Source organism: Aquitalea magnusonii (assembly GCF_003202035.1).
Taxonomy (GTDB): Bacteria; Pseudomonadota; Gammaproteobacteria; order Burkholderiales; family Chromobacteriaceae; genus Aquitalea; species Aquitalea magnusonii.
Genome location: NZ_QJKC01000008.1, coordinates 1 through 56439, shown reverse-complemented (window position 1 = coordinate 56439; position 56439 = coordinate 1). Strand labels below are relative to the sequence as shown.

General features: G+C 61.1%; 52 protein-coding genes and 4 tRNA genes (1 of these 56 only partly in view). 29 read left to right on the top strand and 27 right to left on the bottom strand.

From position 1 onward, the window contains the following. Nucleotides 1-500 carry the 3' portion of a substrate-binding periplasmic protein gene (locus tag DFR38_RS09955; protein ID WP_059287616.1) on the top strand. The gene continues 229 nt to the left of window position 1, outside the view, so only the last 500 of its 729 coding nucleotides appear in the window; its start codon lies beyond the left edge, outside the window; it ends in the stop codon at nt 498-500. A 47-nt stretch (nt 501-547) separates the two neighbouring features. Here DFR38_RS09955 and DFR38_RS09950 read toward each other — a convergent pair whose 3' ends face one another. The 5 genes from DFR38_RS09950 to DFR38_RS09930 all read right to left on the bottom strand — a co-directional run bounded on the left by DFR38_RS09950 (nt 548) and on the right by DFR38_RS09930 (nt 5213). Further along, complete coding sequence (locus tag DFR38_RS09950; protein ID WP_244909895.1) at nt 548-1198, bottom strand: HAD family hydrolase; 651 nt, start codon at nt 1196-1198, stop codon at nt 548-550. Continuing rightward, the gene (locus tag DFR38_RS09945) at nt 1198-2202 is read right to left on the bottom strand and encodes an ABC transporter ATP-binding protein (protein ID WP_059285089.1); all 1005 of its coding nucleotides are present in this window, start codon (nt 2200-2202) and stop codon (nt 1198-1200) included. Before DFR38_RS09945 ends, DFR38_RS09950 begins: the two co-directional genes overlap by 1 nt. A 25-nt stretch (nt 2203-2227) precedes the next feature. Continuing rightward, nucleotides 2228-3019, bottom strand: coding sequence for an ABC transporter permease (locus tag DFR38_RS09940; RefSeq protein ID WP_110313346.1), 792 nt, complete (start codon nt 3017-3019; stop codon nt 2228-2230). Next, on the bottom strand, nt 3016-3930 hold the full coding sequence (locus tag DFR38_RS09935) for an ABC transporter permease (protein WP_059285090.1): 915 nt from the start codon (nt 3928-3930) through the stop codon (nt 3016-3018). Before DFR38_RS09935 ends, DFR38_RS09940 begins: the two co-directional genes overlap by 4 nt. A gap of 185 nt (nt 3931-4115) precedes the next feature. Beyond that, a complete protein-coding gene (locus tag DFR38_RS09930; protein WP_059285091.1) occupies nt 4116-5213 on the bottom strand; it encodes an ABC transporter substrate-binding protein in 1098 nt (365 codons plus the stop codon). Nucleotides 5214-5537: 324 nt separating this feature from the next. Between DFR38_RS09930 and DFR38_RS09925 the strand changes: the two genes are divergently transcribed. The 11 genes from DFR38_RS09925 (at nt 5538) to DFR38_RS09875 (ending at nt 14118) form a co-directional block, all read left to right on the top strand. Continuing rightward, nucleotides 5538-6302, top strand: coding sequence for a UTRA domain-containing protein (locus DFR38_RS09925; protein ID WP_059285092.1), 765 nt, complete (start codon nt 5538-5540; stop codon nt 6300-6302). A gap of 148 nt (nt 6303-6450) precedes the next feature. Continuing rightward, entirely contained in the window at nt 6451-6966 is a 516-nt protein-coding gene (locus DFR38_RS09920) for a hypothetical protein (RefSeq protein WP_059285093.1), read from the top strand. 65 nt (nt 6967-7031) lie between these two features. After that, complete coding sequence (locus DFR38_RS09915; protein WP_059285094.1) at nt 7032-7577, top strand: hypothetical protein; 546 nt, start codon at nt 7032-7034, stop codon at nt 7575-7577. Between the two features lie 129 nt (nt 7578-7706). Continuing rightward, nucleotides 7707-8699, top strand: coding sequence for an asparaginase (locus tag DFR38_RS09910; RefSeq protein WP_110313383.1), 993 nt, complete (start codon nt 7707-7709; stop codon nt 8697-8699). Between the two features lie 837 nt (nt 8700-9536). Beyond that, nucleotides 9537-10076, top strand: coding sequence for an AAA family ATPase (locus tag DFR38_RS09905; protein ID WP_110313345.1), 540 nt, complete (start codon nt 9537-9539; stop codon nt 10074-10076). A gap of 199 nt (nt 10077-10275) precedes the next feature. After that, nucleotides 10276-10491, top strand: coding sequence for an RNA-binding S4 domain-containing protein (locus DFR38_RS09900; protein ID WP_110313344.1), 216 nt, complete (start codon nt 10276-10278; stop codon nt 10489-10491). Next, a complete protein-coding gene (locus DFR38_RS09895) occupies nt 10491-10682 on the top strand; it encodes an oxidoreductase-like domain-containing protein (RefSeq protein WP_110313343.1) in 192 nt (63 codons plus the stop codon). Before DFR38_RS09900 ends, DFR38_RS09895 begins: the two co-directional genes overlap by 1 nt. Nucleotides 10683-10685: 3 nt before the next feature. Further along, nucleotides 10686-11552: a 3',5'-nucleoside bisphosphate phosphatase gene (locus tag DFR38_RS09890; RefSeq protein ID WP_110313342.1), complete on the top strand. Its 867-nt coding sequence runs from the start codon at nt 10686-10688 to the stop codon at nt 11550-11552. 19 nt (nt 11553-11571) lie between these two features. Beyond that, nucleotides 11572-12192, top strand: coding sequence for an L-threonylcarbamoyladenylate synthase (locus DFR38_RS09885; protein WP_059287330.1), 621 nt, complete (start codon nt 11572-11574; stop codon nt 12190-12192). 73 nt (nt 12193-12265) lie between these two features. After that, nucleotides 12266-12907 (top strand): site-2 protease family protein, encoded by a 642-nt coding sequence (locus DFR38_RS09880; protein ID WP_059287331.1) that lies wholly within the window; start codon nt 12266-12268, stop codon nt 12905-12907. A 14-nt stretch (nt 12908-12921) separates the two neighbouring features. Further along, nucleotides 12922-14118 carry a tryptophan--tRNA ligase gene (locus DFR38_RS09875; RefSeq protein ID WP_059287332.1) on the top strand — a complete coding sequence of 399 codons (1197 nt, stop codon included), beginning with the start codon at nt 12922-12924 and terminating at the stop codon, nt 14116-14118. A gap of 79 nt (nt 14119-14197) precedes the next feature. Here DFR38_RS09875 and DFR38_RS09870 read toward each other — a convergent pair whose 3' ends face one another. Continuing rightward, entirely contained in the window at nt 14198-15190 is a 993-nt protein-coding gene (locus DFR38_RS09870) for an arginine deiminase-related protein (protein ID WP_059287333.1), read from the bottom strand. A 101-nt stretch (nt 15191-15291) separates the two neighbouring features. Here DFR38_RS09870 and DFR38_RS09865 point away from each other — a divergent pair, with 101 nt between their 5' ends. From DFR38_RS09865 to greB, 6 genes are all read left to right on the top strand, one after another. Then, nucleotides 15292-16188: a LysR family transcriptional regulator gene (locus DFR38_RS09865; protein WP_059287334.1), complete on the top strand. Its 897-nt coding sequence runs from the start codon at nt 15292-15294 to the stop codon at nt 16186-16188. Then, on the top strand, nt 16185-17015 hold the full coding sequence (locus DFR38_RS09860; RefSeq protein ID WP_110313341.1) for a segregation and condensation protein A: 831 nt from the start codon (nt 16185-16187) through the stop codon (nt 17013-17015). Before DFR38_RS09865 ends, DFR38_RS09860 begins: the two co-directional genes overlap by 4 nt. 145 nt (nt 17016-17160) lie before the next feature. After that, entirely contained in the window at nt 17161-17793 is a 633-nt protein-coding gene (gene scpB / locus DFR38_RS09855) for an SMC-Scp complex subunit ScpB (RefSeq protein ID WP_059287554.1), read from the top strand. A gap of 631 nt (nt 17794-18424) precedes the next feature. Continuing rightward, complete coding sequence (gene rluB, locus DFR38_RS21550; RefSeq protein WP_233170289.1) at nt 18425-19390, top strand: 23S rRNA pseudouridine(2605) synthase RluB; 966 nt, start codon at nt 18425-18427, stop codon at nt 19388-19390. Nucleotides 19391-19497: 107 nt separating this feature from the next. Continuing rightward, nucleotides 19498-19950: an NUDIX domain-containing protein gene (locus DFR38_RS09845; protein WP_158527722.1), complete on the top strand. Its 453-nt coding sequence runs from the start codon at nt 19498-19500 to the stop codon at nt 19948-19950. Between the two features lie 66 nt (nt 19951-20016). Next, nucleotides 20017-20571 carry a transcription elongation factor GreB gene (gene greB, locus DFR38_RS09840; RefSeq protein WP_059286887.1) on the top strand — a complete coding sequence of 185 codons (555 nt, stop codon included), beginning with the start codon at nt 20017-20019 and terminating at the stop codon, nt 20569-20571. Between the two features lie 77 nt (nt 20572-20648). Here greB and DFR38_RS09835 read toward each other — a convergent pair whose 3' ends face one another. Continuing rightward, on the bottom strand, nt 20649-21104 hold the full coding sequence (locus tag DFR38_RS09835; RefSeq protein ID WP_059286886.1) for a MarR family winged helix-turn-helix transcriptional regulator: 456 nt from the start codon (nt 21102-21104) through the stop codon (nt 20649-20651). Between the two features lie 201 nt (nt 21105-21305). Between DFR38_RS09835 and DFR38_RS09830 the strand changes: the two genes are divergently transcribed. After that, nucleotides 21306-22460 carry an aminotransferase-like domain-containing protein gene (locus DFR38_RS09830; RefSeq protein ID WP_110313339.1) on the top strand — a complete coding sequence of 385 codons (1155 nt, stop codon included), beginning with the start codon at nt 21306-21308 and terminating at the stop codon, nt 22458-22460. A 60-nt stretch (nt 22461-22520) separates the two neighbouring features. Here DFR38_RS09830 and DFR38_RS09825 read toward each other — a convergent pair whose 3' ends face one another. Genes DFR38_RS09825 through minC form a run of 4 tightly spaced genes read right to left on the bottom strand, consistent with a single transcriptional unit; the run spans nt 22521 to nt 25277 of the window. Beyond that, nucleotides 22521-23462 carry a LysR substrate-binding domain-containing protein gene (locus DFR38_RS09825; RefSeq protein ID WP_059286885.1) on the bottom strand — a complete coding sequence of 314 codons (942 nt, stop codon included), beginning with the start codon at nt 23460-23462 and terminating at the stop codon, nt 22521-22523. 3 nt (nt 23463-23465) lie between these two features. Continuing rightward, complete coding sequence (minE, locus tag DFR38_RS09820; protein ID WP_059286884.1) at nt 23466-23723, bottom strand: cell division topological specificity factor MinE; 258 nt, start codon at nt 23721-23723, stop codon at nt 23466-23468. A gap of 3 nt (nt 23724-23726) precedes the next feature. Continuing rightward, nucleotides 23727-24539, bottom strand: coding sequence for a septum site-determining protein MinD (gene minD / locus DFR38_RS09815; RefSeq protein ID WP_059286883.1), 813 nt, complete (start codon nt 24537-24539; stop codon nt 23727-23729). A 24-nt stretch (nt 24540-24563) separates the two neighbouring features. Further along, on the bottom strand, nt 24564-25277 hold the full coding sequence (minC, locus tag DFR38_RS09810; protein ID WP_059286882.1) for a septum site-determining protein MinC: 714 nt from the start codon (nt 25275-25277) through the stop codon (nt 24564-24566). Between the two features lie 354 nt (nt 25278-25631). Here minC and DFR38_RS09805 point away from each other — a divergent pair, with 354 nt between their 5' ends. Then, entirely contained in the window at nt 25632-26204 is a 573-nt protein-coding gene (locus DFR38_RS09805; protein ID WP_059286881.1) for a phasin family protein, read from the top strand. Nucleotides 26205-26265: 61 nt separating this feature from the next. On the opposite strand, the gene DFR38_RS09800 is transcribed toward DFR38_RS09805, so the two are convergent. Both DFR38_RS09800 and DFR38_RS09795 read right to left on the bottom strand, forming a co-directional pair. Next, the gene (locus DFR38_RS09800; protein ID WP_110313338.1) at nt 26266-26988 is read right to left on the bottom strand and encodes a hypothetical protein; all 723 of its coding nucleotides are present in this window, start codon (nt 26986-26988) and stop codon (nt 26266-26268) included. Between the two features lie 9 nt (nt 26989-26997). Further along, nucleotides 26998-27897, bottom strand: a complete 900-nt coding sequence (locus tag DFR38_RS09795; protein WP_059286969.1) for a LysR family transcriptional regulator — start codon at nt 27895-27897, stop codon at nt 26998-27000. Between the two features lie 212 nt (nt 27898-28109). Here DFR38_RS09795 and DFR38_RS09790 point away from each other — a divergent pair, with 212 nt between their 5' ends. Beyond that, the gene (locus DFR38_RS09790) at nt 28110-28319 is read left to right on the top strand and encodes a hypothetical protein (RefSeq protein ID WP_059286970.1); all 210 of its coding nucleotides are present in this window, start codon (nt 28110-28112) and stop codon (nt 28317-28319) included. A 91-nt stretch (nt 28320-28410) separates the two neighbouring features. On the opposite strand, the gene ppa is transcribed toward DFR38_RS09790, so the two are convergent. Continuing rightward, nucleotides 28411-28938, bottom strand: coding sequence for an inorganic diphosphatase (ppa, locus tag DFR38_RS09785; protein WP_059286971.1), 528 nt, complete (start codon nt 28936-28938; stop codon nt 28411-28413). A gap of 127 nt (nt 28939-29065) precedes the next feature. On the opposite strand from ppa, the gene coq7 reads away from it, so the two are divergent. After that, nucleotides 29066-29686, top strand: a complete 621-nt coding sequence (gene coq7, locus DFR38_RS09780; RefSeq protein ID WP_059286972.1) for a 2-polyprenyl-3-methyl-6-methoxy-1,4-benzoquinone monooxygenase — start codon at nt 29066-29068, stop codon at nt 29684-29686. A 141-nt stretch (nt 29687-29827) separates the two neighbouring features. On the opposite strand, the gene DFR38_RS09775 is transcribed toward coq7, so the two are convergent. The 4 genes from DFR38_RS09775 to DFR38_RS09760 all read right to left on the bottom strand — a co-directional run bounded on the left by DFR38_RS09775 (nt 29828) and on the right by DFR38_RS09760 (nt 30144). Next, nucleotides 29828-29902: transfer RNA gene (locus tag DFR38_RS09775), tRNA-Glu, on the bottom strand. Between the two features lie 2 nt (nt 29903-29904). Further along, a tRNA-Arg gene (locus DFR38_RS09770) sits at nt 29905-29981 on the bottom strand. 4 nt (nt 29982-29985) lie between these two features. Continuing rightward, nucleotides 29986-30060: transfer RNA gene (locus tag DFR38_RS09765), tRNA-Glu, on the bottom strand. Between the two features lie 7 nt (nt 30061-30067). Further along, a tRNA-Arg gene (locus tag DFR38_RS09760) sits at nt 30068-30144 on the bottom strand. Nucleotides 30145-30403: 259 nt separating this feature from the next. On the opposite strand from DFR38_RS09760, the gene DFR38_RS09755 reads away from it, so the two are divergent. Next, the gene (locus tag DFR38_RS09755; RefSeq protein ID WP_110313337.1) at nt 30404-31801 is read left to right on the top strand and encodes a 3'-5' exonuclease family protein; all 1398 of its coding nucleotides are present in this window, start codon (nt 30404-30406) and stop codon (nt 31799-31801) included. A 3-nt stretch (nt 31802-31804) separates the two neighbouring features. Here DFR38_RS09755 and DFR38_RS09750 read toward each other — a convergent pair whose 3' ends face one another. The 6 genes from DFR38_RS09750 to flhB form a co-directional block, all read right to left on the bottom strand. Further along, nucleotides 31805-32554, bottom strand: a complete 750-nt coding sequence (locus DFR38_RS09750; RefSeq protein ID WP_059287378.1) for a flagellar motor protein — start codon at nt 32552-32554, stop codon at nt 31805-31807. A 107-nt stretch (nt 32555-32661) separates the two neighbouring features. Then, complete coding sequence (locus DFR38_RS09745) at nt 32662-33408, bottom strand: RNA polymerase sigma factor FliA (protein WP_059287377.1); 747 nt, start codon at nt 33406-33408, stop codon at nt 32662-32664. Then, the gene (locus tag DFR38_RS09740; protein WP_233170277.1) at nt 33405-34286 is read right to left on the bottom strand and encodes a MinD/ParA family ATP-binding protein; all 882 of its coding nucleotides are present in this window, start codon (nt 34284-34286) and stop codon (nt 33405-33407) included. The genes DFR38_RS09745 and DFR38_RS09740 overlap by 4 nt, the downstream gene beginning before the upstream one ends. Next, nucleotides 34283-35782 (bottom strand): flagellar biosynthesis GTPase FlhF, encoded by a 1500-nt coding sequence (flhF, locus tag DFR38_RS09735; RefSeq protein WP_110313336.1) that lies wholly within the window; start codon nt 35780-35782, stop codon nt 34283-34285. The genes DFR38_RS09740 and flhF overlap by 4 nt, the downstream gene beginning before the upstream one ends. A gap of 6 nt (nt 35783-35788) precedes the next feature. Continuing rightward, a complete protein-coding gene (gene flhA, locus DFR38_RS09730) occupies nt 35789-37873 on the bottom strand; it encodes a flagellar biosynthesis protein FlhA (protein WP_059286248.1) in 2085 nt (694 codons plus the stop codon). A 6-nt stretch (nt 37874-37879) separates the two neighbouring features. After that, complete coding sequence (gene flhB / locus DFR38_RS09725; RefSeq protein ID WP_059286247.1) at nt 37880-39046, bottom strand: flagellar biosynthesis protein FlhB; 1167 nt, start codon at nt 39044-39046, stop codon at nt 37880-37882. A gap of 178 nt (nt 39047-39224) precedes the next feature. On the opposite strand from flhB, the gene DFR38_RS09720 reads away from it, so the two are divergent. Beyond that, nucleotides 39225-40019 (top strand): thymidylate synthase, encoded by a 795-nt coding sequence (locus tag DFR38_RS09720; RefSeq protein ID WP_059286249.1) that lies wholly within the window; start codon nt 39225-39227, stop codon nt 40017-40019. Further along, the gene (locus tag DFR38_RS09715; protein ID WP_059286246.1) at nt 40016-40510 is read left to right on the top strand and encodes a dihydrofolate reductase; all 495 of its coding nucleotides are present in this window, start codon (nt 40016-40018) and stop codon (nt 40508-40510) included. Before DFR38_RS09720 ends, DFR38_RS09715 begins: the two co-directional genes overlap by 4 nt. 67 nt (nt 40511-40577) lie before the next feature. Here DFR38_RS09715 and DFR38_RS09710 read toward each other — a convergent pair whose 3' ends face one another. The 3 genes from DFR38_RS09710 to DFR38_RS09700 form a co-directional block, all read right to left on the bottom strand. After that, nucleotides 40578-41249, bottom strand: a complete 672-nt coding sequence (locus DFR38_RS09710) for a GntR family transcriptional regulator (RefSeq protein ID WP_059286245.1) — start codon at nt 41247-41249, stop codon at nt 40578-40580. A gap of 439 nt (nt 41250-41688) precedes the next feature. Continuing rightward, on the bottom strand, nt 41689-42390 hold the full coding sequence (ubiG, locus tag DFR38_RS09705) for a bifunctional 2-polyprenyl-6-hydroxyphenol methylase/3-demethylubiquinol 3-O-methyltransferase UbiG (protein WP_110313335.1): 702 nt from the start codon (nt 42388-42390) through the stop codon (nt 41689-41691). 3 nt (nt 42391-42393) lie between these two features. Continuing rightward, nucleotides 42394-43713, bottom strand: a complete 1320-nt coding sequence (locus tag DFR38_RS09700; protein WP_059286244.1) for a TRZ/ATZ family hydrolase — start codon at nt 43711-43713, stop codon at nt 42394-42396. A 273-nt stretch (nt 43714-43986) separates the two neighbouring features. Between DFR38_RS09700 and DFR38_RS09695 the strand changes: the two genes are divergently transcribed. The 4 genes from DFR38_RS09695 to DFR38_RS09685 all read left to right on the top strand — a co-directional run. Next, nucleotides 43987-46767, top strand: coding sequence for a bifunctional diguanylate cyclase/phosphodiesterase (locus DFR38_RS09695; RefSeq protein ID WP_239688684.1), 2781 nt, complete (start codon nt 43987-43989; stop codon nt 46765-46767). Nucleotides 46768-46940: 173 nt separating this feature from the next. Further along, nucleotides 46941-47885: a GGDEF domain-containing protein gene (locus DFR38_RS09690; RefSeq protein ID WP_059286242.1), complete on the top strand. Its 945-nt coding sequence runs from the start codon at nt 46941-46943 to the stop codon at nt 47883-47885. A 232-nt stretch (nt 47886-48117) separates the two neighbouring features. Next, a complete protein-coding gene (locus DFR38_RS21000; RefSeq protein WP_146215958.1) occupies nt 48118-48357 on the top strand; it encodes a hypothetical protein in 240 nt (79 codons plus the stop codon). A gap of 343 nt (nt 48358-48700) precedes the next feature. Next, on the top strand, nt 48701-56439 hold a 7739-nt coding region (locus DFR38_RS09685; RefSeq protein WP_146215957.1), incomplete at its 3' end, for a YDG domain-containing protein.

Sequence of the window (56439 nt, the reverse complement as noted above, 5' to 3'; positions counted from 1 at the left end):
CGGCGCTGGAGCAAGGGCAGGGTGATGTCCTGTGCCTGTCGCTGCCGCAGTGGATGCCGGCGCCCACGCTGCGCTGGAGCCGGCCCTTCCTCGATAACCAGGACTTGTTGCTCAGCAGCAGGCTGGCGGCACCGCGTAGCCAGCTGGGCGATGTGGCCGGGCAGCCGGTAGGCACCGTACTGGGTTTTGCCTATCCGGAAATGCTGCAGCAACTGGGCAGCGGCTTTGTGCGCGATGACGCCCACAGCATGGTCGACAGCCTGCGCAAGCTGGCGGCCGGCCGGGTCCAGCATGTGGTGACCAACCGGCTGTATCTGGATTACCAGCTGGCGCATGGCTTGCGCTTGCCGCCGCTGCAGCCGGCGCTGGTGATCAGCCAGTATCGCAACCGCTGCGCCCTGTCACCACGCAGCCTGATCACCCGCAGCGAACTGGACCGGGCGCTGGCCGCCATGCAGCAAGAAGGTGTGTTCCAGCGCATGCTGCGCCATTACCGCTGACGCAGCCGCTGCCGGCTGCCAGTGGGCAGGCAGCCGGGCCAGGGCAGCTAGCGCTGCCAGTTCAGCAGGGTCCAGCCGTGCTGTACTGCCACGGCGGCCAGTTTCGGGTCGGCATTCACCGTATAAGCCTGTTCCACTTCCTGCAGCAGCGGTACATCGTTGATGGAATCGCTATAGCCGTGGCTGCCTGCCAGCGTGGCGCCGTGTTGCGTCAGCCAGTCGTGCAGGCGCAGCACCTTGCCGTGTTGATAGGTCAGCACGCTGTGGGTGTGGCCGGTATAGCAGCCATCGCGGGTTTCCAGACAGATGGCCAGAAAGTCGTCTGCCCCCAGAAAGCGTGCAATCGGCCCCACCAGATGCTCGCCGGTGGCGGAGATCACCAGCAGGGTGCGCCCCTCCGCCTTGTAGCGCGCCAGGGTTTCCCGTGCGGCCGGAAACACGATGGGCGCGATCTTGTCAGCGATGAAGCGTTCCACCCACTCGGCCACCTCCTCCACGCTGCGGCCCTGCATCGGCTGCAGGGTGAATGCCATATAGTCTTCCATGCGCAGCTCGCCACGGCGGTAGGCCGCCATCAGCTCGGCCTCGCGCGGCAGCATGTCGGCGGCGGCCAGGGCGTGTTCCACCATGAATTGCAGCCACAGGCTGGAGCTGTCGCCGTCGGTGAGGGTGTCGTCCAGATCGAATATGGCCAGCATCAGCGTACCTCGCGCATGTCGTCGCGGCTGATCTGCAGCCTGACTTCGGTGCCGGCCGGCATCAGGTCGCTGGCGGTGCGGTTCAGCCGGTCCACCTGCAGGGTGATGCCGGCGCTTTCAATCTGGTAGCGGATGATATTGCCCAGCAGCTGGTGCTGGCGGATGGTGCCGGCCAGGGTGCCGTCCTGCTGGCTGTGGCCGTCCAGCACATGAATGGATTCCGGGCGGATGGCCAGGTGGCCATTGATGTTCAGCCCCAGCAGACGCTGGGTATCGGCCGCGCCCAGCAGATTGTAATTGCCCATGAAGCGGGCCACGAACTCGGTGGCCGGTTCGGTGTAGACGATTTCGGCGCGGCCTTCCTGTTCCACCCGGCCCTGGTTCATCACGAAGATGCGGTCGGACATGGTGAGCGCTTCTTCCTGATCGTGGGTGACGAAAATGGTGGTCAGGCCCAGGCGGCGCTGGATGTCGCGGATCTGCTCGCGCAGGTTCTTGCGGATGCGGGCGTCCAGTGCCGACAGCGGTTCGTCCAGCAGCAGGATGCGCGGCTCCACCACCAGTGCGCGCGCCAGCGCCACACGCTGGCGCTGGCCACCGGACAGCTCATGCGGGTAGTGGTTTTCCTTGCCGGAAAGCTCCACCAGCTTGATCACCTCGGCCACCTTGCGCTTGATGTCGTCAGCCGGGCATTTGCGCATTTTCAGGCCAAAGCCGATGTTCTGCGTCACATTCATATTGGGAAACAGCGCATAGCTCTGGAACACCATGCCGATGCCGCGCTTTTGCGCGGCCTGCTGGGTGATGTCCTCGCCACCGACGCAGATGCGGCCGGAGGTGGGCGTTTCAAAGCCGGCGATCATGCGCAGTACCGTGGTCTTGCCGCAGCCGGAGGGGCCAAGGAAAGTGACGAACTCGCCCTGTTCGATGTGCATGTTGAAGTCGTGCACCACGACGTGGTCGTCGAAGCGCTTGTGCAGATTATTGATGGTGAGATAGGCCATGCTTGTTCCTTGAATTCTGTCTTGCTCAGGCCGTCTTGCGGGCCGGGCGGGCATTGCGGGCGAATACCTGGATCAGCCCCATGGCTGCCCAGGTCACCATGAAGGCGATGATGGCCAGCGCCGAGGGCTCGTAAGCCCGGTTGGAGCCGATCAGTTGCAGATAGGGGCCAAAGGCCGGGCGGCCCAGCAGGCTGGCCATGGTGAATTCACCGATGACCACGGCAAAGGTGAGGAAGGCACCGGACAGGATGGCCGACTTCACATTGGGAAAGATCACCTGCAGCAAAATGCTGGGCCAGCTGGCGCCCAGGCTCTCGGCCGCTTCGGTCAGCGTGCGTACGTCGATGGCCCTGAGGCCGGCATCGACCGAGCGGTACAGATAGGGCAGGGCCAGCGTCACGTAGCTGCACATCAACAGCAGGTCGGTGGCGCGCTCGTTGCCGGTCAGCGGCAGCCAGGAGCTGCTGTTGTACAGCTTGAGGTAGCCGAACACGATGACGATGGCCGGAATCACCAGCGGCAGCAGGGTGATGAACTCCACCAGCGGCCGCAGCCGTGGCAGCTTCAGCTGGATCCAGTAGGCGGTGGGCACCACCAGCAGGATGCCGACGATGATGGTGAGCACCGCCATCAGCGTGGAATAGCCAAAGGTTGCCTGAAAGCCGGGGTCGGCCAGCACCACCTTGTAGGCTTCGAAGCTGTAGCCATCGCGGTTCATTTTCAGGCTGAACTCGAAAGTGGCAATCAGCGGCAGCAGGAAATAAAGGGTGCCGATGGCAATGGCCACCCAGGCACCCAGTCGCGATGTCGATTTCATTCACGCCCCCTTTCGGCGCGGCTGCGCAGCCAGATATAGCCGGCATTGGACAGGCCGGTCACCACGATCATGCCCAGTGCCAGGGCGTAGCCCAGGTTCTGGTCGTGCAGCACGTCGCCACGGATCTGTGCATACAGCAGGATGGGCACGATATTGAGCGAGCTGCCGGTGAGCGCATAGGCGGTGGCCACCGCGCCAAAGGCGTTGGCGAACAGCAGCAGCGCCGAACCCAGGATGCTGGGCCACAAAATGGGCAGGGCGATATGCCACCAGTAGGCCACGCTGTTGCCACCCAGGCTTTCGCAGGCTTCGCGCCATTCGGCACGCAGGCCGTCAATGGCCGGGGTGACGATCAGCACCATCAGCGGAATCTGGAAGTACAGATAGGTCAGGGTCAGGCCCAGAAAGCTGAGAATGGAAAAACCGGTACTGTAGAGGTCGAAGTCGGCATAGTCGCGCAGCAATACCGTCACCAGACCCATGCGGCCCAGTGTGGCCAGAAAGGCGAAGGACAAGGGGATGCCGGCAAAGTTGGACGCCACGCCGGAGAAGGTCATCAGCGTGGGGCGTATCCATTGCGGCAGGCCACCCTGAATCGCCGCCAGCGCCAGCGCCAGGCCGATGACGGTACCACCCAGCGCCGACGCGGCGCTGACCTTGAAGCTGATCCAGTAGGCCGACAGAATGTTGTCGTCGAACAGTCTGGCGATATTGCCCAGGGTGAAATGGCCGTTGGCATCCTGAAACGCGCCGATCATCAGCGTGGTCGTGGGCAGGATCAGGAACAGCAATGCAAACAGGAAAAACGGTGCCACGCCCAGCCAGTTGAGCGAAGACAGTGTCAGACCCTTGCGGATCTGGCCTGCTCCGGGCGCGGGGCGGTGCGTGAGGGAATCGGGTGAAGTACTCATCCGTGGTGCAGCCTCGTGTACAAGGGCGTGCCCGGCATCAGCAGCGGTGGGGCCGGTGGGCGGCCGCTGCCTTGCTGTTGTACTGCCACGCGGGCAGGGTCGGGTCACTTCCCTGATGGATGGGGTCAAAAACCGTCATGGCCGCTTGCACGGCCATGAGGTCTGGGGCTCAGATGCTGGCGGGCTTACTTGACGTTGCTGCCCACCACGCTGTCCCACTGCTTGGTGATGGTGGCCTTGTACACTTCCTGTTGTTCCAGGGTGGGGAACACGGCCTTTTTGTAGTTGGCGGCAGCCGGCAGCTTGGACAGCAGATCAGCCGGGATTTTCTTGCGCGCGGCCAGGTCGTTGAAGCGGCTCGGGTGGCAATAGCCCTTCAGCCAGCCCAGTTGGCCTTCGTCGGAGTACAGGTATTCCATCCACAGCTTGGCGGCGTTCGGGTGCGGAGCATAGGCGCTGATCGCCTGTACGTACACGCCAGCCACCACGCCGGACTTGGGCACGACCACGGCCACTTTCGGATTGCCCTTCAGGGTGTCGCGGTCGGCCAGGGCGTTGTAGTCCCAGCGCACGATGATGGGGGTGGTGCCCTGGGCCAGCGAGGCCGCCTTGCCGATCACCGGCACGAAGTTGCCGCTCTTGTTCAGTTGCGCGAAGAATTTCAGGCCGGCATCGGCAGCCTTGGCCGGGTTGCCACCGGCTTGCGACAGACCGGCAGCGTACACGCCCATGATGGCCTGGTTGGCGGTGCGCGGGTCACCGGCCAGCGCCACGGCGTTGCGGTATTCCGGTTTCAGCAGGTCGGACCAGTCAGCCGGTACCTTCTTGATGATGTCGGTGTTCACTTCGAATGCCAGCACGCCGTAGTAGTCGCCGTACCAGTAGCCGTCCTTGTCCTTCACTTCAGCCGGAATGCTGTTCCAGGTGGACACCTTGTACGGCAGGAGCAGGCCGGCTTCCTTGGCTTGCGGACCAAAGGACAGACCCACGTCGATCACGTCCGGTGCCTGCGGACCCTTGTTACCCTTGTTGGCCTTGATCGCCTCGATCTCGTCACCGGAACCGGCGTCAGGGTTCAGTTCGTTCACCTTGATGCCATACTTGGCCTTGAAGCCGGCCACCAGGTCACCATAGCCACACCAGTCGTGCGGCAGGGCAATCGTGGTCAGTTCGCCTTCCTGCTTGGCGGCCTTGATCAGACTGTTCAGATCCTGTGCATGGACAGCGGAAGCACCTACACTCAGTGCGGACAAAACTACTGCAGCCATCAGCTTCTTGTTCATTGGTTCCATCCTTTGGACTAGGTCAGTTGAGCAGGGCGATCATAGGCAGTACAGATGACGAAATGATGTGGGCCAAGTTTCAGTTGCATGTCTGTTGTGTGAAGTCTCCGGTGCGACCTGTTTTGGCCATATTCCGACCAGCTGTCGCAGGCTTGTCATTTGAATTTGCTAAACATTAACAGCGACCAAGCTAATCGCACAGTGTCCCTGTGGCAAGGTGCGCCGTGGCCGACAGAAAAGGCAGCAGGCCGCAGGTGCAAGGTCGCAGCAAGTGTTGTCATTGGCTCCAAGCTGTAATCAAATCAACGTGGACTAGTCCAGAGCATGTCAGAAGAAAATAACCAGACACAAGTCGCCCGGATCAGACAGTCCCTGCTGGCGCAGATCGAAGGGGGATTGTTGCCTCCCGGCGGCAAATTGCCATCCGAACGCAGCTTGTCCGAGCTGTTTGATACCACCCGCATCACCCTGAAGGATGCCTTGCTGGCGCTGGAGGCCGAAGGCTGCATCTACCGCGAAGACCGGCGCGGCTGGTTTGTCGCCCCACCGCGGCTGGAATACAACCCGCAGTACCGGGTGCATTTCCAGCAGATGGTGCAACAGCAACAGCGGCGAGTGGATACCCGGGTGCTGTCGGCACGCAGCATGGTGGCCACGCCGGAGATGTGTCAGCGCTTGCAATTGTCGGCATTGGCGCGGGTATTGCAGATTTGCCGCCAGCGCAGCCTGGATGGCCGGGTAGTGATGTATGTCGAGCACTATCTCAAGCCGGAATGCTTTCCCGGTATCATGAACGAAGACCTGTCGCAATCGCTGACCGAGCTGTACCAGACCCGCTACGGCCTGCATTACCGCCGTTCGCGCTTCGACATCACCCCCACCGCCGCGCGTGGCGAGGTGGCGCAGGCGCTGATGCTGGCCGATGGCAGCCCCATCCTGCGCATCACCCGCATCAATTACGACCAGCAGCAGCGCATCATCGATTGTGATGTCGAGTACTGGCGGCACGATGCCATCCGGCTATCGGTGGACAGCCAGCTGCCGGCCGAGCCGGGAGATCTGGGCATCACTGCCATGCCAATGGGTTAGTGTGTGAATAATTGAAGATTCTTGTCATGAATTAACAATTGCACACAATTTCATTACATATGCTTACCAAGCGATACAGCATGGCTACAGACGTCCTGCAGCGCTTGCGACATGCTGCAGACAGTTTCTCACTTCCGGAGAGTTTTCGATGAAAGCACATATCCTGCGCAGTGGCCGTTGGTTGATGCTGGCCGCTGCCGTATCCGGCCTGAGTGCCTGCGTGGTGGTGCCGCCGCGTACCCAGGTGGTGTACAAGCCGGCCCCGGTGGCTGCCGCCCCGCACTGGAACCCCGCCGAACATCCTTATTACGGTCATGCCATGAGCGATCTGCGCCAGGCGCGTGCCCTGCTGGCGCGGCCTGATGCACAGCCGGTGCAGGATGACGAGCGCTGGGCTGTCGGTGCCATCGATGCTGCGCTGAATGAAATGAAGCAGGCTGCCATCGAAGATGGCAAGAACCCCTGGCAGATTCCTGCGCCGGATGCCCGGCTGAGCCCGACCGACCGCTTCCATCAGGCCCTGCAATTGCTGGATCAGGCCAAGCGCGATGCCAGCCACCGCGAGGACGACCCCTGGGTGCGCGACCTGCAAGGGCGCATCCTGCACCATATAGATGATGCGCACCGCGCTACCCAGCAAGCCATTGCCGACGCACTGCGCTGAGCCGGACCAGCATTCTGATTTACCGTCACAATAAAAAAAGTCGCTTGTAATCAAGGAGAGCAATCATGTTGATCTTGAAGAAATCTGTCGCCAGCCTGCTGCTGGCTGGTGTGGCCCTGCTGGCAAGCGGCACGGTCATGGCCGATGACTGGCATGGCAACGACTGGCATCCCGACATGCGCCAGGGGGAGTGGCATGAAGGCATGCCCTGGCGCTTCGAGCAGCACCACTGGCAGCCGGAGCAGCATCCCTACTACAGCCATGCCATGACTGACCTGCGTATCGCCCGCGATTTGCTGGCCCGTCCGGATCAGCCGCGTGTGGAACAGGGCGAGCGCCGTGCCGTGGAAGCCATTAACCAGGCCCTGCACGCCATGCATGATGCCGCCATCGATGATGGCAAAGACCCCTTCCAGCGCATGCCGCCGGATGCGCAATATCGCCCGGATGACCGTTTCCACCAGGCCCTGCGTCTGCTGGACAAGGCAAAGCAGGATGCCAGCCATGAAGAGGACGATCCCTATCTGCGCGGCCTGCAGCATTACATCCTGGGCCAGATCGGTGCAGCCCAGCATGCCGTGAACGAGGCTATCAACGAAGCATTGCGCTAAGCCGTTTACCGCCTGTCAGCCCCCGTCGCAGCCATGCTGTCACGGGGGTTTTGTCATGGCAGGGATGCCGCAGGCCTGCGGTTTTTGCGCTACCATGCCGGCTGTTTGATGTCGACCAAGGATGCAACCATGACCCGCCTGCTTGTCCTCTATAGCGGAGGCACCATTGGCATGGACCACACCCCGGAGGGCCTGGCCCCGGTGCCGGGCCTGCTGCCGCGGCTGCTGCAGCGTTTTCGCACGCCGGCGCTGGATTTCGATGTACTGGAATACCCGCAGCTGATCGACTCGTCGGCCATCGTGCCGGCGCAGTGGCAGCAACTGCTGGATGACCTGATCGCCCGCTATGCCGATTACGACGGTTTCGTGGTGATCCACGGCACCGACACCATGGCCTATACCGCCAGCGTGCTGGCCTTTGCCCTGCAAGGCCTGGCCAAGCCGGTCATTGTCACCGGTTCACAACTGCCGCTGGTGCATCCGCGCTCGGATGGCTGGAGCAATCTGGCCGATGCGCTGGAAGCCGCCAGCCAGCCCGATCTGCACGAAGTGTGCATTGCCTTCAACCGCCTGCTGCTGCGTGGCTGCCGCGCGCGCAAGCTGGATGCCGCCAGCTTTGCCGGCTTTGCCAGCCCCAATGCGCCGGCACTGGCCAGCTTTGGCATTCAGGCCCAGTGGCAGCGCCAGCACTGGCTGGCCGCTACGGCTGATTTCACCCCGGTCAAGCTGGATGTCTCGCTCAAGCTTGCCACCTTTTTCCTCACTCCCGGCCATGCCAGCACCCTTGCGGGACAGATCATGCAGGCGGGCGAGCTGGATGGCGCCGTGCTGATGAGCTATGGCAATGGCAATACGCCGGCTGATCCGGCCTTGCTTGCTGGCGTGGCTGCGCTGACCGCCACTGGTGGCGCAGTGCTGAATATCAGCCAGGTGGTGCATGGTGCGGTGGAAGTCGGGGCCTATGCCGCCAGCCAGCCGCTGGCGCGCGCCGGGGCCGTGGCCGGCGCAGACCTGACACCGGAAGCAGCCACCGCCAAGCTGCTGGTGCTGTTGTCGCAGGGCTTGCGTGGCGAGTCCTTGCGCCAGCAGCTGGCGACCCCGCTGCGGGGCGAGAGCAGCTAAGCTTGCCAGGCCAGTGTGGAGGAAGAACAAGGGCGTGCCATTGGCACGCCCTTGTTGCTGCCAGCTACGGTGATTTGCCTAAAAAACAAGCAGCTGGATTTTTCACTGCCAGATCAGTAGCTTGCCCATGCTATCCACAAGCCCTCCACACCGTGGTACACGCGGGGTGGGGAAAAACAGGGCGGCTGCCTAAAAAACAGGCAGTGACGGAAAGCCCTTTTTACCTCAATGGCTTAGACAGTTTGTCCACAGTCCACACACAAGGCTGTCCCCTCTGCTTGTGCAAAAGCCGCTGCTGCCTGCCATGGCCGCAGGCTTGCGGTGCACTGGCGCGGGCTGCCTAAAAAATCAGCATTTTTGAAAAAGTATATTGATTTCAGTAGCTTGCTGCAGTTTCCCACAGGCCGTGCACAAGCCTGTCCCCGCCAGCTGTGCAAAACCCCGGCCAAGCCTCATTTTCAGGTGTGGACAGCAGCAGCCGGCTGGTCAAACAGGCGATTGCCTAAAAAACAGGCAGCCAGCAAAACCCTGTCCCGTTTCAGATACTTAGCTAACTTGCCCACAGACCGTGCACAAGCCTTTCCCCGCCCGGTGTGTAAAACTGCGATGACGCTGCCGGCCACGGGCAGGTGGCGGGAAACGCCGGCCTGCCTAAAAAACAGGCAGTCAGTGCAAGGCTGATTACTTTCAGCGACTTAGCCTGTTTGTCCACAGCTCACGCACAAGGCTGTCCCCGTCGCTTGTGCGAAACCGTGCACCGTGTACAGAAATGCGCGGCAAGACTACTGGCGGGCTGCCATCCCGACGTATAATCATGCTCTTTGCTGGTGAGTTGCCGTGTCCCTTATCAGAATCGCCATCATCGGGCCGGAATCCTGCGGCAAGAGCACCTTGTCGCTGCAACTGGCGGCCGCCTTGTGCAGCCAGGGCTTGCGCGCGGTGGCCGTGGCCGAGTATGCCCGTGCCTATTACGCCGGGCGCGACTACCAGGTGAGCATGGCCGATATCGAAGCCATCGCCGCCGGTCAGTTGCAGGCCGAGCAGCATGCGGCAGCAGAGCACGACTGGCTGGTGTGCGACACCACGGTGCTGACCTGCAAGATCTGGGCCGATGTGGCCTTTGGCCAGCCTTCGCCGGCACTGCTGCAACTGTACCGGCCGCAGGACTACGCCTTCACCTTGTTGACGGCGGCCGATATCCCCTGGCAGCCAGACCCGCTGCGCAGCCATCCCGCACAGCGCGACTGGTTGCTGGGTTTGTACCAGGCCGAACTGGCGCGCCAGGGCGTGGCCTATACCCTGCTGCAAGGCGGGCAGGCCGCGCGGCTGGCACAAGCCTTGCAGGCGCTGGGCCGGGCAGATTTGCCCAAAAAATAAGCAATGGCGACAAAGTCTTTATCATTCATGGCCTTGTCCCTGTTTTCCACAGCTGCCCCACAGCACTGTCCCGCTGACAGGTGGAAAAGCAGCCGCGTCTGCCTAAAAAACAGGCAATGGCAAAAATGACTTTTCGCTCAAACAGTTGCAGGTCTTGTCCACAGCCGGTGCACAAGCCTGTCCAGAATGGATGTGTAAAATGAATGAAATCTACAAACTGAGTACCGAATACATCGCCCTGTGCGATCTGCTGAAAAGCTGCAGCGTGTGCTCTTCCGGTGGCGAGGCCAAGCATTTCATCGCCGAGGGCAATGTGGCGGTGAATGGCGTGCAGGAATTGCGCAAGACCTGCAAGATCCGCGCCGGTCAGGTGGTGAGCGGGCAGGGCTTTACCATCAAGGTGGTGGCCGCCTGATGAGCGAGCCGTTCCCGCCGGCGGCGGATGATGCCGATCCCATGCCAGAACCGCCGTTCGAGGTAAGCGACGACATGTGCTGCGGCAGCGGCTGCGATCCCTGCATTCTCGACATCTATCATGCCGAGCTGCGCGACTACCGCAGCCGGCTGGCCGCCTGGCAGGCGCGGCACAACAAGGACGGACAATAAGCCATGGCCAGTATCGATCTGCATTTTCATTCGCACGCCTCCGATGGCGCGCTGCCGCCGGCCGAGGTGATCGCCCGCGCCGCCGCCCGTGAGGCCACGCTGGTGGCGCTGACCGACCACGACTGCACGCGCGGCCTGGCCGAAGCGCGTGCCGCTGCGGCTGCGCATGGCGTGGATTTTCTCGATGGCGTCGAGGTATCGGTCACCTGGAATGGCAAGCACACCGTGCATATTGTCGGCCTGGGCATCGACCCCGAACATGCCGGCCTGCTGGCCGGCCTGCAGTCCATCCGTGATGGCCGGGTGGAGCGTGCCCGCGAAATGTCCGATTCGCTGGCGCGCATCGGTATCCACGGGGCCTTCGAAGGGGCGATGGCGGTGTGTGAAAATCCGGAAATGATAGGCCGCACCCATTTTGCCCGTTTCCTGGTCAATAGCGGCGAGGTCAAGGATGTCCGCACCGTGTTCCGCAAATACCTGACGCCGGGCAAGCCCGGTTATGTGCCGCATGAATGGACCCGGCTGGCCGATGCCGTAGGCTGGATCGTCGCCGCTGGCGGCATGGCGGTGATCGCCCATCCCGGTCGTTACGATATGGGGCGCACGCTCACCGAACGGCTGATTCTGGATTTCAAGGATGCCGGCGGCCAGGGCATCGAGGTCGCCAGCGGCAGCCACAGCCTGGACGACATGCACAAGTACGCGCTGATCGCCCAGCGCTATGGCCTGTTGTCCAGCGCCGGCAGCGATTTTCATGCACCGGGCGAAGGCGGCCGCGACGTCGGCCGCACCGATGACCTGCCGCCCATTTGCCAGCCGGTGTGGCAGGCATTGCAAGAGCGCATTATTCGCGCCCCGCGCGCGGCATAACCAACACAGAAGCACGCATATGGCACAGTTCTTCATGATTCACCCGGACAACCCGCAAGCGCGGCTGATCCGGGAAGCGGCCAACATCCTGCGGGGCGGCGGGGTGGTGGTCTATCCCACCGACTCCTGCTACGCGCTGGGCTGCATGCTGGGCGACAAGAAGGCCATGGAGCGCATCCTGGACATCCGCCAGATCGAGCTCAAGCATCACCTGACCCTGGTCTGCCACAACCTGTCCGAGCTGGCCAATTACGCCCGCGTCGACAACAGCCAGTTCCGCCAGCTCAAGGCCGCCACGCCGGGCAGTTACACCTTCATCCTGCAGGCCACCAAGGAAGTGCCGCGTCGCACCTTGCACCCCAAGCGCGCCACCATCGGCCTGCGCGTGCCCGACCACAAGGTGGCGCTGGCCCTGCTGGAAGAACTGGGCGAGCCCATCCTGTCCTGTACCTTGCTGTTGCCGGGCGATGAGGAAGCGCTGACCGATCCGTATGAAATCCGCGAGCGGCTGGAGCACAGCGTGGATGCGGTGATTGACGGCGGCTGGTGTGGCACTGATCCGACGACTGTGATCGACATGACCGACGGCGTGGAACTGCTGCGCCGTGGCAAGGGCGACCCGGCCGTGTTCGGTTTATAGTCATCCGGCTGGAACCCTGGCCGGCTGTCCCCATCTAGTAGTGGTTCATCTTAGCCAACACAGAAAAGAAGCCATGGGCGATACCTCTCAACTGATCCAGCAGATCAGCATCTATGCCTTGCCGGTGCTGCTGGCCATTACCCTGCACGAAGCCGCGCATGCCTATGCCGCCAAGCGTTTTGGCGATGCCACCGCCTATATGCTGGGGCGCATGACGCTTAACCCGCTCAAGCACATTGACCCGGTGGGCACCGTACTGCTGCCGCTGCTGTCGCTGATGATGGGCGGCGTGCTGTTCGGCTGGGCCAAACCGGTGCCGGTGAATTTCGGCGCGCTGCGCAATCCGCGTGTCGGCATGCGCTGGGTGGCGGCTGCCGGCCCGCTGGCCAACTTCATCATGGCGGTGCTGTGGGTCTTGCTGCTCAAGCTGGCCATCGTCATGAACAACAGCTATTCCGAACCGCTGGCGCTGATGAGCAAGGCCGGCATCAATATCAACGTCATGCTGATGGTGCTCAACCTGCTGCCGCTGCTGCCGCTGGATGGCGGGCGCATCGTGGAAAGCCTGCTGCCGCCTGGCCTCGCCTACAAGTATTCGCGGCTGGAACCCTATGGCATGTGGATACTGATCGCGCTGATCTTTACCGGCGTACTCATGCCGCTGCTCAATCCGCTGCGCCAGCTGGTGTATCATCTGCTCAGTCTCTTTTTCTAACTGGAATCCGCTCCATGTTTGCCAACCGCATCCTTTCCGGCATGCGCCCCACGGGCAGCCTGCACCTTGGCCATTACCACGGCGTCATCAAGAACTGGGTAGAGCTGCAGAGCAGTCACGATTGCTATTTCATGGTGGCCGACTGGCACGCCCTCACCACCAATTACGATAATGTCTCCATCATCGAAAAGAGCATCTGGGACATGGTGATCGACTGGCTGGCGGCCGGCGTCGACCCGGACAAGGCCACGGTATTCCTGCAGTCCAAGGTACCGCAGCATGCCGAGCTGCATCTGGCGCTGTCCATGGTGACCCCGCTGTCCTGGCTGGAGCGCGTGCCCACCTACAAGGACCAGATCGAAAAGCTGTCCACCAAGGATCTGGGTACTTACGGCTTCCTCGGCTACCCGCTGCTGCAGGCCGCCGACATCCTGGTGTACAAGGCCGGGCTGGTGCCGGTGGGCGAAGACCAGGTGCCACATATCGAACTGACCCGCGAAGTGGCCCGCCGCTTCAACAACCTGTTTGGCCGCGAAGCCAATTTCGACGAGCTGGCCCAGGCCGCCGCCAAGAAAATCGGCAAGCAGGGCAAGCAGTTCATGCAGCAGCGTACCGCTTATTTGCAGGACGGCAATGCCGAAGCCCTGCAAGCTGCGCGCGAGATTCTGGCCGCCAGCCAGAACCTGGGCGTGGCCGACCGCGAACGGCTGGCCGGCTGGCTGGAAAACAAGGGCAAGACCATTCTGCCGGAGCCGGAAGCCAAGCTGACCGCCGCCTCGCGCATGCCGGGTCTGGACGGGCAGAAAATGTCCAAGTCCTATGGCAACACCATCACCATGCGCGAAGCGCCGGAACAGGTGAGCAAGAAGGTCAAGGCCATGCCCACCGACCCGGCCCGCGTACGCCGTACCGATGCCGGTAATCCGGAAAAATGCCCGGTGTGGCAGCTGCATCAGGTTTACAGCGATCACGACACCCGCGAATGGGTGAAGCAGGGCTGTACCAGCGCCGGCATCGGCTGTCTGGATTGCAAGCAACCGGTGATCGAAGGCGTGCTGCGTGAACAGCAACCGATGTTCGAACGCGCCGAGCAGTATCTGTCGCACCCGGACCGGGTCAAGGAAATCGTATTCGAAGGTTGCCGTCGCGCCGAGCAGGTGGCCAAGGAAACCATGAGCGACGTACGCGCCGCCATGGGGCTGGGTTTCTGATTCGCAACACCCTGGCAACAAGCAAAAAGCCGGAACCATGTGTTCCGGCTTTTTTATTGCATTCTTGCGGCGTCCAGTGTCAGTGCTCGACACGCGGCAGGAAGATTTCCGCCAGCATGCAGCGGCAACTGCCACCGCCGACTGCTTCAATGGTGGGGATGGGGTTGACCACCGGCTGGCCATGACGCTCCAGCACGCGGCGCTGTGCCGGGGTGAAGCCTTCCCAGGCGCGCTGCGACATGGCCAGCAGCGGCGTGCCGTCCTGTGCCGCCAGTTGCAGGATATTGCCGCAGAAATGCTGCTCCACCTGCTGATGGCTGATGCGGATCACCTCGTGGGTGGACTCCAGCGTGGCCAGCACCTGCTGGCGTTGTTCCGGCTGATACAGGCTGTCGGCACAGATCACCGCGATATCCTGCCCCACCGACATCATCACATTGCTGTGATAGATGGGGACGCCGTGGCTGTCGGCGGTGTCAAACAATTGCACATCCTCCAATCCACGCAAGCGGGCATAGCGGTACAGTGCCAGCGGATGGCAGCGCTGCGAACGCGCGGCATACACCCGGCGGCGGGCATGGTCGAAAATCATCACCCCGGTGCCTTCCAGGATCAGTTCCTCCTCCCAGGGATGGCCCACCCAGCTGATCTGGTTGATCTGGTAGCCATGGCCCAGCAGCAGCCGCGCCAGCTCCTCCACCCGCCGTTCCTGACGGCGGTTGGGCGTGTGCATCGGATAAATGTGCAAGCTGCCATCGGCGCTGGTGCTAAACCAGTTGTTGGGAAATACCGCATCCGGCGTGGCAATGCCGTCTGGGCTTTTTTCCAGCACCATCACCTGCAGGCCATATTGCTGCAGGCGCTGCACCATGGCATCGAATTCCGCCATGGCCTGTGCGGTGACGGCTGCCGGCGGCAGGTTCAGCCGATGCTGGAACACATTGTCGGCACCGGTCTGTTCGTTAAAGGCAAAGTCGACCGGGCGCACCATGACCACGGCGCGCGCCAGTTGCGCCTGTGGCGGGCGGGTCAGCGACAGCGGTGCGACCCAGGGCAGATTCTGATTTCCCATGTAATGGTTTCGGAGGCAAAGTAAGGAGGGTGCTGGTATAGTAGCCAGACCTACATCAAACAAAAAGTTGGATTTGTTTGACATCTCCATAATGATTTGGAATGGATTTTCATCTAGCCGCTCTCAAGGCTTTTGTCAGTGCTGCGCGTGAGTCTTCATTTTCGCGCGCCGCCGACTGCCTGCACCTCACCCAGCCCGGCCTGTCCAAGCGCATTCGCAGCCTGGAGGATGCCCTGCGCGTCACGCTGTTCGACCGCATCGGCCGGCGCACGGTGTTGACCGAGGCCGGCCGCGCCTTCCTGCCCCATGCGCTGCGCATCCTGGCGGAGGCCGACCAGGCCAGCCAGCTATTGCGCAGCCTGCAACCGGCGCAGATTGGCAAGCTGCATCTGGCCACCACCCAGCATATCGGCCTGTACTACCTCAAGCCGCTGCTGGCCGATTTTGTCCGCCAGTATCCGGGCATTGATCTCACCGTGGATTTCAAGACCTCGGCCGAAACCCACAAACTGCTGTGTCAGGGTGAGCTGGAGCTGGGCTTCATGTCCGAACCGCCGCTGCATGAGCAGGCGCTGGAATATGTCGAGGTACTGAACGAGCGGCTGTGTTTTGCCGTGGCTCAGCAACATCCATTGGCCTTGCTCGCGGCGCTGACGCTGCAGGACCTGGCGCGCTATCCGGCCCTGTTGCCCGGCAGCAATACCCGCTGCCGGCGGCTGATCGAAAACCTGTTCCAGCAGCACGCCACCCCGCTGGATGTGCGTGAGCCGTCCAATTATCTGGAAGCGCTGCGCATGCTGGTGGAGGCCGGGCTGGGCTGGAGCGCCCTGCCCGAAGTGATGATCAGCAGCGGCCTGTGCCGGCTGCCCTTGCAGCCCTACGAGCCGGCGCGCACCATCATGCTGGCCTATCACCGCAAGGTGAGCCTGTCCGGGCCGGCACGCCTGTTTCTGGAATGGCTCAAGGCGCACCCACCTGGCTTACACTCTGTCGCATGAGTACCTTGAACACCGCCACCGACTTTACCCTGACTGCGCCGGAACTGCCGGCTGGCCTGCCCATTGCCCACGTTTTTGGCCAGCCGGTGCTGGAAGTGCCGCAAGACCTGTTCATCCCGCCCGATGCCTTGCAGGTGATACTGGAAAGCTTCGAAGGCCCGCTGGATTTGCTGCTGTACCTGATTCGCAAGCAGAACCTCGATGTGCTCAACATTCCCATGGCCGACATCACCCGCCAGTACATGAGCTATGTCGACGCCATGCGTAGCGAACGGCTGGAGCTGGCGGCCGAATACCTGTTGATGGCGGCGCTGCTGATTGAAATCAAATCGCGGCTGCTGCTGCCGCGCCCGCCGCTGGACGAAGAGGGCGAGCCGGACGACCCGCGCGCCGAACTGGTACGCCGCCTGCTGGACTACGAACAAATGAAGCTGGCGGCCCTGGCACTGGACAAGCTGCCGCAGGCCGACCGCGATTTTGCCTGGCTGGCAGTGCTGATCGAGCAGGGCGCCGAGGCGCGCCTGCCGGATGTGGCCGCAGTGGATCTGCGCCAGGCCTGGCTGGCCATTTTGTCGCGCGCCCGGCACAAGCGCAGCCACAAGGTGGAAAAGGACGAACTGTCGGTACGCGAGCAGATGAGCTGGATCCTGCGCTATCTCAGTGAGCGCGAATACGTACCGTTCGAGGAACTGTTCGAAGTCGATAAGGGGGTGGCGCACCTGGTGGTCAACTTCATCGCGGTGCTGGAACTGGTCAAGGAAGGGCTGATCAAGGTCAGCCAGGAACTGGCCTATCAGCCGATTTACGTCCGCATCGCCATCAGCTGATGGCGCGAACTGTTGCGCGCATGACAGTCGCGCGTCAATTGACCGTGCCGCGGGGCGGGAAATCAGGTAAAATCCGCGCCTTCCCCGCGCAATGTATATTTTTTCGCCCCCAGTCCTGCACGCAGGCCGGGCGAGACCTGGTCCGATGTCCACCATCACCGACTTAAACTATCTCAAGATCGTGCTGGAAACGGCATTGTTGACCGCGACGGAACCCTTGTCGGTATCCCAGCTCAAAAAGCTGTTTACCGAAGACATCAAGGCCACCTTGCTGAACGACATTCTGGAAGATATCCAGACTGACTGGCGTGGCCGTGGTGTGGAACTGGTGAAACTGGCCAGCGGCTGGCGCTTTCGAGCCCGGGCCGAGTTCACCCCCTATCTGTCACGGCTGAATCCGGAAAAACCGCCGCGTTATTCGCGTGCCGTGATGGAAACCCTGGCGATTATCGCCTACAAACAACCTGTTACCCGTGGTGATATCGAATCCATTCGTGGCGTGTCGGTGTCCACCAGCGTGATGCAAACCCTGCTGGAGCGGGGATGGATTGAAGTAATCGGGCACAAGGACGTGCCCGGCCGGCCGGGGCTGTATGCCACCACCCGCAAGTTTCTGGATGATCTTGGCTTTGTTTCGCTAAGGGATCTGCCGCCACTGGCAGACTTGGGAACACTGGTCATACCCGATGCCCAGCCACAAGAGATCGGCAGCGAAGACGCCGAAGACACTCTCCCCCTCGACGATGAGGCGGACAATCTGGAGCCACAGGCAGAATAGGCCGGACGCCGTTTTGCCGTGCGCTCGTAATGAAAGAGCATGATTTATGTCTAAAGGACAAAACAACGCCCGCCAGCCGGTGGCGCGTGTAAAGGGCCGCGAATCTTCTCCGCGCCGTCAGCCCGATGCGCCGCGCGGCAACGCCCCGCAGCAACAAGGTCGTGGCAAGCCGGGAGGCTTTGGCAAGGCGCGCAATCCGCAAGACGCGCAGGCCCAGGGCGGCAAGCCGCAGGGCCGTCGCCCCGCTGCGCCACGCGATGCCTATGGCAATCTGCTGCAGGCACAAGCCAATGCCGCACCACATGAAAGCGCACCGCTGTTCAAGATGAGCCGTGCCGAACTGGCGCAGCTGGAATTGCAACGCCAGGCCCGTGGCCTGCCGCGTGATGAAAACGGCGAACCCAACGGCAATGTGGCCGAGCCGAAAAAGCCGCTCGCCGGTCGTCGCAAGGAAACGGTGAACCGTCGTGGCGAAGTGCAGGCCAAGCCTACCGGCAGCGGCAAGCGCAGCCAGTCGGAAAACAACCGCCAGCAGCAGGCTGCCCGCCGCCAGGAAAAGGCCGAGCGACTGCAAGGCCAGGGCGGTGAGGCATTGCAGCATGAGCGCCGCTTTGGCAACAAGAACGCCGCCATGCCGGTGGCCGAAGGTGAACAAAGCCCGCGCGAACAGCGTCGTGCTCCGGCCGCGGGCAAGCCGCGCGCAGAAGGCAAGTCGCTGGTGATCAAGGCAAAAAAGTTGCGTCTGCGCAGCCCGAGTCAGGACGTGAAAGAAAAGTCCAAGCGGCTGCGCGAGGTACGCCTCGACAAGGAACAGATTGAACCGGTCCGCCTGCAAAAGGCGCTGTCCGCTTCCGGCGTCGGCTCCCGCCGCGAAATGGAAGAATGGATTGAAGCCGGCCTGGTGATGGTGAACGGCAAGAAAGCCAATCTGGGCGACCGCGTGGGTCCGGAAGACCGTGTCACCGCCAAGGGTGATGTGATCAAGCTCAAGTGGGCCGACCGCCTGCCGCGCATCATCATGTATCACAAGCAGGAAGGCGAAATCGTTTCCCGCGACGACCCGGAAGGCCGGGTCAGCGTGTTCGAGCGCCTGCCGCAAGCCAAGAGCAGCCGCTGGGTGGCCGTGGGCCGTCTGGACGTCAACACCTCCGGCCTGCTGCTGATCACCACCAGTGGTGAACTGGCCAACCGCATGATGCACCCCAGCTTTGAAGTGGAGCGGGAATACGCCGTGCGCGTGCTGGGCGAGCTGACCCCGGAAATCGCCAAGGAAATGACCGCCGGTGTGGAACTGGAAGACGGCCCGGCCGCCTTCCAGCGCGTATTCCAGCGCGGTGGTGCCGAAGAAGGTGCCAACCAGTGGTACAACGTGGTGATCAAGGAAGGCCGTAACCGCGAAGTGCGGCGCATGTTCGAACACTTCGGCCTCACGGTCAGCCGGCTGATCCGCGTGCGCTTCGGCAACCTCGGCCTGCCGCCGCGTTTGAAACGTGGCCAGTTCTACGAACTGAACGAAGCGGAAGTGGCGGCGGTGATGAAGTGGTCCGACCTGACCATGACCGGCCGCAAGAAAACCCGCGGAAGCAAGGCAGAGTGAGCCGTGGCAGCTGGCCGTTGCTGACGGCACTGGCTGCGCGCTGCTGCAAATGGGTGACCGGCTGGCGGTCGCCCGTTTTGCTTTCGACAGGCTCGCAGGATGTGACCGTGCCGCCGGCCGCCGCCGCGGGTGGCAGCGGCCTGCTGGGTTTGCGGCGCGGCCCGCGTGCCTCGGTGGTCATCATTCAGGATGGCCGTCTGCTGATGATGCAGCGGATCAAGAACGGCAAGGAATACTTCGTGTTGCCCGGTGGCACCATCAAGGCGGGTGAAACCCCGGCCATGGCCTGTGTGCGCGAAACCCGCGAAGAAACCGGCCTGAGCATCTGGCTGGCCGAGCAGCTGTGCACGCTGGAACACAAGGGGCGCATCGAGCATGTGTTTCTGGCCAGCAAGTTTCGCGGTACCCTGCGGCTGGGCGGGCCGGAGCTGGCGCGCATGACGCCGGACAATCAATACCATCTGCGGTGGCTGGACTACGCGCAACTGCAGCAGGTGAAGCTGCGGCCGAAGAATCTGCTGGTGTACTGCCGGGAATGGCTGTGGCCGGTGGAGGAGTGACAACTTGCCGCGACCATCGTTATCGACGTAAGGTGGCGGATTGCAGCGCAAGGCAGGGAAGCAGGCATGAGCAAGGCATTTACCAAAGAGAATGACGAGGCCGAAGACGATCTGCCAGTCGAGCAGCGGCTGCCGGCCTCCAGCAAGAACTACATCACCCCCGGTGGCTGGCGGCGGCTGAAGGATGAGCTGTACCAGCTGGTCAACAAGGAGAGGCCGGAAGTGGTGCAGGTGGTCAACTGGGCGGCCAGCAATGGCGACCGCTCGGAAAACGGCGACTATCTGTACGGCAAGCGGCGGCTGCGTGAAATCGACCGCCGCATCCGTTTTTTGACCAAGCGGCTGGAGCTGGCCGAAGTGGTCGATCCCGAAGCCCGTGAAGCCACCGACCAGGTCTTTTTCTCGGCCACCGTGCTGATCGAACGGGGCGATGGCAGCGAGCAGTTGCTGAGCATTGTCGGCGTGGACGAGATCGACCTGCCGCGCGGTCATATCAGCTGGATTTCGCCGATTGCCCGCACCCTGCTCAAGGCGCGCGAGGGCGACAGCGTGGTGTTTCGTGGCCCGGACGGCGACGAGGACATCGAAATCCTCGAAGTGCGCTACCAGAAAATCAGCTGAGCCGGACTACCCAGCCCAAATAAAAGCCCGTGTCACATGACGCGGGCTTTTTTACATGCGGCAGGCAGGGAGCCGGCTCAGTGCTTGGCGTCCTCGGCTTCGGCGCGCCCGGCCAATTGCGCATTGACCGCCATCCAGTCGCGGGTGGCGGTATCACCGATGCGGTTGAAGGCCTGGCTGAGCAAGCGCGCTTGCTCCTTGTGCAGGGCCTCTTCCAGCTTGCGGCCTTCGCCGGTCAGTGTCAGCTGCTTTACCCGCTTGTCGTGGCTGGCCGCCACGCTGGCGATCAGTCCCATCTCCACCAGTTGGCGCAGCGGCATGTTGATGGCCTGCTTGGTCACGTCCAGCGCGCCCAGCAGGTCCTTCACCGACAGGCCGGGGTAGCGCGCCACAAAAAACAGTATGCGGTGATGCACCCGGGCCAGGCCACGCCGGGCCAGGATTTCATCTGGCTTGGCGGTAAAGGCTTTGTAGGCATGGAAGAACACTTCCATGGCTGCGCGCAAATCAATCGCGTTATCGCTGTCAGGCATGTTGACGACATCCCCTGTCAGGGGTAAATTAGGTCAAAAAAATTGACGTTTATTGTTTGATGGATTGGCGCAGTGGCAGACCATAAAGCGGTAGCAGAAGAAATCACCCTTACTGCTGCAGGAGCTGGGCTTCCGTAGGCTTACCACCCTCGGCCACGGCAATATGGCGGACATGCCGCTGCGACAGTCATGGAGATTACCATGTTTTCAGAACGTATCGAACGACTGATGGGTTCGCTGATCCGCGAAATCCTTGCCGCCGCCCAGCGCCCGGAAGTCATTTCCTTTGCCGGTGGTCTGCCGGCAGCCAGCTGTCTGCCGCAGCTGGACTTCAGCGGCCTGCCGCCTGATCTGGCGCAATACGGCACGACCGAGGGTGAGCCGCAGCTGCGCGAACTGATCGCGGCCCAGGCCAGAGCGCTGGGGCTGCAGTGCAGCGCCGAGCAAGTGCTGGTGTTGTCCGGCTCGCAACAGGCCATCGACCTGGCGTCCAAGCTGTTCATCGATCCGGGCACACCGGTGCTGACCGAAGGCCCGACTTATCTGGCAGCCTTGCAGTCCTTCAAGCTGTTTGGTGCGGCCATTACTGCGGTTGCCCAGGAGAATGGCCAACTGCCGCCGGCCAAGCTTGAGCAGGCCCTGCGCACGGCAAAGCCGCGGCTGACCTACCTGATTCCCAGCTTCCAGAACCCGTCCGGCGCCTGTTACAGCGAGGAAAACCGCCGTGCGCTGGCCGAGGTGATCGACGCCCACGGCTTGCCGGTGTATGAAGACGATCCATACCGCGCCCTGTCTTACGATGGCGAAGCACCGGCGCCGCTGGTGAGTCACCTGAAGAATACGCCGTGGATTTATGCCGGCTCCTTCTCCAAGACGCTGGCACCGGGCTTGCGCATCGGCTACCTGATCGCCTCGCCCGAGCTGTATCCGCATCTGGTCAAGCTGAAGCAATCCACTGATCTGCACAGCAACCGTCCGGGACAGTGGTTTATTGCCCAGCAGTTGGCCGATCCGGCGTTTCCGGCCCATCTGCAATCGCTGCGCGATACCTACCGCGTGGGCCGTGATGCCATGCAGGCTGCGCTAGAAAAGCATTTTGCCGATCTGGCCGACTGGCAGGTTCCCAAGGGTGGCTTGTTCTTCTGGCTGACCCTGAAGCAGCCGCAGGACACGCGTGAACTGCTCAAGACCGCGCTGGCCGAGTGCAATGTCGCCTTCATGCCGGGTGAACCGTTCTACCCGAATCCGCAAGATGGCATTGGCCATTTGCGCCTCAACTTCAGCCATGCGGCGGTTGACCGTATCGAGGAAGGCATTGCCCGACTGGCGGAGTTGGTGCGTGCAGCCCACCGCTGAGTCTTGACTCAATAAAAAAGCCGCTCACAGGAGCGGCTTTTTTTATCTGCAGTGTCCGGATCAACTGCCGAGCGGACTCTCGTTTTCCAGCATGTCCACACCGGCCAAGCCAGAGCGGAACACCGCCTGCTGCAGGGTTTCCACCGCCTTCTTGCGGAAAAACTGCTTGCGGGTGACCAGCAGGACCCGCCGTTGCGGTGCGGGCTCACGGAAGGGCAGGATGGACAACAGGCTGTCATCGCCAGGGCCGATGGAGGTGGACGGCATCACGGTTACGCCCATGCCGCTGGCCACCATGTGGCGAATGGTGTTGAGCGAGCTGCCCTGCAAGGTAGTGGCCAGACCAGACTGGTGATTCTGTTTGCTGGCCAGTTCGCTGCAGGCTTGCAACACCTGGTCGCGGAAACAGTTGCCCTGGTTCAGCAGCAGCACGCTTTCGTCGGTCAGCTGGCTGGGCTCGATGCAGGCCAGCTTTTCCCACGGATGCCCCTTGGGTGTGGCGACCACGAAGGATTCGTCATAGAGCGGCCAGGTCATGGTGCCGGCTTCCTCGAAAGGATCGGCGACGATGATGGCATCCACTTCGCCACGCTTGAGCATTTCCGCCAGGCGTGCGGTGTAGTTCTCTTCCAGAATCAGCGGCATCTCCGGTGCCAGAATGCGCAGGGCCGGGATCAGCTTGGGCAGCAGATAGGGGCTGATGGTGAAGATCACCCCCAGCTTGAGCGGGCCGACCAGCTCGTTCTGGTGTTCGCCAGCCAGCCGTTTCACGGTTTCGGCTTCTTCCAGCACGCGCTGCGACTGCTCGATGATGCGTTCGCCAATTTCCGTCACCGCCACTTCCTGGCCACCGCGTTCGAACAGGGTGATGCCCAGTTCGTCTTCCAGCTTCTTGATGGCGATGGACAGGGTGGGCTGGCTGACAAAGCAGCTTTGTGCGGCGCGGCCAAAGTGGCGCTCGCGCGCCACTGCCACGATGTAGCGGAGTTCGGTCAGCGTCATGGTTTAGCGCTGATGCTCCGGCAGGACGATATTGACCTCCAGCACCTCAAAGTCATCCTGGCGTTCTACCTGCACCTTGATGTCATCCAGATTGACCGCCACGTATTTGGAGATCACCTCCATCAGCTCGCGTTGCAGGGCGGGCAGGTAGTCAGGGGCGCTGCGACCATTGCGCTCGTGCGCCAGGATGATCTGCAGACGTTCTCTGGCAATGGCGGCGGTCTTCTGGCGCTTGCCGAACAGGATGTCGATTAGGGACATGGTTTAACCTCCGAACAGGCGCTTGAGCAGGCCCACCTTGGGCGCGTCCAGGAAGCGCATGGGGCGATCTTCGCCCAGGAAACGTGAAATCACGTCGGAATAGGCCTCGGCGACATCGCTGCCCTTGAGGTGGATGGCCGGGGTGCCAGAGTTGGAGGCTTGCAATACGGTCTGCGATTCCGGAATCACGCCGATCAGCGGCACGCGCAGGATTTCCTTGACGTCGTCCACCGACAGCATCTCGCCCTTGTCGACACGGGCCGGCGAGTAGCGGGTAATCAGCAGGTGTTCCTTGACCGGGTCGCCTCCCAGTTCGGCACGGCGCGATTTGGAGGCCAGAATGCCCAGGATGCGGTCGGAGTCGCGCACCGAAGACACTTCCGGGTTGGTGACGATCAGCGCTTCATCGGCAAAGTACAGCGCCAGCAGGGCACCCTTTTCGATACCGGCCGGCGAGTCGCAGACGATGAATTCGAAGCCGCTGTCGGCCAGCTCCTTCAGCACCTTCTCCACGCCCTCTTGCGACAGGGCATCCTTGTCGCGGGTTTGCGAGGCCGGAATGATGTACAGGTTGTCGCAATTCTTGTCCTTGATCAGCGCCTGGTTCAGCGATGCCTCGCCGTTCACCACATTGATCAGGTCGTACACGACACGGCGCTCGCAACCCATGATCAGGTCCAGGTTGCGCAGGCCGACGTCAAAGTCGATGACCACAGTCTTGTGTCCACGCAGGGCCAGGCCGGATGCAAAGCTGGCACTGGTGGTGGTTTTGCCGACACCACCTTTGCCGGAAGTCACGACGATGATTTTTGCCACGGTAAATCCCTTTGGATAATTGAATTATTCGCCAAGCGCGGTCATGACCAGGCGCTCGTTTTCAAGATAGATCTGGGTAGGCTTGCCCTTGATGCTTTCGGGCAGGGCCTGTTCGATAGTGCGATAGACCCCGGCAATGGAGACCAGTTCGGCCTCCATGCTGCGCACGAAAATGCGCGCCGCGGTGTTGCCGCGTGCACCAGCCAGAGCGCGGCCACGCAGCGGGGCATAAATATGGATGTTGCCGTCGGCTATCACCTCGGCACCGGCACTGACCATGGCCAGCACGATCAGGTCGCCGCCGCGGGCGTAAATCTGCTGTCCGGCGCGCACCGGACGGTCGATGATCATGGCGGCCACCGGGGCAGGGGCGGGGGCCACTTCCACCGGCTTGCTCACGGCCTCGCTCAGGTTCTGGCGCGGCGGGGTGCTGCTGCGTACATAGGCCAGGCCATAGCGGCTGGCCACCTCGGCCATGCTGCTGTCCGGGTGGCGCAGGGCCACGGCGCGGATGCCATGGCGGCTGAGCATGGGCAGCAGGCGGCCGTAATCGGCGTCGGCTGCCGCTGCCAGGGCTTCCACATCCAGCAGGAAGGCTTCGGCCGGGGCATCACCGGCCGGGCCGAAACGGGCCTCCAGCGCAGTGGTCAGTTCTTCCGGATTGTCCGTGCGGAGAATCAGGGCCAGCAGATCCAGGCTGGCAGATTTGATGTCAAAGGCGGTGACCGCAGAGCTCATGGGTAGGCTTTATATAAATAGATTTCTTCTATGGAGCGAGTGTACTGGCTTGCCGTCCCCCTTTCAATGCCGGTGAACTAATCGCTGGCCCTGGTTTTCTGTGCATATTGCGTTGCAAAAAAATCAGCCAGCCGCGCATGGGCTGGAATTGTCGCGATACTGTCATCCATTTGGAATGTTGGTGTTGTAAAAACACATACAAAATAGCTGTTTACGAAATTGTGCGGTGCAACATTTTCTTGACCTGTACCGACCATTTGGTTAAATTACATTTGCTGCTGTGCAGCATTGGCGGCGAAACGGTTGTTGTGACTGTTAAAGCTGAGTTGTATTTCGACATTTCCAGGAGTAGCCATGTTTACCAACACCCAAGAATTTTCTGCTCTCGGCCAGGCGCAGTTCGACAAAGCCGTTCGCCTGTCCTCCATCGTCCTGGCTGGCGCCGAGCGCTTTGCCAACCTGCAGCTGGAACTGACCCGCAAGCTGCTGGACAACAATGCCAAGCACTTCAAGGCGCTGACCGAAGTGAAGGACCCGAAAGCCTTTGCCGAGCTGCAAACCAGCCTGGCACAGCCCAGCCTGGACCAGGCTTTCAGCGTGGCCCGCGAAGTTTACGATGTAGCCGTGACCACCCAGGGCGAACTGAGCTCCTTCGTGGAAGAACAACTGGCTGAACAGAACAAGCTGCTGCTGAGCAATCTGGACCGTCTGTCCAAGAACGCGCCGGCTGGTTCCGATGTTGCCGTTTCCGCACTGAAAACCTTCGTCAACAGCTCCAACGCTGCTTTCGAAAGCGTGTCCAAGACCGCCAAAAAAGTCAGCGCCGAAATTGCTGAAGCCAGCGTAGAAGCTGCCAGCACCCAGGCCAAGGCCACCGCTGCCGCGGTAAGCCGCAAAAAGCCGGCTACGCCTGCTGCGACTGCCTGATTTGTTGCAGTGATACAGAAAACCCGCCACTCGGCGGGTTTTTTATTGCCTGTCATATTGCTTAAGGCTGCTGCAGCGTGGCGAACACCTGCTGCAACATGCTGTGCAGGGTGTCGCGCTGTTGCATGGCCAGCACGATGAGGATGGCCAGATTGGCGGCAAAGTGGCTTTGCGCTGCAACGGGCAGGGCGAAGTTGTGCCTCGCCTCGCTGGCACTGCAGGCCGCCGCCTCTATCCCCTGGCGCTGCAGATAGCCGGCTGAGAGCAAATACAGCTTGTCGGCCAGTTCACTCTGCTGCTGCATGAGCGCTTCCCAGTTGATGCTGCAGGGTTGGCCATTGGCCGGCAGCTGTTGCAGGGCCAGTTGCCAGGCATGGCGCATGGCATTGATGACATGCAGGGTATAGCGGGCGCTGCCGGGCGGCCCGCAATGCAGCCAGCCTCCTGCCAGGGGGGCGGCGCAATCCAGCCAGCTGCGGGCTTCGCTGGTGGCTGTCAATTCGCCGCCGCATAGCAGCATGAAACCGAACTGCTCTCCTTGTGGCAGCCATTGGCCACACACTTCCAGCAAGGCAATCCCGTGCTGTTGGCAATGCCCGGCGCGTTGCAGCAGGTGGTGGCTGTCATCTGCCGCCAGGTCCAGCCAGCAGCTCTCCCCGGCAAAGCCTTGCCAGTCGCCTGGCAGCCATGCCGGCCGTGCGCCGGCGGCGCGCAGCAGGCTGCGTGCTTGCAGGCGCTGGCTGAGCCAGTGCAGGTGAGGAGCGCTGCCCTGAGGCTGAAACATCGCTTGGCCTTATATGATCAGTTGCTGTTGCTGGATGGCCAGTGCCAGGTTGTCAATGAACCAGGCCAATGCCTTGCCGGGAGACTCTTCTTTCCATGCGTAAAACATCTTGGTGCAACCGCGCTTTTCCTTGAGTGATTTTTCCACAAGTTGGCCGTTTTGCAGATAGGGCGTGGCGAGCATGCGCGGCAGGTAGCCTATGCCCAGCCCTGCTGTCATCAGTGCGAGCTTTGCATCCAGTGTATGCACGGTCAGCACATCCTGCCCGTTGAGTATGCCTGCGGTACGTGTCGGCAGGCGGCGCGAAGTGTCGCCCAGCGAAATAATCCGGTGCTGGCGCAAGGTGTGGGCGGACAGCGGCTCGGGTGCGCTGGCCAGCGGATGCTGCGGGCTGACCAGAAAAACGAAATCGATAGTGCCGATTTCCCGGTAGAAGTAGTCCCCTGCCGGCGGGTGGCCGGGTGCGCCCAGCACCAGGTCGGCACGCGCATCATACAGTGCATCCCAGATGCCGCCGAAAACCTCGCGGGTAAAGCGCAATTGCGTGCCGCTGTTCAGCTGGTCGAAGCGGGCAATCAGCGGTATGAGCTGCTCGAAGGGGATGAGATCACCAATGGTGATGACCAGCTCGCTTTCCCAGCCGGCGGCCTGCTGCAACAGCCGGTGTTCCACCGTGCGTGCGGCATCCAGCAGATTGCGGCCATCGCGCAGCAGGATTTGTCCGGCGGCAGTCAGGCGGGCGCGGTGCCCGCTGCGGTCGAATAGCTGGACGTCCAGGTCTTGCTCCAGCTTCTGGATCACGTAGCTGACGGCGGAAGTGACCCGGTGCAATTCGTCGGCAGCAGCGGCAAAGCTGCCGTTGCGATCGATGGCATCCAGTACCAGCAGGGCATCCAGGGAGATTTTCATGTTCGATTATTTTGAATGAAATGTTCAGATCATTTCGCTATCAACAGGAATGACTCGCGTTTAATATCTGTTTCACCAACCCGATGTAAGCAATAACGCGGTTTTGAAGTTTTAATTGTACAGACCTGGCCGATGATGTCATCAAAATAATTGAAGCATATTGCTGGTCTGTAGCACGCCGCTTGCATCCTGCTAACCGAATGGAGTGAATCATGTTGAAGAAATTGATGCTGGCTGTTGTGGTTTCCAATGCGCTGGTGGCTGTTGCCATGGCCGATAGCGATGTCCGCAGCCGTCCGGACAAGGAGGTCGTGCAAAAGTACGAACAGCAGTTCAGTCAGAGTGATGCGCAACGCAAGGCTGCTGATGATCATGCCGGCAAGAGCATTGCCGCCAATCGGGCCGACTACCGTAATCACTGATGCGGTCAGCCAAATAAAAACGCCAGTGCATGCACTGGCGTTTTTTTGTCCGTAACGGACGCAAGCCTGCACGGCAGGCTGTGCGATGTCATTACTTGGCGAAGCGTTCAATGCCTTCCACCAGTTCGGTCTTGGCATCTTCCAGGGTACCCCAGCCGTGGATCTTGACCCACTTGCCCTTTTCCAGGTCCTTGTAGTGCTCGAAGAAGTGCACCATCTGCGCGCGCAGCAGTTCCGGCAGGTCTTCCAGCTTCTGGATGGACTTGTACATCGGGCACAGTTTTTCCACCGGCACGGCTACCAGCTTGGCATCGATGCCACCGTCGTCTTCCATCTTGATCAGGCCCAGGGCACGACAGCGGATCACCACGCCCGGCGGCAGCGGGAAGGGGGTGACCACCAGCACGTCGACCGGGTCGCCATCACCAGCCAGGGTTTGCGGCACGAAGCCGTAGTTGGCCGGGTACATCATGGAGGTGCCCATGAAACGGTCAACCACCAGGGTATTCCACTCTTTGTCGAATTCGTATTTGATCGGCGCAGCGTTGGCGGAGATTTCGATCACGACGTTGAAGTCGCCCGGCATGTCTTTGCCCGGGCCGATGAGTTCCAGGTTCATCAGGCAGAATCCTTTGTTAATGGTGGTTGTTTACATGGAAATTCTTGCAGGATTATATCAGCAGCTGCCGTGTTGTGCGGTGCACGGGTATAATCTTTGACGGATTTGTGCACCAGTCGGGAACACTATGTTTGACACGCTGATTACCGAATTTGACAAGGGTCTGCGCACCCTGTTTGCGCCGGCGCAAAGCCAGCGTCCCCGGCCGGATGCCGGGCTGGAAGAGCCAGAACTCAGCACGGCGGAAAAGCGCCATGCCATGGGCCTGATGCGGGTGAATCACTGTGGCGAGGTCTGCGCCCAGGCGCTGTATCAGGGCCAGGCGCTGACTGCGCGTAATCCGTCCGCGCGTGAGGCATTGCAGCATGCGGCTTTTGAAGAAGTGGAACATCTGGCCTGGACGGAACAGCGCATTCGCGAACTGGGTGGTCAGCCCAGCCTGTTGGGGCCCTTGTGGTATACCGGTTCGCTGGCCATCGGTGTCACGGCTGGCCTGCTGGGCGACAAATGGAATCTGGGTTTTCTGGAAGAAACCGAGCATCAGGTCGGCGCACACCTGGACAGCCACCTGACGGCCCTGCCCGCGGCCGATGCCAAAAGCCGTGCCATTGTGGCGCAGATGCGCGATGACGAACTGCGTCATGCCGACATGGCGCACGAATATGGTGCTGCTCGCTTGCCTGCCCCGGTGAAGGGCTTGATGAAACTGACTGCCAAGGTAATGACGGCCACCAGCTATCGCCTGTAAAGGGGAGGCGGCAGTGCCCGGGACAACATGCCACCTGCGGGTGGCATTTTTCTTGTCTGGCCGTCAGAGCGGGGAGGGGGCGTGCTGATGACAACGCAAATGAAAAAGCCCAGTCTGTCGACTGGGCTTGATCCTGAATCCTGGCGTCCCCACGGGGAATCGAACCCCGGCTACCGCCGTGAAAGGGCGGTGTTCTAACCGCTAAACTATAGGGACTTTGGTGCACCCGGAGCGATTCGAACGCCCGACCCTTTGGTTCGTAGCCAAATACTCTATCCAACTGAGCTACGGGTGCAAAGTGGCGTCCCCACGGGGAATCGAACCCCGGCTACCGCCGTGAAAGGGCGGTGTTCTAACCGCTAAACTATAGGGACGCTGTAGTGGTGCACCCGGAGCGATTCGAACGCCCGACCCTTTGGTTCGTAGCCAAATACTCTATCCAACTGAGCTACGGGTGCACTGTCTCGTAAGACGTTGTGTCTTTCGAGAGAGCGAACTATACAGATTCACTTTTTTTGTGTCAACACTGCGACAGATATTTTTTTGCTTTTCCTGTCGAAACGCCGGGCCAGCCTGTTGCGCCGGTCGCAGCACACCCGGGCCAGCCGGTTCGGCAAATAGCGGCAGGCCGTGTAAGATGGCGTGGCGGATCAGTCTTGTGGCCTGATCCATCCCCTGCCGGTTGTGCCGGCTCATTATTTTGCCCGACGAGACTGCATGCTGTTCGATATCCCCTGGGCCATTGTCGACCTGGAAACCACCGGCGGCCATATCGGCCGCGACCGCATTACTGAAATCGGCCTGATCATGCTGGATGGCGATCAGCTGCGGCGCTATCAGACACTGGTCAATCCCTTGCAGCCCATCCCGCCCTTCATCGAAAACATGACCGGCATCAGCAACGAAATGGTGCAGGCGCAGCCGCCCTTTGCCGACATTGCGGGCGCGCTGCTGCCCATGCTGCAAGGGCGTTTGCTGCTGGCGCATAACGTCCGTTTTGATTATGGCTTTTTGCGCAATGAATTCCGTCGCGTCGGGCTGCGCTTGCAAAGCGCCACGCTGTGCACGGTCAAGCTGTCGCGCCGCTTGTATCCGCAGCATTTCAAACACAATCTGGACAGCATCATCCAGCGCCATGGCTTGCAATTGCCTGAGCGGCACCGCGCCATGGCCGATGCCGAGGCGCTGTTGCTGTTCTTGCAGGCAGCCGTGGCCGAGCTGGGCGAGGAGGTGGTGCAAGAGGCCATCCGGCAGGTGCTGGCACAGCCGGAGCTGCCGCCCGGGGTGGATGCGGCGCTGGTGGATGAGCTGCCTGATCTGCCCGGCGTCTATACCATCTGGGGTGAGCAGGACGCTGCGCTGTATGTGGGGCGGGCCAGCAATGTGCGCGGCAAGGTGGTGTCGCAGCTGGCGCAGGATGGCAAATACGGCAAGGAGCCGTCGATACAGCGGCCTATCCGTCGTATCGAGTGCCAGGAAACCGTGGGCGAGCTGGGGGCACATCTGCTGGAGCAGCGCCTGCTGCGCGAGTTGCAGCCGTTTTACAATCACCGCAGCCGGCTGGCCAACGATTTGTGCTCGATTCAGCTGGATCATGGCCAGGGCGAGTTCATGCGGCCGGCCATTGTCTATGCCGACCAGCTGGATTTCAGCCGTACTGCTGATTTGTATGGGCTGTTTCGCAGCCCGAAAGAGGCGCGCAAGGTATTGGCCGAAATCGCCAATGGCAATGGCTTGTGTCAGTCGGTACTGGGAGTGGAGGCGCTGACCAGCCGCAAGGGCGCGGGCTGCGCCGGCATCGGCAGCGGGCGTTGCCGCGGTGCCTGCATCGGCAAGGAAGCGGCGCCACAGCACAATATGCGCTTGATGCAGGCGCTGGCGCGCATCAAGGTCAAGCCCTGGCCGTTTCCGTCGCCGGTGGCGGTGGTGGAAACCGACGAAGTCACCGGCGTGGCGGTGGAACATGTTTTCGACCGCTGGTGCTATCTGGGTTCGCGTGCCGCCGGCGAACAGGCGCTGGCCGGGACGCCGAGCTTTGACATCGATACCTACAAATTGCTGGATGCCTATCTGAAAAAGCCGGCAGAGGGCAGCAGTCTCAGGTTGCTGGGCTAGCGCTTATTCGTGCATGGCCTGGAAGCTGCGCAGGCGGCTTTCGATGATGCGTGGATTTTCACCATTGGCGATGGCCACCAGTCCTTCCACCACCATTTCCTTCAGCGCGATCTCGGCGGCCACCAGATGCTTGAGCTTGTTGGCCACCGGCAGGAAAAACAGGTTGGCGGAGCCGACGCCATACACGGTGGCGACAAAGGCCACGGCGATGCCGGCGCCCAACTTGGACGGGTCAGACAGGTTTTCCATGACGTGGATCAGCCCCAGCACCGCGCCGAGAATCCCCATGGTGGGGGCATAGCCGCCGGCCGATTCCCACACCCGCGCCGCCTGCTTGCGCGCATGCTCGAACATGCCGATTTCCACTTCCATCACCCCGCGCAGCACCTCGGGTTCGGCGCCATCCACCACCATTTGCAGGGCTTTCCGGGTAAACGGGTCTTTCTGCTGACCGACATAGCCTTCCAGTGACAACAGGCCGCCGCGGCGTGCGCTCTGGCTCCAGTTCACCACTTCGCGGATCAGTTTTTCGTGGTCCTGCGGCGGCGGCTGGAAAATCCACTTGATCATGCGCATGCCGGCAACAAACTGCTTGGGGGTGCTTTGCAGCATGACGGCACTCATGGTGCCGCCAATCACGATCATGAAGGCGGTCAGTTGCAGCAGGGAGCCAATATTGCCCCCTTCGATGGCCTGACCGGCGATGATGGCCGTCAGGCCCATGACGATGGCGATGATGCTGATCTTGTCCACGCGGAATTCCGTTATCTTTATCTGAGCAAGCGGATGGTTTCACCCGCGGTTTCCGGTGTATTGCGACCGGATGGCCGGGCAGCAGTGCGCCAGACCGTCAACACGCGCTAGATCCATTCCTTCATTTTGGCCCGAATACGGGCGATAGCCTGGGTATGCAGCTGACAGACGCGGGATTCCGATACTTCCAGTACCGCGCCGATTTCTTTCAGGTTCAGTTCCTGCTCGTAATACAGGGCCATGACCAGCTGGTCGCGCTCGGGCAGGGTCTTGATGGCGTCGACCAGTGCCTGGCGGAAGTCGCCATCGGCTAGCACCTGCAGCGGGTTGGGGGCGTTGCTGTCTTCGATATTGGCGATGGCGTCATTCAGGCTTTCGCCTTCGCCATCGGAAAAATCTTCAAAGTGCACCAGGCTCAGCCCTTTGCAATCGCCCAGCATGCTTTGGTAGTCGTCCAGCTCCACGCCCAGTGCCGCGGCAATTTCCGACTCCAGCGGCGCGCGGCCCAGTTTTTGTTCCAGCTTGTTGATGTTGTCTTCGATCTGCCGCGCCTGACGCCTTGCCTGGCGCGGCAGCCAGTCCTCGCGACGCAGCTCGTCCAGCATGGCACCACGGATGCGCTGGCTGGCAAAGGTTTCAAACTGCACGCCTTGCAGCGGATCGAACTGCCGTGCGGCATCAATCAGGCCAATGATGCCGACCTGGACCAGATCATCCATCTCCACCGAAGCGGGCAGGCGGGCCATCAGCATGCCGGCGAGCTTTTTCACCAGCGGCAGGTGGTTCTGTACATCGATTTCCGGGGCGGTGACCGCACCCGCATAGCCTTTGCGGCGTAGGGACGGCAGTGTCATCGTCGTTTTGCTCCATCGGCCTCGGCCCAGTCGCGCGAGGTGGCTATCAGCATGTCCATGAAGCCGGTGTCGTGGCGTTCGGTTTCCGGGCTGTCCCATTGCGGCAGCACGGCGGCCAGCTGGGAAAAGGCGGTGGCGGCTTCGCTGTCGGGGAAGGCTTCCATCAGCGGGCGGCGCAGGGCCTGGCTGCGGCGTACGGCATTGTCGGCCGGGACAAAGCCGACCCAGCGCAGCGAGACGCTGAGGAACTCGCTGGTCACGGCAGCCAGCCTGTTGAACAGATCGCGTGCTTCTTCCAGATGACGGGCCCGGTTGATCAGCACATTGAAGCGTTGGCGGCCAAAACCGGCGGACAGGCGCTTGATGTTGGCGTAGGCGCTGGTCATCGAATCGGCGGCCGGGCTGAGCACCAGGATCAGGTTGTCCGCCACACTGGCGGGCACCGGGTCGGTGGCGGTGGCGGGGACATCGATCATCAATACCGTGCTGTCGCGCTCGAGTGCGGCGAATTCGCTACCCAGCCGCAACCATAGCTGGGCCGAGAACAAGGCGCGCTCTTCCGGCCGGGCATACAGGTTGATCAGCTGGATGCCCTGGCGCGAGGTGGTCATCATTTCATCCAGCCCGCCCACGCTGACCATCTGGCTTTCCAGGGTGGCGGTGGTGGGCGTGCCCAGCCGGCGTGCCTGCACCTGTCCCAGGCTGCAGTCGACGACCAGTGGCCGGTGGCCGGCATAGGCCAGGCCCAGCGACAGCTCGGTGACCAGCGTGCTGGCACCGGCCTTGTCCGAGCCGATGAAGGCAAAGCTGGGCGCACGGCTGGCCTGGGCGGTAAGACGGCGCAGGCTGGCGGCCTGGTCTTGCAGATGGCTGTTCATAACCAGCTGGCCTGCGCGGAGTTCATGATGGTCAGTTCATCACCTTGCAGGCTGAAGGGAGAGCCCGGTTGCGGCGCGCGCAGGGCGCGGTCGACCAGGAAGGCGGCGTTGGCCGAGTGCAGGTCTTCCGGCACACGCTGGCCGTTGGTGATGTAAAACAGCTTGAGCCGGTTGCGGATGATGACATCCATGCTGGGGCCCATGCTGACTGCTTCGTCGATCTTGGACAGGATGCAGCCGGCCAGGCCATTGCCGCGGTAGTGGCGCACCACGTCTTCCAGCGTGTGGCCATCGGCATTGGCTGCCAGCAACAGCAGGCGTTCCACCTGCCGGCCTGCACCGCGGAACATTTCGATCTGGCCGGTGACGCGGGCGTCGCGCTGGCTCATGCCGACGGTGTCGATGAATACCAGATGGCGGTTGGACAGATCGGCCAGCGTCAGTTGCAGATCGCCTTCGTTCTGGATGGAAAACACCGGGATGCCCAGAATCTTGCCGTAAATGCGCAGTTGGTCCTGTGCGCCAATCCGGTAGCTGTCGGTGGTGATCAGCGCCACATGCTGGGCGCCGAAGCGCATGGTGGCATGGGCGGCCAGCTTGGCCACGGTGGTGGTCTTGCCCACCCCGGTGGGGCCAACCAGTGCATACACGCCACCCTTGTCCATGATGTCGTGGTTGGCGTCGGCGCATTTGAGGTTGTGCATCAGCGCCGAACGTGCCCATTTGATGGCAATGTCGCCCTCGTACTGGGCCGGCATCTTTTCGATCAGCTGGCGGATCAGGTTGGCGGAAAAACCCATGCCCAGCAGATGCTTGAACAGCTCGATGCGATTGGGGGTCTTGCCCTCCATGTCCGACCAGGCAAAGCTGGCCAGCTGGCTTTGCAGCAGGCTGCGCAGCAGCTTGATCTCATCGCCGATCTGCTTGAGTTCCTGCGCCATCACCTCCGGTTCTTCATCCTCCGCCGCGGCTTTGGCCGGTCGCGCTGTGTTGCCGTTGGCTGCCGGGCCGGCCGCCAACGTCTGCATCTTCACCAGCGATTCCGGCACCATGCTGGCCGGCGCCGGCCGTGCCGGGGGCGGAGTTTGCGGGCTGACGTTGAAATTGACGGCGGGTGTTTCGGCCAGTGACGGTTCGATGCGCTGCTGCGGGCGCGGGGCCGGGCTGTCGATGCGCGGTGGTGCCGGGCTTTCCAGCGGTTCCACCGGCATGGCATAGGTGCGGGCAATGGCGCGGTTGGTGGCGGCGCTGGGGGCGACCGGGGCCGGTGGTACCGGACGGCTGACTGCCGGCGCGTTACGGGCCGGGTGCTTGCTGCCGGGCGTGGAGAGATTGGTGGCCAGGTTGGCGACATCCGCATCCGCCACGGCCATGATCTCTACGCCGCCTCCCATTGTCGGGCGATTGGACAAGATGAGGGCGTCGGCACCCAGTTCCTCGCGGACCTGTCTGAGTGCATCACGTGTGGTTTTTCCGAAGAATTTTTTTACCACCATTGTTTATCAGCCCTTGCTTCCCCCGATTACCGCAATTATACGAATGGATTTATTGTCAGGTACTTCATTATGCGAGATCACACGCAGTTGTGGGAGAGCCCTTCTCAAGAATCGTGCCAGTAGCGGCCGCAAGCCCGGTGGCGTCAGCAATACCGGATTGTAACCTTGAATCTCCACTTGTTCGGCCTGTTGTGCAGCGCTGGACAGCAGGTTTTCCGCCAGACCGGGTTCCAGCCCGCCGCCGGTCTTGGAGTTGACGGCCTGGGACAGCACGTTTTCCAGTGCCGGATCCAGCGTCATCAGCGGCAGTTCGGTTTCGCCGGGGAACAGCTGCTGCACGATGACCCGTGCCAGCGCCGTCCGTACCGAGGAGGTGAGGTCGTCCACGTCCTGGGTGGTGCCGATGTGGTCGGCCAGGGTTTCCAGAATGGTGCGGAAGTCGCGGATATGGATGCCATCGGTCAGCAGCTGTTGCAATACCTTTTGCAAGATGCCGATGGGGACAATCTTGGGCACCAGGTCTTCCACCAGCTTGGGCGATTCCTTGGCCTGATGGTCGATCAGTGCCTGTACTTCTTCGCGGCCCAGCAGTTCTGCCGCGTGGGTTTGCAGCAGATTGGAAATATGGGTGGCCACCACGGTGCTGGAATCGACCACGGTATAGCCCATCTGCTGGGCCTCTTCGCGCTTGCTGGCGTCTATCCACACCGCCGGCAGGCCGAAGGCCGGATCGGTGGTGGGGGTGCCGGGCATATTGCCATTCACCCGGCCAGGGTTGATGGCGAGATATTGTCCGATATAAGCCTCGCCCTGACCGATTTCCACGCCCTTGAGCAGAATGCGGTAGGCATTGGGCTTGATTTCCAGATTGTCGCGGATGTGTACGGCAGGGACCAGAAAGCCCAGTTCCTGGGCAATCTTTTTGCGGATGCCGCGAATGCGGCGCAGCAGTTCGCCATCCTGGCTGCGATCCACCAGCGGAATCAGCCGGTAGCCCACTTCCAGTCCCAGCGCATCCACGTGCTGTACATCGTTCCAGCTGACTTCGGCCATGGGCTGGTCGGGCGGGGTGGCTGCGAGGGCTTCCTGTTTGCTGGCCTGCACGGCAGCCGCCTGTTCCTTCTTGTCCATGGTCCAGCCCAGGAAAGCCAGCAGGCTGGCAATCAGCAGGAAGGAAAAGTGCGGCATATTGGGGATGAGGCCGATCATGCCGATGACGGCTGCGGTGATGTACAGCACCTGCGGCTTGGCAAACAGCTGGCCGAAGAACTGCTCCGACATGTCCTTGTCGGTGCCCACGCGCGACACCACGATACCGGCAGCGGTGGAGATGATCAGCGCAGGGATCTGTGCCACTAGGCCATCACCGATGGTGAGCAGGGTGTAGGTCTTGGCGGCGGTGCCGGCATCCAGGTCATGCTGTATCACACCGACAATCAGGCCACCGACGATATTGATGACGATGATCATGATGCCGGCCATGGCATCGCCGCGTACGAATTTGGAGGCACCATCCATCGAGCCGAAGAAGTTGGCTTCTTCGGAAATGGTGGCGCGGCGTTTGCGGGCATCATCTTCGCCGATCAGACCGGCGTTGAGGTCGGCGTCAATCGCCATCTGTTTGCCGGGCATGGCATCCAGGGTGAAGCGGGCGGATACTTCGGCGATTCGGCCGGCACCCTTGGTGATCACCACGAAGTTGATGATGGTGATGATGATAAACACCACGATACCGATGGCGACGTTGTCGCCGATCAGGAAGTGGGCAAAGGATTCGATCACCTTGCCGGCGGCATCCGGGCCGCTGTGGCCTTCCAGCAGGATCACCCGGCTGGAGGCCACGTTCAGCGACAGCCGCAGCAAGGTGGTGATCAGCAATACCGAGGGGAAGGACGAGAAATCCAGTGGCTTGCGGACATTGATGCCCACCAGCAGCACAATCACCGACACTGCAATATTGAAGGTGAAGAACATGTCCAGCAGCACCGGCGGCAACGGCAAGACCATCATCGACAGAATGAGGATGATGAGGATGGGGCCGGCCAGCTTGGTGATGTTGAACTGCTTCAGCTGGGTGAGGAAATTATCCATGCGGGATTACTGTCTCGCTTTCGGGGCCGCATCTTGCTGGCGTTTGCTTTCCGGGTCAAGGTCGGCGGGAACATCCAGCTGGTCAGGGTAGACCGGGGCCAGGCCGCCGTTGTATTCATAGGCTTTCAACTGGTAGACATAAGCCAGGATCTGCGCTGCCGCAGTATACAGCCTGGCGGGGATTTCCCGGCCCAATTCGCCATGGAAATACAGCGCCCGGGCAAAACTGGGTGAGCGCATCACGGTGACCTTGTGCTCCTTGCCGGTGGCGATGATCTTTTCCGCCAGCCTCAGCGTGCCCATGGCGACAATCTGCGGTGCCTGCATGCCTTCTTCGTATTTCAGCGCCACCGCATAGTGGGTCGGGTTGGTGACGATGACATTGGCCTTGGGGATTTCTGCCATCATGCGCTTGCGCGCGGCTTCCCGTTGCAGCTGGCGGATACGGCCCTTGACCTCGGGCGAGCCTTCCATTTCCTTGTATTCCTGCTTGATCTCTTCCTTGGTCATGCGCAGTTGCTTGTGGTAGTTCCACAGCTGGAAGGGCACGTCGATCACCACCAGCATCAGCATGGCGGCGGTGACCGTGAAAAAGGTGGTGACCAGCATGTCGGTCATCTTGATGATGCCGGTTTCCAGCGGCATGGACAGCAGGCCAAGGATGTCGGCGCGCTCGCGCCAGATGATCCAGACCGCCACGCCGCCAATCAGCATGCTCTTGAGGATGGCCTTCAGGGCCTCGGTGGCCGAGTTGAGCGAGAGGATGCGCTTGATGCCGCTGGCCGGGTTCAGCTTGGTCAGCTTGGGCTCCAGCGGGGCCAGGGTGAAGTTCCAGCCACCGATCAGGATGGGGGTGACCACCGCCACCAGTGCCAGCCCGCCGAAGATGGGCAGCAGCTGCCACAGCATGGAGAACAGCGCTTCCTTGAAGCGGACGATGGCCGGTTCGGCCTGTTGCACCGTGTGCTGATCGAAAATCAGCAGCTGTTTCATCATCAGCATGATGCCACCGGCCAGCTTGCCGCCCAGTGTCATCAGCAGTGCGACTCCGGTCATGGTGATAGCGAACGTGGACAATTCTCGCGAGCGCGGGATATTGCCGTCGTCCCGCGCGGTTTGCAGCCGTTTGGCTGACGCGGGTTCGGTCCGTTCGAGATCGGAATCTTCTGCCATTGAGCCCCAGTTTTCTGACGTTGTATTTTAAAGCGGATGGTAGCGTATGCCGGGGGCGGCCGGCCAGTCCGATTTGGCATCATGGGTATTCTCCCTGCCGTTTATACAGCACAGGCCGATGCGACGATTTGCGGCTGCCTGCGGTACAATCGGCCGATTCTTATGAATGGATGGCAGCATGCAACAGTACCTCGACCTGATGCGCCATGTGCTGGAACATGGCCATGACAAGTCCGACCGCACCGGCACCGGCACCCGCTCGGTATTCGGCTACCAGATGCGTTTCGACCTGCAGCAGGGTTTTCCGCTGGTCACCACCAAGAAGTGCCATCTGCGCTCCATCATTCACGAACTGCTGTGGTTTCTCTCCGGCGACACCAATATCCGCTACCTGAAGGAAAACGGGGTATCGATCTGGGATGAGTGGGCCGATGAAAACGGCGACCTGGGCCCGGTGTACGGCTACCAGTGGCGTAGCTGGCCGGCACCGGATGGCCGCCATATCGACCAGATCAGCAATGTGGTGGAGATGATCAAGCGCAATCCGGATTCGCGCCGCTTGATCGTGTCGGCCTGGAACCCGGCGCTGGTGGATGAAATGGCGCTGCCGCCGTGCCACAGCCTGTTCCAGTTCTATGTGGCCGATGGCAAGCTGTCCTGCCAGCTGTATCAGCGCTCGGCCGACATCTTCCTGGGCGTGCCCTTCAATATCGCATCCTATGCCTTGCTCACCATGATGGTGGCGCAAGTGTGCGGCCTCAAGCCCGGCGATTTCGTGCACACGCTGGGTGATGCCCACCTGTACAGCAATCATCTGGAACAGACCCGCCTGCAGCTGAGCCGCGAACCGCGCCCGCTGCCGCAGATGAAGATCAACCCGGCGGTGACGGATCTGTTTGCCTTCACCTTCGATGATTTCACGCTGGAGGGCTACGACCCCCATCCGCACATCAAGGGAGCGGTGGCGGTATGAGCAAGCCTGTCCTGACCCTGGTGGCGGCCAAGGCCCGCAATGGCGTGATCGGCATCAACAACACCTTGCCCTGGCATTTGCCGGAAGACCTCAAGCACTTCAAGGCGGTGACCTTGGGCAAGCCGGTGCTGATGGGGCGCAAAACCTACGATTCGATTGGCCGCCCGCTGCCGGGACGGCGCAATATCGTGATTACCCGCCAGTCAGACTGGCAGGCCGATGGCGTCGAAGTGGCCCATTCGCTGGAGCAGGCGCTGGCGATGGCCGATGGTGTGGCGGAAGTCTGCCTGATTGGCGGTGCCGATTTGTACCGTCAGGCGATGGCATTGGCAGATGCTCTGCGGCTGACCGAGATTGATGCCGATTTTGATGGCGACGCCTGTTTCCCGGAGGTGAGCACGGCTGATTGGCAGGAAGTGGCGCGTAGCAGTTTCACCAGCGACAAGGGGCTGCAGTATGCCTTTGTCGACTATCAGCGCAAGCCGGGCTGAATGGTAGCCATGCCAAGCAAAAGGCCGCTCGGTGAGCGGCCTTTGTGATTGATAAGTTGAGCAGTGTTCAGCAAGTGCTACCAGCGAGCGTCTCGGCGGATTGCTGGGCCAGTTTGCTGTAGTCCTGGCCAAATTCGGCCACCATGATGCGCAGGCGGGTGGTGTCGCGGGCAATGATGGTTTTCAGCAGGTCTTCCAGAAACGCCTGGGTCCGGTCCATTTGCGATCTGCCGGCCCGCAGGATGGCGTAGAGGCAGCGCTGGGTCAGCGGCAGCAAGTCTTGCAGGGCCGCGCTCATGTAGCGGTTGCTGGAGAAGTCGTACAGCGCGCGCAGGAATTCCACGCCGTTATCAAAATAGCCGGGCATGTCATCCTGGCGATGGCATTCGGCCAGCTGTGTCATCAGCTCGAAAAATCGCGCCAGATCGTCGTTTTTCCAGCTGGTGGCCAGATTGCTGACCACCCGGTCCAGCAGCATGAACCACAGCTCGAAAAAATCGCCTACATCCTGGCCGGAGATGCTGGACACCACGGCACCACGGCGCGGAAAGATTTCCACCAGATGACGGCGCTGCAGAATCAGCAAGGCTTCGCGTACCGAGCCGCGGCTGACCTCAAGTTCGGCGGCAATGCGCAGTTCCTGTATCCGCTCGCCCGGTGCCATTTCACCCTGGATGATCTTTTTTCCAAGGTATTGGGCGATCTGTTCCGTAAGCGAGTCGTTGGCCTTGAACGTCATCGGCGTCTCCATTATCGAATATTATTATTTTCATATATATTGGCCTGCACGGCAATTGGAATGTGGAATTGTCAGGCAATTGGGCTGTCAGGCAGCGCGATGAGCTTAGGCAAAGCCTGTTGCATTTTGACGATATTTCTTGGCTTTGTTAGGGAAATCCCTTGTCTGTATTCGGAATAGGCTTTAGGATTAAAACGCTTGTTTGAAATGGCTGACACGAGGAATGGGGCTATACAAACTTGCCTGAGGCAAGCAGTGCACCTGTGGGTGTGGTGTGTTTTCTCATAATCTAGCGGGTTGTTTACCGGTCCTGGACCGGGGGATGATTGGGGCCTTCGCTGCGGCGAAGGCCTTTTTTTATCTGCCAGGGGGCTGCGGGAAAAAGAAAACCCCTGGCCGGCACGGAGCAGGGCAGGGGTCTGGCGCGGAGGCGCTGCGTTTACCGCATGGCGCGGCGTGTGGCCATCAGGTAATTGACCTGGGTGTCCTCGCCCAGCGCATAGATGCGGGTCAGCGGGTTATAGCTCATGCCGCTGACGTTGCTGATTTCCAGCCCGGCATTGCGCGCCATGCGCGACAGCTCGGACGGCTTGAGGAAGCGGGCATATTCGTGGGTGCCGCGCGGCAGCATGTTGAGCAGGTATTCTGCGCCCACCACCGCCAGCAGATAAGCCTTGGCATTGCGGTTGAGGGTGGAGAAGAATACCCAGCCGCCGGGCTTGACCAGACGGGCGCAGCTGCGCACCACGCTTTCCGGGTCCGGCACATGCTCCAGCATTTCCATGCAGGTCACCACATCAAAGCTGCCGGGCGCTTCGTCGGCCAGCTCTTCCACGGCGATACAACGGTATTCCACGGCCACGCCCGATTCCAGGCTGTGCAGCTGTGCCACTTTCAGCGATTTCCTGGCCAGATCGATGCCGGTGACCTGCGCGCCGCGCAGGGCCATGCTCTCGGCCAGAATGCCGCCACCGCAGCCCACGTCGAGGACTTTCAGGTCCTTGATGCTGGCAAAGTCGTCGATATAGTCCAGTCGCAGCGGGTTGATTTCATGCAGCGGCTTGAATTCGCTGTCCTTGTCCCACCATTTGTGCGCCAACTGGCTGAATTTGTCGATTTCCAGTTCGTCTACATTACTCATTGCTTACCTCGCCAGAATGCGGTTGCGCCAGTCTTCACCACGCGCTTTCAGTGCAGCTTCGTCCAGGGTCTGCAGCTGGCGGGCATCCAGCAGACAGCGGCCCTTGACCCAGACATGGCTCACCTGTTCGCGGCCGGCGGCATACACCACATGCGAAACCGGATCGAACGCCGGGGCGGTTTCCAGTGCCGACAGGTCGATGGCGATCAGGTCGGCCTGTTTGCCCACCTTGACCGAACCCACCTTGTCGGCAATGCCCAGGGCGCGGGCGCCGTTCAGCGTGGCCATGCGGATGGCGGTGGCTGCCGGCACGGCGGTCGGGTCCAGCGTACCCACCTTGGCCAGCAGGGCGGCCAGACGGGTTTCGGCCATCATGTCCAGCTTGTTGTTGGACGCCGCACCATCGGTACCGATGCCGACGGCCACGCCGGCGGCCAGCAGTTGCTGCACCGGGGCGATGCCGGAGGCCAGCTTCATGTTGGAGGCAGGATTGTGCGCGACGGACACGCCATGGCGGGCGACGATGTCGATTTCCTCGGCGTTCAGATGCACCATGTGGGCGGCAATCAGTCGCGGCGACAGCAAGCCCAGCTGTTGCAGGCGGGCCAGCGGGCGTTGTTGCAGTTCCTTGACGCTGTTGTTCACCTCATCCGCGGTTTCATGGATGTGGCAGTGAATGCGCATGTCTTGCTTGTCGGCCAGCTCCACCACCTTGCGGAAGGTGGCATCCGACACGGTGTAGGGCGCGTGCGGGGCCAGGGTGAAGGTAATCAGCTCTTCACCCAGGAACTCAGCCCGCTCCGCCATGCCCTTGCTGATGTATTCATCGGCATGGCTGGCGTAATTGGTGGGGAATTCCAGAATGGAGCAGCCGACAAAGGTGCGCATGCCGGATGCCAGGCCGGCACGGGCCATGGCGGCATGGTAGAAGTACATGTCGTTGATGGTGGTGGTGCCGCCACGGATCATTTCCGCCATGGCCAGGCAGGAACCATCAAACACAAAGTCGTCCTGAACGTGCTTGCCTTCGGCCGGCCAGATATGATTGTTCAGCCAGTCCATCAGCGCCTTGTCGTCGGCCAGGCCGCGCAGCAGGGTCATGGCGGAGTGGCCGTGCAGGTTGATCAGGCCGGGCATCAGCACATGGTGACCCAGTTCCAGTCTTTGATTGGCGCTGATGCTCGCGCACTGGCTGGCGGGAATGATGGCGGCGATCTGGCCATCCTTGATGGCGATGGCATGGTTTTCCAGTACCTCGCCGTCTTGCTCTACCGTAATGATCCAGCGAGCTGAAACAAGGGTGTCATACTGTGTCTGCGACATGGATTCGGGTCCTGCGGGATGCGGAATGGGGTGGATTGTAGGCTGCTGCCATGGGCATGGCAAATTGGCCAAGCGCGGGGTATCGCGTTGCAGAAACTGTCGTGTAAAGAAAAAATCGCTTATAACTGACAAAGGTCTGACTTATTATGCGATCAATCTGATTGACAGCACATGAGCTGTAATTTTGCAGCCAAATATTGATAGCGGGTTTTCCGCGCCATGAACGCTTTTTGATAATTGATAATGATGGCATCCCAAGAAGAAAAGAACCCAGTGACTTCCAGCCTTTCCTTGCGCACGGTCTTCATGATCGCCGTGGTACTCGGCTTGCTGATTCCTGCCTCCATCATCAGTTACCTCAGCATCAATATCCAGCGGGACAACCTCACGGCCCAGCTGGAAACCGACGAAAAACGCCTGCTGGACATCGTGGCGCTGGGCATGCAGGAGCCCTTGTGGAACCTGAGCCGGCAGGCGGGCAGCCCGCTGATCTCCTCGGTGATGGAAGATGCCCGCGTGGTGTCCATCCGCGTGACCGACACCCAGTCCAACCAGGTCTTCCTGTCGGCCTTGCGCAGCGAGCGGCGGGTCGGCGGGGTGTCCTTCGTGCAAAAGCCGGTGATTTATCGTGGCGAGGAAATCGGCCAGGTGACGCTGGAGTTTGATACCGAGCATCTGGCCAATGCCCTGCACAACCAGGTGAAGAACATCCTGCTGATTCTGGTGGCGCAGCTGGTGCTGTCCATTCTGCTGATCATGAGCATTCTGCATTCCCGTTTCCTGCGCCCCATGCACAGCCTGACCGAGCAGGCCACCCAGCTGGCCGAACTCAAGCTGGAGTCGCCCTTCTACTGGGCGCGCCGCGACGAGATCGGCAAACTGGGCAAGCATCTGGAATGGACCCGCTCCGAACTGAAGCGGCTGATTGACGAGCTGCGAGCCAAGACACTGGCGCTGGAGGCGGACATTTCCCGTCGCCGCGAGGTGGAAGATGCGCTGCGCCGCTCGGAAAACAAATACCGCGAACTGTTCTGGTCCAATCTGGACGGCATCGTCATCAGCTCGCTGGATGGGCAGGTGATGGATGCCAACCCGGCCTTTCTCAACCTGATGTGCTACAACCTCGACCAGCTCAAACAGCAGAATTTCTGGTCGCTGGTGGGGCAGGAGAGCGAGGCGCTGGAACGTTTCAACCTGGACAACAAGGTGCTGCGCTTCGGTTATTGCGACGAATTCGAGGCGGTGTACATGAACCGCTTCAGCAACCAGGTGCCGGTCAGCGTCAAGACCGTGGCCATGCGCGATGCCTTTGGCCGCATCAATGCGGTATGGCGCATGGTGCGCGACATTTCGGAAAAACGTGCGGCAGAAGAGCGGGTGCAGCTGGCGGCCAAGGTGTTTGAGAACACCGTGGAAGGCATCATGATCACCGACAGCGACAAGCGCATCCGCAGCGTCAACAAGGCGTTTACCGAAATTACCGGTTATTCGCAGCAGGAGGTACTGGGGCAGAAAACCAGCATCCTGTCCTCCGGACGTCATGATGAAGCCTTCTACAACAATATGTGGCAGGCCATTGATAGCCAGGGCTCCTGGCAGGGCGAAATCTGGAACCGGCGCAAGAATGGCGAAATCTACCCCGAATGGCTGGCCATCAATGCCGTGCGCAACCCGCTGTCGGAAATCACCCATTACGTGGCCATCTTCAGCGACCTGACCGAGCGCAAGGCTGCCGACGAACGCATCCAGTTCCTGGCCCACTTCGACGTGCTGACCAGCCTGCCCAACCGTGCCCACATGCATGATCGCGTCGAGCTGGCCATTCACAATGCCTGCCGTGACAACGAGCAGATGGCCTTGCTGCTGCTGGACCTGGACCGCTTCAAGACTGTGAACGAGTCGCTGGGACATTCGGCCGGGGACATCCTCTTGCAAGTGGCGGCCGACCGCATCAAGTCCTCGCTGGCTGCTGGCGAAACCGTGGCGCGGCAAGGTGGCGACGAATTCATCATCCTGCTGCCAGCGATATCCGATCCGAGCGAAGCGGCACTGGCTGCCGAGCGTATCCGTGAATCATTTGGTGCCTCGATCGAGCTGCACAATCACACCATCACCATCACGCCGTCCATCGGCATCAGCGTGTATCCGGATGACGGCCGCGATTTTGAGACCCTGGTGCGCAATGCCGATGCCGCCATGTACCACGCCAAGTCGTCGGGCCGTAACAGCTACAAGTTCTACACGGCCGACCTCAACGCGCGGGCGCGTGAGATTCTGGCCATCGAAAGCCAGCTGCGTTTTGCGCTGGAGCGCAACGAGTTCATCCTGCATTACCAGCCGCAAGTGGCCATGGCCGATGGCCGCATCACCGGGGCCGAGGCGCTGATCCGCTGGAATCACCCCTCGCTGGGCATTCTGGGGCCGGCCCGCTTTATCGAGGTGGCCGAGGAACGCGGCTTTATCGTGCAGATCGGCAACTGGGTCATCCGCGAAGCCTGCCGCCAGCTGGCGCTGTGGCATGGCCAGGGGCTGCCCAAGATGTCGCTGGCCGTCAATCTGTCAGCCTTGCAGTTCCGCCAGCAGGATCTGGCCGAGGTACTGGAAACCGCCTTGCGCAGCCACGGTCTGTCCGCCGACATGCTGGACGTCGAGGTGACGGAAAGCGTGATCATGGAAGACGTGACCAGCACCTTGCAGGCCATTGACAGCATCAAGGGCATGGGCTTGCAGCTGTCCATCGATGACTTCGGCACCGGCTATTCCAGCCTGTCCTATCTCAAGCGCTTCAAGGCGGACAAGCTGAAGATCGACCGCTCTTTCGTACGCGACATTCCCAATGACGCCGACGACTCGGCCATTGCCCGCGCCATCATCAACATGGCGAAAAACCTCAATATGCAGGTGGTGGCCGAAGGCGTGGAAACCATCGATCAGTGGCGCTTCCTCAAGCAGGAAGGCTGTGACCTGATCCAGGGCTATCTGCTGGCCAAGCCGATGCCGCCCGAGGAGTTTGCCGGCCTGCTGGCCAAGGGCTACTTGCTGCCGGAGGAGTAAGCCGGCCAGCTGCCGCGCCCACTGGCTTTCTTGCGTAAAATTGGTATCTTGGATGGATGCATTCAGACGGTTCCTGTTGATGTGTTTGTCTGGTTACCAGCGTGCCTGCCCCGCTCACGCGGTGGCAGTGCGCGGCGGCATGTCCGGGCAGGCGCAGAAAGAAAAGGCAAGCCATGTTTGTTGACAATGTCCAGGCCATGTCCGAGGTGGGCCGCGAACTGTTGGCCAACAGTTTCGAATTCATCCCCATTCCCATCCTGATTTCCGAATGCAGCCCCAACAGCGGCATCAATACCGGTCGCTGGCATCGCTTTGCCAATCAGGCCTTTCGTCAGCAGATTGGCTACAGTCTGGAGGACATGCCGGATATCGACAGCTGGTTCCGGCTGGCGTATCCCGATGCCGACTATCGCGCGCAAGTCATGCAGGCCTGGAGCCGGGAGGTGGAGCGTTGCCAGGCCAGTGGCCAGCCGCTGGCCGAGCTGACCGCCCTGGTGCGTTGTGCCGATGGCCAGCAACGCTGGTTCATCATCACCGCGCAGATACAAGCGGCCACCTTGCCTTTCCTGCAGATCATCACCTTTCGCGATGTGCACGAACTCAAGTGCACGGTGGACGAGAACATCCGCCTGTCCCGTACCGATTTTCTTACCCGGCTGCTGAACCGGCGTGAAGCCTGCAAACGCTTGCAACAGGCCTGGGAAGGCTGGCAGCGCGAGGGCAAGCTGTTTTCGGTATTGCTGTGTGACATCGATGGCTTCAAGCAGGTCAACGACCAGTACGGCCACGCCTGTGGCGATCACATGCTGGTGTTTTTTGCAGATCAACTGAGGGCATTATTCGACGGGCAGGCGGATATCGTGCGCTGGGGCGGCGAGGAGTTCCTGCTCATGTTGCCGGCTACCGACCTGGCCGGAGCCGCCAGGGCGGCCGAAAGGCTGCGCCGGCAGATCGCTGACAGCCAGCCGGTATGGCAGCAGCAACGCCTGGGCCTGACGGTCAGCATCGGCTATACCTGCGCCACTGACCATGGCGAGCTGGAGGGCATACTGCATGCCGTGGATGTCGCCATGTACCGTGCCAAGCTGCAGGGGCGCAACTGCATTTGCCAGGGCTGAGTGCGCCAGGTGCGCGTGCTCGGCCTGACCGGCAGATTGGTAATTTGCCTCTTGGCCGGCTGGTATTGATGACGCAATATGCTTTGCCTGCAAAATCTTGCCACTGTAGAGGCACATCCCCCATTACATCGCAGCACTGATCCCCTGATGGTCGAGCGGCTAGTCGTCTGCTCTCCCATGGTGAGCTTCTCCGCCAGTTGGACGTCATCAGGCGGCATGAAATGCAATAGCCGTGATGCTGTTCAAAAACACCCGCATGTCATTCCCCGCCTGCAAGCCAGGCAATGTTCACTCCGACCTTGATGACTGGCCGCCGCAGCGGCGAGCCCTGCACCGGATGTTTGTGCCGATGCTGAGCTGGCCGACCTGTTTTGCTGGGGCGACATTTGCTGCAATTGTTGCTTCAGCAGGCGCCGATTCAGGCTATACAGAATGGGTAGACAGCGGGATCACCTGTTCGAAAGGCGTGTAAGGAACAGCCTGGGAGCCTCAGTAAGTTTTCTTGACCGGCCTATCGTACAGGTGCAAAATACATTGTCATTATAAGATGACGCTGCGTGTATCTGAATTCAGCAGAAAAAAACAAACCCTGATCCGTTCAGCGCATCGCCTCGTCAGCGAACCCCGATGCGCTGCTGTTTCTTGTCAGGTCAGTAGCGCAGTGCATTGGGTCATACACGCAAAAGCAATACATGGCTGCCAGAATGCCGGTTTTTGCTTCCATGTCTTGATTTTATGACAAAAGCTATCGATAGCCGCAGTCGTTCCCTTGCATGAAGTATGTCCGTTTATCAAATCTATAAAGGAGTCCCGGGGTGAACAGCGCCTATCGTACGGTATGGAGTGACAGTCGCGGTTGTTACGTCGTAGTGGCAGAAACCGCGCGTAGCCGGCGCAAAGGCGGTTCATCCTGCCGCAGTCTGGTCACGCTCTCCCTGGTCCTGGCTTCTGCACTGTCCGAGGCGGCTCCTGTCGGGGGCCATGTGACGGCCGGTAGTGCGTCGATAGCCGCAACCGGCACCACCACCACGATCAACCAGAATACTGCCCGTGCAATCATCGACTGGTCGTCGTTTTCGATTGCGGGCAATGAAACCGTCCGCTTCAACAACGGCGCGGGTGCAACCCTTAACCGTGTGGCGGCTGGCGCGCCGGCTTCGATTGTCGATGGTCTGCTGAGCAGCTCTGGCAGTGTGTATCTGATCAACTCGTCCGGGGTCATTATTGGCCGCAATGGCGAAGTCCGGGTGGGCGGCAGTTTTGTTGCTTCGACCCAGGATCTGTCCAACAACAACTTCATGGCCGGCGGTTCGCTGAATTTCAGTGGCAATTCCAATGCCGCGGTGACCAATCTCGGCAAGATCGGTGCCTCTGGTGGCGATGTGGTGCTGATTGCGGCCCAGGTTGCCAATCAGGGCAGCATTCAGGCCGATAACGGCCGGGTGGGGCTGCTGGGCGGCTACCAGGTGCTGGTGAAGGACCAGGCCGATCAGGATGGGCGCTTTGTCATTGGCCTGGGTGGCGCTGCCACCTCGGTCAGCAATGCGGGCTTGCTCCAGGCGACCGCGGCGGAACTTCGTACCGAGAATGGCAATGTGTATGCCCTGGCGGGGAACACCCAGGGCTTGATTCGTGCCACCGAAGTCAGTGGCCAGGGTGGCCAGATCTGGTTATCCGCCCCCGGTGGCTCGGTACAGCTGGCCAGTGGTGCAAGTCTGGACGCCTCGGCAGCTACCGCAGGCAGTAGCGGCGGCTCGATCAGCATTCAGGCGGCGGCGGATAGCAAGGGCGGCAACGGCGTGATCACGCTGGACGGCACGATGACCGCGTCGGCGAGCGGCGGCGCGGCCGGTAGTATCACGGTCTCCGGTCGACAGATCATTGAATCCGGCGCCATTCATGCGGACGGTACCCGCGGCGGCAATGTCACGGTGCAGGGGGCTGGCCTGTTACAGTCCGGTACGATCAGTGCGGACGGTGGTGCAGGGCAGGGCGGGGCCGTGGCCTTGTCCACCCAGGATAATCTGATCCAGACGGCATCGGCAAAAACCTCGGCCAATAGCGCTGACGGCGCGGCGGGTACGGTACAGCTGACAAGCGCAGGCTCGGTGTTCAGCTCCGGCCAAGTGACTGCCAGCGGGCAGCACGGCGGTACGATTTCTGCTCTGGGCAAGCGGGTGGCACTTGCCGCTGCCGATTTTGAAGCCAATGGTGTGCAGGGCGGGGGGCATATCAATATTGGTGGTGGGCTGCATGGCAGTGGCCCGCAAACGGCCGATACCACAGTGGTCAATGCCTCGACCAAGCTTGCCGCCAATGCCACTGGTGCTGGCGATGGTGGCCAGGTTGCGGTCTGGTCGGATACTAAAACCACCTTCCTGGGTAGCGTCACCGCACAGGGTGGCCAGCATGGTGGCAATGGTGGCCTGATTGAAGTGTCGAGTGGCGATCGACTCATCTATGGCGGTGTGGCCAACGCCAGCGCCAGTGCCGGAGCCGCCGGCAAGCTGCTGCTGGATCCGAAGAACATCACCATCAGCGCCAGCGCCGGCGATGTCGCCAGTGCCAATCTGATCGACCCGGATGCCGGTTCTGGCTCCGGCTTCGGGACGATGGCGGTGCAATTGAGCGGTGGCAGCTATGTGGTTACCAAACCGAATGATACGGTAGCAAACAATAGCGCTGCCGGTTCGGTGTTTTTTTATAACGGCACTACCGGTGCGCTGATGTCCGCCTTTCAGGGCTCGCATGCCAATGACCAGGTCGGTAGCGGCGGTTTGTTGTTCCTCAATTATCAGAATTGGTACAACAGCTATTACATTGGTAGCGCGCTGGTCAACGATACCACCAAGCCATTCTTGATCCTGAGTCCGAGCTGGAATGGTGGCGCGGGTGCCATCTCCTGGGTGGGCGCCAACGGCAGTCTGTCCGGCACGCTGTCGTCCAGCAACAGCCTGGTGGGTAGCACATCGACCGATGCGATCGGTGGCTCCGTAAGCTTGCTGCCCAACAACAATTACGTGTCCATCGCGCCGCAGTGGAATACCGGCAAGGGGGCGGTCACCCTGGGGAGTGCCGCCAGCGGTATTACGGGCGTCGTTTCGTCTGCCAATAGTCTGGTTGGCTCCAATGGCACCATTGCCGCAGATAACAACCTGGGTGGCGATCAGGTTGGCTCCAGTGGCATCACCATTCTGAGCAATGGCAATTTTGTGGTGGATAGCCCGTACTGGAACAAGAACGCGGGTGCCGTGACGCTGGTTGATCAGAATTCCGGACTGACGGGGACAGTCAGCGCTGCCAACAGCCTGGTTGGTAATGCGGGCAGCTTGTATTCCGCCACCTGTACCCTCTACTGCTTTAACGGTACCAATAGTGGTACCAGCTATGGTTACTACAACGGTGACGGTGTAGGCAGCAGCGTGCAGGCGCTGTCCAACGGCTACTACGCCGTTATTTCTTCAAACTGGGGCCATGGGCGCGGTGCGGTGACCATTGCTAACGGTAGCAGCGGTGTGACCGGGACCGTCAGTGCCGCCAACAGCCTGGTGGGGACCACCCAGGGCATCGGTGACAGTGGTGGCAATACCTATTACACCACCACCACGGGCTACCGCAATTATTATGGTGGGGATGCAGTAGGCTCCGGCGGGGTGACTGATCTGGGCAACGGCAATGCCGTGGTGTCCAGTACCAATTGGAGCAGCAACAGGGGCGCGACGACATTCATGTCGCTGGCATCGCCCTTGACTGGCGCCGTGTCGTCCAGTAATTCGCTGGTGGGTAGCACTGCAGGCACGGCTGTTGGTTACGACTCTACCTATCACCAGAATTACATCAGCAATGGTGACCAGGTCGGTACGGTCACCAAGCTCGGTAATAATAATTATGTGGTGACGACGACTGCCTGGAATGGCCATGAAGGTGCAGTCACCTTCGCCTCCGGTACGACCGGCATAAGCGGTGCGGTATCGTCATCCAATAGCCTGGTAGGCAGCAGCAGTGGTGACAATGTGGGCTCTGGCGGCGTGGTCAGCCTGAGCGACAACGACTATGTCGTGCTCAGCCCGGTCTGGAGCAGTTATCGCGGTGCAGTAACCCGTGGCAGTGGCAGCACGGGTGTGACTGGGAGCATCAGTTCAAGCAACAGTATCGTTGGCACCACGGCCGTGCTGGGTGGCAACAATCCATACAATCTTGGCGGCGATCAAATTGGCAGCGGTGGCATCGTCAATCTGAACAATGGTGATTGGGTGGTGCTCAGCCCCAACTGGGCGCAGCAGAAAGGTGCCGTCACGCTGATGACGGCATCACAGGCCACATCCGGCAATGTGAGTGCCAGCAATAGCCTGGTTGGCACCACGGCCTCTACTCAGTTCAACGGTGTGCTGAGTGGCAGTATGGTCAATCTCTTCGGCGGCGATCAGGTCGGTTCCGGCGGCATCCTGACCCTGTCCAATAATGGCGGCAGCAATTACCTGGTATTGAGTCCGTTGTGGGGTGGCAACAAGGGCGCGATCAGCTTTATCAATCCGTCCTCGGCGACGGTGGGGGCTGTGTCCTCGACCAATAGTCTGGTCGGCCAATATTCAGGCACCATCAATACCTACAATTACGGCGGCTTTGTTTACAAACAGTACGAGAACGGCGACGCGATCGGCACCGGTGGTTCCGCCAATTATTTCTACAAGAGCGACCAGAATCTGTGGATGACCAATGTCGTCGTACAGGCCAATAACGACTATGTCGTGTTCAGTCCTTTGTGGAACAACAATCGTGGTGCCGTCTCCTTCGGCAACGGTAGCAGTGGTACTACCGGTGTGGTCGGTTCCGCCAACAGCCTGGTTGGTTCAACGGCAGGTACTTTGTCCCGTTACGCGGAAGACAATGGCACCAATGCCATCTCGACGACGGGCGGCGACCAGGTCGGTTATGGTGGCATGCAGTATGTCAGCGGTAACAATTACCTGATTTTCAGCTCCCAATGGAATAGCCAGGCCGGTGCGGTGACCTATGTCAGCCAAGGTGGCTCGGTGACGGGAACCATATCGTCGAGTAACAGCCTGGTAGGTGGAAACAGTGGTGATCAGGTTGGCAGTGGTGGCGTTACGCTGCTGTCTGGCGGCGATTATGTCATTTCCAGCCCGAGCTGGAACGGTGGCCTTGGTGCGGCAACCTGGAGCAATTCCACCGGTGGCATCACCGGAACCGTCAGTACGGACAACAGCCTGTCCGGCGTGGCCTCCAACAGCAGCCAGACCGTGTCGGCGCTCAACAGCGGCAAGCAATTCCTGGTAGCGCGCTCCGGCGATGGCAGCGGGACCGTTACACTGGCGTTTACTGATCCAACCCTGTTCACGTATGGCTATATGTCTGGACTCGATGTCACCATCGCGCCCAGCCTGATCCTGCAAACCCTCAACAGCGGCACTTCTGTCACGCTGCAGGCCAATAACGACATCACCGTCAACAGCGCGCTTTCTGCCAACTCCGGCTCGACGGCTGGTCTGACCCTGGATGCCGGCCGCAGTATCCTGGTCAATGCAGCCATTAATACGGGCAACGGCAATCTGACGCTGACCGCCAACGATACCGCGGCCAATAACGTGGTCAATGTAGAACGCGACAGCGGCACGGCAGCGATCTCGGTGGCCTCCGGTGCCAACCTGTCGGCGGGTAGCGGTACGGTGAACATTACGCTTGGCAATGGCGCCGGCAACACCAACAGCACCGCCGGCAATATCACTCTGGCCAGCAGCATTGATGGTGCCGACATCTCGGTGAAAAACCTCGGAACCCAAAACGGTTCAATTACCTTGTCGAGCGGGGCTGCACTGACGGCTAGCGGCAGTAATGGCACGATCACGCTGCAGACAGGCGGCAACTTCATCAACAATGCGGGTTCGGGTGCGCTATCCGTTCCCAACGGTAAGTGGCTGGTGTACTCGGCTGGCCCGAGTGGGGATACCTTCGGCAACCTGAACAGTAATAACACGGCGGTGTGGGATACCGCGGCTGGGGCTACGGTCAGCGCCAGCGGCAACCGCTACGTCTTTGCCTATCAGCCGCACCTGACCGTCACCAGCCATAACGACAGCAAGACATACGGCGTCGATGCCTCTTCTGCCATCCAGTCCGACTACACCATCAGCGGCTTGCAGCCGGCAGTCAGTGGTGCTTATCTGGCCGATACCGCGGCCATGGTGTATAGCGGTGCACCGAGCATGTCGTCTGCTGGTGCGGCTGTTGCTGCTACCGTGGCCGGTGGTCCCTACACCATCAGTGGTGCCACCGGAACGCTAAGCGTCGGCAACGGTTATGGCGCCACCACGTTCACCAATAGTGGCCAATTGACGGTGAATCCGGCGACGTTGGTCATCACCGCCGCCGACCAGACCGCTACCTACGGGACGCCCTACACGCTGTCGACCGCCCTGAACACCGGCTACACGCAAACCGGTCTTGTCAACAATGACACCATTAGCGGTTTGACTGAAAAGATACCGGGCAATTTGACGGCGACCACGGCGTCGACTGCGGTAGGCAGTTACACGATCACCCCGTCGGCAGCAACAGGGACCGGTCTGGGTAATTACACCATCCAGTATCACACTGGCACCCTGACACTGCAGCCTGCGGTACTCTACACCACGCTGAACTACTCGGTTGCCAATGCCTTCTCTACCTATGGCACGCTGGCGACGCTGGGTGGCGCCACCCTGAGTGGCATCCTCAACAACGATCAGGTGTTCGGTACTGTGGGTGCCTTTACCCAGGGTGGCTCGAGCGTGACGCTGGCGGCCAACACCCCTGTGGGTAACTACGTAGAAAAAGTCACCGGCCTGACCGGTTCCGCGGCATCCAACTATGTGCTGGCAAGCAGCGGCAATACCAACGGTACGCTGACCATTCAGCCGCTGGCCGTCACCTTGTCCGGTAGCCAGACCTATAACGGCACGAACATCGCCCAGGGCAGCAACCTGTCGGTCGGCAACCGTGTTGGCAGCGACAGCATTACGGTCGGTGGCAGCGCCACCCTGGCCAGTGCTCACGCCGGCAATCAAGCGTTGTCGGGCTTCTCAGGCTTGACCCTGGATAACTCCAACTACACCCTGACCGGAGCCAGCGGCAGCATGACGGTCAACCCGTTGGCCGTCACCCTGACCGGTAGCCAGACCTATAACGGCACGAACGTCGCCCAGGGCAGCAACCTGACGGTCAGCAACCAGATCGTCGGCGATACCGTCACCGTTGGTGGCAGCGCCACCCTGGCCAGCGCCCACGTCGGCAGCCGCACCCTGTCAGGCTTCAACAGCCTGACGCTGAGCGACAGCGACTACACCCTGACTGGGGCGACCGGCAGCATGACGGTCAACCCGCTGGCGGTCACCCTGACCGGTAGCCAGACCTATAACGGCACGACTACCGCCCAGGGCAGCAACCTGACGGTCAGCAACCAGATCGTCGGCGATACCGTCACCGTTGGTGGCAGCGCCACCCTGGCCAGCGCCCACGTTGGCAGCCGCGCCCTGTCAGGCTTCAACAGCCTGACGCTGAGCGACAGCGACTACACCCTGACTGGGGCGACCGGCAGCATGACGGTCAACCCGCTGGCGGTCACCCTGACCGGTAGCCAGACCTATAACGGCACGACTACCGCCCAGGGCAGCAACCTGACGGTCAGCAACCAGATCGTCGGCGATACCGTCACCGTTGGTGGCAGCGCCACCCTGGCCAGCGCCCATGTGGGCAGCCGCGCCCTGTCAGGCTTCAACAGCCTGACGCTGAGCGACAGCGACTACACCCTGACTGGCGCGACCGGCAGCATGACGGTCAACCCGTTGGCGGTGACGCTCACGGGTAGCCAGACCTATAACGGCACGAACGTCGCCCAGGGCAGCAACCTGACGGTCAGCAACCAGATCGTCGGCGATACCGTCACCGTTGGCGGCAGCGCCACCCTGGCCAGCGCCCACGCTGGCAACCGCGCCCTGTCAGGCTTCAACAGCCTGACGCTGAGCGACAGCGACTACACCCTGACTGGCGCGACCGGCAGCATGACGGTCAACCCGTTGGCCGTCACCCTGACCGGTAGCCAGACCTATAACGGCACGAACGTCGCCCAGGGCAGCAACCTGACGGTCAGCAACCAGATCGTTGGCGATACCGTCACCGTTGGCGGCAGCGCCACCCTGGCCAGCGCCCACGCCGGCAACCGCGCCCTGTCGGGCTTCAACAGCCTGACGCTGAGCGACAGCGACTACACCCTGACTGGCGCGACTGGCAGCATGACGGTCAACCCGTTGGCGGTCACCCTGACCGGTAGCCAGACCTATAACGGCACGAACGTCGCCCAGGGCAGCAACCTGACGGTCAGCAACCAGATCGTTGGCGATACCGTCACCGTTGGTGGCAGCGCCACCCTGGCCAGCGCCCACGCCGGCAACCGCGCCCTGTCAGGCTTCAACAGCCTGACGCTGAGCGACAGCGACTACACCCTGACTGGCGCGACTGGCAGCATGACGGTCAACCCGTTGGCGGTCACCCTGACCGG

What these genes read in the sequence shown, in the direction of transcription:
- DFR38_RS09690 (WP_059286242.1), top strand. Translation starts at nt 46,941, where the DNA reads ATGTTTGTTGACAATGTCCAGGCCATGTCCGAGGTGGGCCGCGAACTG.
- flhB (WP_059286247.1), bottom strand. Translation starts at nt 39,046, where the DNA reads ATGGCAGAAGATTCCGATCTCGAACGGACCGAACCCGCGTCAGCCAAA.
- DFR38_RS09715 (WP_059286246.1), top strand. Translation starts at nt 40,016, where the DNA reads ATGAGCAAGCCTGTCCTGACCCTGGTGGCGGCCAAGGCCCGCAATGGC.
- DFR38_RS09880 (WP_059287331.1), top strand. Translation starts at nt 12,266, where the DNA reads ATGGGCGATACCTCTCAACTGATCCAGCAGATCAGCATCTATGCCTTG.
- DFR38_RS09745 (WP_059287377.1), bottom strand. Translation starts at nt 33,408, where the DNA reads ATGACACTGCCGTCCCTACGCCGCAAAGGCTATGCGGGTGCGGTCACC.
- minC (WP_059286882.1), bottom strand. Translation starts at nt 25,277, where the DNA reads ATGAGCTCTGCGGTCACCGCCTTTGACATCAAATCTGCCAGCCTGGAT.
- DFR38_RS09865 (WP_059287334.1), top strand. Translation starts at nt 15,292, where the DNA reads ATGGATTTTCATCTAGCCGCTCTCAAGGCTTTTGTCAGTGCTGCGCGT.
- DFR38_RS09795 (WP_059286969.1), bottom strand. Translation starts at nt 27,897, where the DNA reads ATGAAAATCTCCCTGGATGCCCTGCTGGTACTGGATGCCATCGATCGC.
- DFR38_RS09790 (WP_059286970.1), top strand. Translation starts at nt 28,110, where the DNA reads ATGTTGAAGAAATTGATGCTGGCTGTTGTGGTTTCCAATGCGCTGGTG.
- DFR38_RS09885 (WP_059287330.1), top strand. Translation starts at nt 11,572, where the DNA reads ATGGCACAGTTCTTCATGATTCACCCGGACAACCCGCAAGCGCGGCTG.
- DFR38_RS09835 (WP_059286886.1), bottom strand. Translation starts at nt 21,104, where the DNA reads ATGCCTGACAGCGATAACGCGATTGATTTGCGCGCAGCCATGGAAGTG.
- greB (WP_059286887.1), top strand. Translation starts at nt 20,017, where the DNA reads ATGAGCAAGGCATTTACCAAAGAGAATGACGAGGCCGAAGACGATCTG.
- DFR38_RS09945 (WP_059285089.1), bottom strand. Translation starts at nt 2,202, where the DNA reads ATGGCCTATCTCACCATCAATAATCTGCACAAGCGCTTCGACGACCAC.
- DFR38_RS09740 (WP_233170277.1), bottom strand. Translation starts at nt 34,286, where the DNA reads ATGAACAGCCATCTGCAAGACCAGGCCGCCAGCCTGCGCCGTCTTACC.
- DFR38_RS09805 (WP_059286881.1), top strand. Translation starts at nt 25,632, where the DNA reads ATGTTTACCAACACCCAAGAATTTTCTGCTCTCGGCCAGGCGCAGTTC.
- DFR38_RS09940 (WP_110313346.1), bottom strand. Translation starts at nt 3,019, where the DNA reads ATGAAATCGACATCGCGACTGGGTGCCTGGGTGGCCATTGCCATCGGC.
- coq7 (WP_059286972.1), top strand. Translation starts at nt 29,066, where the DNA reads ATGTTTGACACGCTGATTACCGAATTTGACAAGGGTCTGCGCACCCTG.
- flhF (WP_110313336.1), bottom strand. Translation starts at nt 35,782, where the DNA reads ATGGTGGTAAAAAAATTCTTCGGAAAAACCACACGTGATGCACTCAGA.
- DFR38_RS09860 (WP_110313341.1), top strand. Translation starts at nt 16,185, where the DNA reads ATGAGTACCTTGAACACCGCCACCGACTTTACCCTGACTGCGCCGGAA.
- DFR38_RS09720 (WP_059286249.1), top strand. Translation starts at nt 39,225, where the DNA reads ATGCAACAGTACCTCGACCTGATGCGCCATGTGCTGGAACATGGCCAT.
- DFR38_RS09895 (WP_110313343.1), top strand. Translation starts at nt 10,491, where the DNA reads ATGAGCGAGCCGTTCCCGCCGGCGGCGGATGATGCCGATCCCATGCCA.
- DFR38_RS09825 (WP_059286885.1), bottom strand. Translation starts at nt 23,462, where the DNA reads ATGACGCTGACCGAACTCCGCTACATCGTGGCAGTGGCGCGCGAGCGC.
- DFR38_RS09830 (WP_110313339.1), top strand. Translation starts at nt 21,306, where the DNA reads ATGTTTTCAGAACGTATCGAACGACTGATGGGTTCGCTGATCCGCGAA.
- DFR38_RS09755 (WP_110313337.1), top strand. Translation starts at nt 30,404, where the DNA reads ATGCTGTTCGATATCCCCTGGGCCATTGTCGACCTGGAAACCACCGGC.
- DFR38_RS09935 (WP_059285090.1), bottom strand. Translation starts at nt 3,930, where the DNA reads ATGAGTACTTCACCCGATTCCCTCACGCACCGCCCCGCGCCCGGAGCA.
- flhA (WP_059286248.1), bottom strand. Translation starts at nt 37,873, where the DNA reads ATGGATAATTTCCTCACCCAGCTGAAGCAGTTCAACATCACCAAGCTG.
- DFR38_RS09875 (WP_059287332.1), top strand. Translation starts at nt 12,922, where the DNA reads ATGTTTGCCAACCGCATCCTTTCCGGCATGCGCCCCACGGGCAGCCTG.
- scpB (WP_059287554.1), top strand. Translation starts at nt 17,161, where the DNA reads ATGTCCACCATCACCGACTTAAACTATCTCAAGATCGTGCTGGAAACG.
- DFR38_RS09890 (WP_110313342.1), top strand. Translation starts at nt 10,686, where the DNA reads ATGGCCAGTATCGATCTGCATTTTCATTCGCACGCCTCCGATGGCGCG.
- DFR38_RS09900 (WP_110313344.1), top strand. Translation starts at nt 10,276, where the DNA reads ATGAATGAAATCTACAAACTGAGTACCGAATACATCGCCCTGTGCGAT.
- DFR38_RS09915 (WP_059285094.1), top strand. Translation starts at nt 7,032, where the DNA reads ATGTTGATCTTGAAGAAATCTGTCGCCAGCCTGCTGCTGGCTGGTGTG.
- minE (WP_059286884.1), bottom strand. Translation starts at nt 23,723, where the DNA reads ATGTCCCTAATCGACATCCTGTTCGGCAAGCGCCAGAAGACCGCCGCC.
- DFR38_RS09930 (WP_059285091.1), bottom strand. Translation starts at nt 5,213, where the DNA reads ATGAACAAGAAGCTGATGGCTGCAGTAGTTTTGTCCGCACTGAGTGTA.
- DFR38_RS09925 (WP_059285092.1), top strand. Translation starts at nt 5,538, where the DNA reads ATGTCAGAAGAAAATAACCAGACACAAGTCGCCCGGATCAGACAGTCC.
- DFR38_RS09910 (WP_110313383.1), top strand. Translation starts at nt 7,707, where the DNA reads ATGACCCGCCTGCTTGTCCTCTATAGCGGAGGCACCATTGGCATGGAC.
- DFR38_RS09950 (WP_244909895.1), bottom strand. Translation starts at nt 1,198, where the DNA reads ATGCTGGCCATATTCGATCTGGACGACACCCTCACCGACGGCGACAGC.
- ubiG (WP_110313335.1), bottom strand. Translation starts at nt 42,390, where the DNA reads ATGAGTAATGTAGACGAACTGGAAATCGACAAATTCAGCCAGTTGGCG.
- ppa (WP_059286971.1), bottom strand. Translation starts at nt 28,938, where the DNA reads ATGAACCTGGAACTCATCGGCCCGGGCAAAGACATGCCGGGCGACTTC.
- DFR38_RS09700 (WP_059286244.1), bottom strand. Translation starts at nt 43,713, where the DNA reads ATGTCGCAGACACAGTATGACACCCTTGTTTCAGCTCGCTGGATCATT.
- DFR38_RS09800 (WP_110313338.1), bottom strand. Translation starts at nt 26,988, where the DNA reads ATGTTTCAGCCTCAGGGCAGCGCTCCTCACCTGCACTGGCTCAGCCAG.
- DFR38_RS09870 (WP_059287333.1), bottom strand. Translation starts at nt 15,190, where the DNA reads ATGGGAAATCAGAATCTGCCCTGGGTCGCACCGCTGTCGCTGACCCGC.
- DFR38_RS09920 (WP_059285093.1), top strand. Translation starts at nt 6,451, where the DNA reads ATGAAAGCACATATCCTGCGCAGTGGCCGTTGGTTGATGCTGGCCGCT.
- DFR38_RS09710 (WP_059286245.1), bottom strand. Translation starts at nt 41,249, where the DNA reads ATGACGTTCAAGGCCAACGACTCGCTTACGGAACAGATCGCCCAATAC.
- rluB (WP_233170289.1), top strand. Translation starts at nt 18,425, where the DNA reads ATGCCGGTGGCCGAAGGTGAACAAAGCCCGCGCGAACAGCGTCGTGCT.